We start from the raw sequence: 55,154 nt of genomic DNA, 5'->3' as shown, positions 1-55,154 counted from the left end.
TCGACCAGGGAACGATCTTAAGTCGTCTTGTCTTCGTCGACGCTCGACGTTTTCTGTTGAGACGGTGTGGCGTTTCCGAACGGCCCTTGAGGGCCCTCGTAGATGGAATTCCGATCGTTGCGGTTCCGTGCGCGAGGATGACCGGACGCTTCGCCGGAATCAAGCCTCATGGGCGCCTCGCAAGTGCGAACGCCGGCCTGACGCAAGTCGGGCCTGTGAGCGATCTGCTATTCAGTCGCGCCAAAAACCAGGAGGCTTGCGCATGACAGGCAAGAAGGTCGTAGTGGCCGGAGCGAGCGGTCTCGTCGGCAATGCCGCCTTGCGACACTTCGGCCTAGCGGGCGGGTGCGATGTCATTGCCCTGTCCCGGCGGAAGCCGCGCGATCTCTACGGCGCTCGCCATGTCCCGATCGACCTGACCAGCGCAGCTGATTGCGGGCGCGCCGCTTCGGAACTGAGCGGCGCCACGCACCTGATCTACGCTGCGCTCTACGAGGCGCCGCAGCTCGTCGACGGCTGGCGCGACCCGCAGCAGATCAAGACCAACGACCTGATGCTGCGCAATCTGATGGGTGCCCTCGAGCCTGTGGCGCCCGGCCTCAGGCACGTCGCTCTGCTGCAGGGCACCAAGGCCTACGGCGTCCACGTGCGCCCCTTGACCGTGCCGGCCCGCGAAGGCCGCTCTGAAATGTACGAGCAGCACAACTTCTACTGGGCGCAGGAAAACTTCTTGCGCGACCTCCAGGCCGGCAAGGCTTGGCATTGGAGCATCCTGCGGCCGGTGCTGATCGTGGGTCTCGCCATGGGCGGCGCCATGGACCTGATCCCGCCGCTCGGCGTCTATGCCGCGATGCTGCGCGAGCAGGGCAGGCCGCTCGACTACCCCGGCGGCGCCGCGCGGGTGGGGCAGGCCGTCGATGTCGATCTCCTCGCCCGCGCCATCGCCTGGTCGGGCGGGGCCGAGGCCGCGCGCAACGAGGCCTTCAACGTGACCAATGGCGACGTCTTCACCTGGGAGAACATCTGGCCTGCGGTCGCCGATGCACTGGAGATGAAGCCGGGCAAACCGGTCCCGCTGTCGCTCGCCAGGGCGTTTCCATCCTGGGGCGGCCCCTGGGATGCGCTGCGGCGCAAGCACGACCTTGCATCGCCTGCGCTGGCCGAATTTGTCGGCCTCTCGTTCCAATACGCCGACTACAGCCTGCGCTACGGCCAGACCGAATCCGGTCCGCCCTCGATCGTCTCGACCGTGAAGATCAACCGTGCCGGCTTCACTGAGATGATGGACACCGAGGACATGTTCAGGAAGTGGTTCAGGCAGGCGAAGCAAGAGCGGTTGCTGCCATGAAAGCGACTTATCAGGACGTCCAAGTCCACTGCAAGCGGTTGCAGAGGCGGACCGAACCGCAGAGAAAATGTGTTATAAGAAATGATGGCAAGCACTGCATCGGGCAACGGGGCGCTCCGCGAAGCTTCTTTGTCGCGGGTATGCAAGCGGCCCTTCGGCAAAGGGGCAGCATCGCTCCACGGGTCCGCTTATTCAGGCATGGCGGACAAGATCTGCTCAGCCTGAGTTCTTCGCATTTTGACCCAGAGCGGACATCGCGGATATCCAAATTCTTAATATCGATGGCGCTGCTGTAGGCCAGCAACTGAATGGGATGATGTCCTCGCAGTGATTACCAGCTTCTCCTGGCCTCTCAGAGCGTCCAGAAGTTCGTCGGCCGAGAAGGGCTTGATCAGGGCAGTGAGACCTTGCGCGGAAATCAAGTTCATCGTTTGCGACCTGATGTCGCCCGTCATCACGACGGCCGGTACGTTCAAGCCAAGGGCGACACGCAGGCTCTTAATGGTCTCGATGCCATCCGATGAGCCACGTAGGTTGTAGTCACACAGCAGTACATCCGGGCGCAGACCCTGCTCTTTGACAAGGTTCAAGGCTTCTCTCGCCGTTGCAATAACGGTGGCGTCAATCCCTCTTGCCTTCAACGATCTCTGCAGCGCTGATCGCAGGGACGCCTCGTCCTCTATCGCGAGAACGCTGCCCAGGAAGGCACCATGACAAGGGTGCGCCAGCGACGCCGCTTCCGGCACATTGACGCCGGATCGACCGAGCGGAACCTCGATGAAAAACCCTGTGCCCTTCCCTGGGATAGAACGCACCTCGACCCTGTGATCCAATATTTCTCCAAGCCGCCTTACGATCGCAAGGCCCAGCCCAAAACCGCCTCGTTCCGCGCCATCACTCCCCTGGTAGTACTCATCGAATATGTGCGGAAGTTGATCTTCTGTGATACCGATGCCGCTGTCCCAGACCTCGATGCGAACCTTGTCGCCGGTTCGTCGGCATCCAAGCAAGATTCGCCCCCGGTCAGTGTATCGGACTGCATTCGATAAGAGGTTGCGGATCATCTCCGCAAGCATTCGACTGTCGCTGCGGACGATGAGCCCGGAACGTGCAACGCGCAGTCGGAGTCCTCTTTCCTGCACAGACGCGGCGAAGTCTCTAGCGAGCGGCTCGAAGATTTCGACTAGAGAAAACTCACTCAAGGATGGACGCAGTTTTCCGGATTCCAGCTTGTTTACGTCGAGCAGGCTGGAGAGGATGCTGGTCATGGTATCCAGCGATTTCCCAATGTCAGCGACAAGATTGCGCGCTTCGCCGCTTGAATGGAGCGACTCAAGCGCTACCTGCAGAAGTTTCAGGGTCTGCAATGGCTGGCGCATGTCATGGCTTGCCGCAGCAAGAAAGCTCGATTTGGCGCGATCGGCCAATTCTGCCGATTCTAAAGCGTCCTGCAATCGGGACTCCCTCTCCAGAATGGCGTGATGGTGAAGCCTCCGCTCGCTAAACAGGGCAGCAAGAACAAGCGAACCCAATGTGATCGCCAGGATGGTCGCTTGAGACGTCAGCACACGATCTTCGATCGACAGACGTGGGTCCCCGAAAATGCCGATGGTGAAAATTGTCGTCCAGACGACCGTAGTCGAGCAGAGGAACGTGGCAATCGCGGTGAACGCTGAACGAAGGCGAGCGGCGATCCAGAGCAGAAGTGGGCAGAGTGCGCTGACCGCCAGCACCGCGGTCCATGGCTCATTGGGCAAGAAAACCAGCAACGCGCATACGAGAGACACCACGCCGAGCGCAAGAACGCCCTCCGCAACTTCCCCCCGCGGCGGGGGAGCGCGCGCTAACGACGCCAGCCCGATTGCGAGCGGCGTCACGGTAATCATCCCAGTTGCGGCAGATGAAAACCAGTGAAGCCAGATCACCGCCGGGGACGCAGCCGATCCATGAAACAGCGCAAATACTGCCATACCACCAAGGCCGGAAAGGCTCGCTGCAATACCGGTCGCGGCAAATAGCGCAAGTACGCTGCGCAGTTCATTCAACTCGAATGGAGATCCACAGAAGCGGTGAATCAGGCCCGCTATGATGACGACTTCACCGGAGTTCGTGACAGCAAAGAATAACGAACTCCAGATGTTGCGATCGCCTAGCAGGTTAGCCGCGATCGTTGCAGCACCCACTCCGAGCACGACAGGCAGCTGTGCCGCTGGACCAAGCGCGACCAAAATCCCCGAAGCCACTCCCCCCGCTGGCCAGAATAGGGCAACCCCATCGGCCGGGTCCAGTAATGCAAGGCTCAGCCGCGCGGTGAGAAAATAGGCCAGTGCCACTGCGACTGTTAAAAGAACGTCTGCGCCGCCTGCGAGCGGGCGGCGAGCCACCATCTGTTTTGCGGTAATCCCCAATGTCTTCCACCACTCGTCTGGGCCAATATCCCTGACGTGAAAAGCCTTCCGGGGCCGCCGCGACGTCACCAAACTCGGCGGCTCTAGCGACTATAGGCCAGATTTCCTCTCAAGCCATCATGTTGTCGTGCATTAGTCTTCCAGTGGCCCGTTACTGACCTCCGCTCAGGAGGCCGCGACGGCCGCTTCGGGGAGGTGAGCCGACCTGCGCCTCCAAGCTAGGCGACGGCTGCCTTTGACCCGAAGCGGACGCGTGAGGCTGACGAGATCTCTTTCATTTTGCCAAAATGCCAAAGACGACCTGAGAAATAAATGCTACCTTGGGATGCGACTGGCTGCTGTAATCGAATAAGGCGAAAACAGATGGCTGATGAGTCAGGGATTGGGGCTCTTTGGCGAGGGCCGAAAAACTTTTTCAAGAAATTCTCGGACGAAAGATTTGCTGGTTGGGGATTTCTGCTTTCCGTGTTTGGCGGCTGGGGCGTCGAATTTGCATATGGGATCGTGGCCGAGCCCGACCTGAGATCGGGCTTGCGCACGTTCTGTTTGCTTTGGTTCGCGTCGGCCGCGGCTTTCTTCGCCGGCACGTCAGGTGGCTTTTTATTCGGGGTACCGAAGGCTATATCCAACCCCGCCAATACACCTAGCGCGCCGACTGGTCTGTACAAGGTCAACACAAATCTGGAAGAGATATCAGACTGGCTTACAAAGATTATCCTTGGTCTCGGTCTTGTTAATTTGGACAAGGTCATCGCCTTTATTAATTCTGTAGGCGAAGAGGTGGCCACCGCCATCGGGCAGGCGAAAGGCGCGAAAGCTATTGCGATATCTGCCATGATTTATGGCTTTGTCTGCGGATTTATAGTCGTTTACATTTGGACTCGCACGAACCTCAAACTGTATTTAGAAGCAAGCGAGCGCCCAGACCTGAGCTAACGCCGTTTCTCGACGGACTTCTGCTGTTGGCCCATAGCTGACCTGAGGCAATGTTCAGCTTGAGTCCGCAAAGCGTCGGCCAGCGGACATCGCTCAGGCCGCACCAATGAATCTCGATCTATGAGTGCGCGGCCTGATCTGCGCTGACGAATGCCGCTTCCATGGCCTTGCGCGTCCTTATCGTCTCGTTGCCTGCGTCGAATTCGACGTCGCTCCAGCGCACGATCTCGCCATGGGCGACGTCGTGCTTCAGCTTCAGCCGATGCGCGAGGCCGATCGGAAGCGCGCTGGCCCTGAGGCTTGTGGCCGCCGGCACCAGCTTGCCCCACACCGTGTAGCCGCCTTCGCCGTCCAGCATCTCGCCGGCGCGCAGATTGCGTTTTGCCACTGAGGCGACGTCGCCACGGAAGCCGTGGGGCTGCCCGGTCGGTTCGCCGCGCAGCGCGGCCGACAGCACCGAGATGTTCAGCTCGAGGCCGATCAGATGATAGGGCTTGTACATCGCCGCGTACCGTCCGCTGCCGTCGGTCTTGAGGCCGTATTGCCTGAAGCAGTCGGCGGCGTAGTCGTTCGGCGCCTCCAGCACGACATAGACGCCCCAGCGCAGATCGCGAAACACCGGCCGTCCGTCGCGCTCGAGCGAGGAGACCACCTCCACGACGCCCGACCGCTCCAGCACGCCGCCCCTGCTGCGCGGCCGCATGATATGCGGCAGGTCGTCGACGCCGCAGGGTGGAAACAGCAGGCCCTCTGCAGGCACGTCCAGTCCGCAGGCATTGGCGATCGCGGCCATCTCGATCGCCGACTTGGTGCCGTCGAGGAAAGAGTTGAACATCTGCGGATTCATCCCGGCCGATTGCGCCTCGCCCGCGGTCAACCCGTAATGCAGCCAGACGCTGTCAGGCGTCACGTCGTGATAGGCCGGCAGATACTTTGTCCCTTTGCCGGCGGCAACCACGTGAAAACCGGTGGCGCGGGCCCAATCCACCATCTCCGCGGTCAGCGCCGGCTGGTCGCCATAGGCGAGCGAATAGACCACGCCGGCCTTGCGGGCCTCCTCGGCGAGCAGAGGACCCGCCAGCACGTCGGCCTCGACATTGACCATCACGATATGCTTGCCGGCCGCGATCGCCGCGCGGCCGTGCTTGATGCCGACGGCCGGATTGCCGGTCGCCTCCACCACCACGTCCATCGCGCCGCCGGCAATGGCGCGCGCGCCGTCATCGGTGAAGACGGTGGCGGCGATGCGGTCCTCGTCCCACCCGACGGTGCGGCAGGCCTCGCGCGCGCGGTCGCGGTCGATGTCGACGATAATGGGCACCTCCAGCCCCGGCGTATGCGGCACCTGCGCCAGGAACATCGAGCCGAATTTGCCGGCGCCGATCAGCGCCACACGGACGGGCTTGCCGGCGGCAGCGCGGGCCTGGAGGAGGCGGAAGAGGTTCATGGGGATGTCCGATTATGCTCGTGTCCCGGACGCGATGCAGCGTGAAACGCTGCTTCGCAGAGCCGGGACCCAGTGTAAGGGATTCCGTATGGCATGGGCCCCGGCTCTGCAGCGCATCGCTGAAGAAGCGCTGCGCCGCGTCCGGGGCACGAGAGACCTGTCCTACTCCGCCGCCTGCCGCGGCGCACGGGCGAGCCGCACCAGCGCGTCATCATCCACCGTCTTGATCGGCGCAAAATCGCGATGCGCGATGTACTCCGGCCGCGTCGGGGTTCGGATGTAGTTCGAAACTGCGTTCAGCGTCAGGTACACGATCTTGCGCGGGTAGGGCGTGATGTTGCCGGCCGAGCCATGCACGAGATTGCCGTGGAACATCAGCATGCCGCCGGGCTTGCCGGTCGGCGCCACGATGCCGCCCTGCTTGACCAGCCTCGTCACGGTCTCCTCGTCCAGCGTCCACAGCGGATAGGAGGTCGTCGCGAGGTCGTGCGAGGCCTTGAGGTCGCCGGCGTTCTGGCTCTGCGGTACCAGCATCAGCGGGCCATTGATCGGCATCACCTCGTCCAGGAAGATCGCGATGTTCATCGCGCGCGGCTCGGGCATGCCGTCGTCGCGCTTCCAGGTGCCGTAATCCTGGTGCCATTGCCAGACGTCGCCGGTGAAGGCGGATTTTGCGTTGATCTTGAACTGGTGCATGTAGACCTGCTCGCCGAACAGCTGCTCGACGGGGTCGATCATGCGCGGATGCGCACCCAGAATGCCGAACGCCTCATTGTAGAGATGCGCGGCAAAGGCGGTGCGTGGCGCGCCGCTCTTCTCGCGCCAGACTTCCGGCCGGTTCGCGTCATAGATGGCAACCGCCTCGCGCGCGAGGAGATCGACCTCCTCCTGGCTGAACAATTCGGGCAGGAACAGCCAGCCCTCGCGGTGGAAGAACTCCAATTGCTCCTGGGACAGTTTCATAAGGCGTCCTCCTTTGGTTTGTTTTGTTGTCATTCCGGGGGCACGCGAAGCGTGAGCCCGGAATCCATTTCTCCGCAGCGCAGGCCGTCCGATGGATTCCGGGCTCGATGCTGCGCATCGCCCCGGAACGACAGCGTGTGCGGTTACGCCGCCTCTTCCGTCGCCCTCAATCTCTCCTCGGTCAGCCGTCCCGCCGTCTGCGCATGCGCAAGCGCCGCACGTTCGGCCGCCTTCGCATCGCCTGCGAAAATGTGTCCGGCAATGTCGGCATGCTCGGCCCAGGCGCTGCCGCGATAATCGAGCTCCGACAGCACCGTCGCCATCGAGCGGCGCATATGCGGCCATTGCGGCGTAATCGTCTCCTCGATCGCGGGATTGCCGGCGAGCCGATAGATCGCGCGATGAAACTCGACGTCGAGCGCGATCAGCTCGGCGAGCGTGGTCTTGCCATCGATCCCGCGCCCGGCGGCGAGCGCCGCCTCCAGCCGCGCGCGTCCTGCCGCATCGCTTGCGGCGCGTTCGCCGGCAAGCCGCGCCGCCAGCGCATCGATCGCGCCGCGTACCTCGTAGAGCTGGCGGATGCGCGCGGGATCGAGCTGGGTGACTTCAAAGCCGCGCCGGCCGCTCTCGGCGACCAGCCCCTGCCGGTGCAACAGGTGCAGCGCATGCGATACCGGTTGGCGCGATACGCCGAGCCTGTCGGCAAGCTCGTTCTGCCGGATGCGCTGACCGGGCTGCAGCGTGCGGTCGGAGATCGCCTCCAGGATCCGCGCATAGACCTGGTCGATCAGATTCGGAAGCGGGTCGAGAGGGATCACGCCGGCAGCTCCGAGACCGTGAGAGGGAACACGGAATTCCGTATTCGAAGGTACGGCGAGAGGATAAGGGCGTCAAGCGCGACCGACGGGGTCTCCAACCTTGTTTTTGCGCCCCGCCAAGTCGTTGATATTGCTGGGGTCGGCTACTGTGCATGGGGTTGTTTTCGAGGAAAAAAAGCGTGAGGCGTTTACTCCCCCAAAAACGCGTCCACCGCCTCGCCGAACTCCAGCGGCGCCTGCTCGAACATCCAGTGGCCGGCTTCGGGGATCACGGCCGTCTTCGCCCCTGCGATGTGCTCGGCCAGCACGCGCCACATCACCGATAGGCTCCCCGTCGTCGCGCCGCCGCCGATCAGGAGCGTCGGGGTCCTGATCGCCTGCGCGTCCGCGCGCGTGTAGGGCCTGCGCTGCTCGTTGACCTGGCCGAGGAAGGTGATGGCGTTGTCGCGCAATTGCTGCTTCGCCGCCGCCGGCACGCGCCGCCACGAGCCGTCGCCTTCGATGCCTTCGTAGAAATTCTGCAGCGCGCTCTCGATGTCGCCGGCGCGGATCATCTCGACCGAGCGCGCCGTGCGCGCCGCCAGCGGCGGGTGCGCGGGCGTGCCCGCGGGCACCGGCAGGCTCGCATCGAGATCGCCGCCGGGCTCGGCCAGCACCAGCTTTCGCAACAGATCCGGCCGCGACTGCGCCACGCGAAACGCGATGTGGCCGCCGCGCGAATGGCCCATCAGATCGACCGGCGCGGGTTCGACCTGCTCGATGAAGGCGATCACGTCGGCGACGTGCTGGGCCATCTTGTAGTCGTCGCCGACGGCATCCCAGTGCTCGGGAAAGAAGTGCCGCAGGCTGACCGAGATCACGCGATGCGATTTCGACAGCGGACCGAGCACTGAATACCAGGTGCGGAAATCGCCGAGCGTGCCGTGCACGCAGACCAGCGGCGGGCCTCGGCCCATTTCGAGATAGGCCATGTCGTAACCATTGACGCGAAATGTCTGCATGATCAGCTCGCCAGAAAATCCAGCACCACTTCGGAGTATTTCTGCGGTGCCTGCTCGAACATCGGGTGCGTTGCGTTCGGGATGACGGCCGTCCTGGAATACGGCACATGCGCCGCCAGCGCATGCAGCACTTTCGGCAGCAGGCCCTTGGTCCGCGCGCCCAGGATGAACAGCGTCGGCATCCTGATGGACTCCGCGTCCGCCTTCGAGAACGGCGGTCGGTTGTCGCGGACCTGGCCGATCAGGGTGAAGGCGTTGTCACGCAGGTTCTGCTTCACCAGCGCCGGCAGCCGCGGCCAGGTGCCGGCGCCTTCAAGCGTGTCGACGAAAACCGCAAGGCCGCCGTCGATGTCGCCGGCCGCGATCTTCTCGGCCGAGGCCGTGAACCGTGCCAGCAGCGGCGAGGGGCCGCCGGCATAATCGGGGTCGAGGCTCGCATCGAGCTCGCCACCGGGCTCGGCCAGCACCAGCCGCCGAAGCAGCTCCGGCCGCCGCTGCGCTACACGGAAGCAGATGTGCCCGCCGCGGGAATGGCCCATCAAATCGACCGGGCCGAGGTCGAGCTTGTCGATGAAGGCGATGACGTCGTCGACATGCTGGGCGATCGAATAGGTGTCGCCGACGCCATCCCATCGCGCCGGGAAGAAATGCCGCAGGCTGACGCAGATCAGCCGGTGCCGCTGCGACAGCGGCCCGAGCACGCAGCCCCAGACACGGAAGTCGTTGAGCGAACCATGCACGCAGACCAGCGGCGGCCGGCCTCGGTCTTCGCCCACGTCGAGATAGGGCATGTCGTATCCGTTGACGTGGAGGTTTTGCATTGTGGGCTCGCGAAAAGGGAAGGCGGAACTCCTGTGCAAGATTCCCGGAAACCGGGTGGATCGCAACTATTTCCAAGCCTAGATTTGGGCTCAGTTCACATTGGGGGCACGCGAGGGAACGCGAGCCAGGGACCAAACCATGACCGATCAGCATTTTGCCCTGTTCGATAGCAAGATCGGCCTGTGCGCCATTGCCTGGGGTCCGCGCGGCATCAACGGCACGCAACTGCCGATGGGCGGTGAGCAGAAGATCCGCACCCGCATCAGCCAGCGCCATGCCGACGCCAGCGAAGCCGAGCCGACCGCCGACGTGCAACAGGCGATCGACCGCATTACAAAACTGCTCGCGGGCGAGCCGGATGACCTCACCGACATCCCGCTCGATCTCGATGGCGTGCCCGACTTCAACCGCGGCGTCTACGAGATCGCCCGCACCATTCCGCCGGGCAAGACCGTCACCTATGGCGATATTGCCAAGCAACTCGGCGGTGTCGAGCTGTCGCGCGACGTCGGCCAGGCGCTCGGCCGCAACCCGTGCCCGATCGTCGTGCCCTGCCACCGCGTGCTGGCGGCCGGCAACAAGCCCGGCGGCTTCTCGGCCAATGGCGGCGTGGTGACGAAGCTGAAGATGCTGGAGATCGAAGGCGCGCTGGTGAACCACACGCCGAGCTTGTTTGATTGAAGCGATCAGGCGGCTGGCTAGATTTTCGCCGCCGCCTTCGGCCAATATTTGTCGCGCAAATGCCGCTTCACCAGCTTGCCGGTGGGGGTGCGCGGCAGCTCGGCTTCGAAATCGATCGAGCGTGGGCATTTGATCGTCGAGAGGCGGCTCTTGCAGTAGGCGATCAGGTCGGCCTCGAGCTCCTTGCCGGCGCGCTGGGGATCGTGCGGCTGCACCACCGCCTTGACCTCTTCGCCCATCTCCTCGTTCGGCACACCGAACACGGCAACGTCGGCGACCTCGGGGTGGGTGATGAGCACGTCCTCGGTTTCCTGCGGGTAGATGTTCACGCCGCCCGAGATGATCATGTAGGACTTGCGGTCGGTGAGAAAGAGAAAGCCGTCTCTGTCGAGATAGCCGACGTCGCCGAGCGTCGACCAGCCTTTTGCGTTGTAGGCCTTCTTCGTCTTCTCGGGATCGTTGTGATAGGTGAAAACCGGCGCATCGGCGAAATAGACCGTGCCGATCTCGCCCGTCGGCAGCTCCTCGTCGTTTTCGTCCAGAATCTTGATCTTGCCCACCACGGCGCGGCCGACGCTGCCGCGGTGCTCCAGCCATTCTCTCGAGTTGCAGACAGTGACACCGTTGCCTTCGGAGCCAGCGTAATACTCGATCAGGATCGGCCCCCACCATTCGATCATCTTGGCCTTGACGTCGATCGGGCAGGGCGCGGCGGCGTGGATCGCGCCCTTCAGCGTCGAGACGTCGTAGCGGTTGCGGACCTCGTCCGGCAGCTTCAGCATGCGCACGAACATGGTCGGCACGAGCTGCGCGTGGGTCACCTTGTATTTTTCAACCAGCCTCAGGAAATCTTCGGCGTCAAAGTGCTCCATGATGATGGAGGTGCCGCCGAGCACGACCGCCATCATGTTGAAGCGCAGGGGAGCCGCGTGATAGAGCGGCGCCGGTGAGAGATAAATAGTCTCGGCGTTCATGCCGCACATGCCGGCGCAGAGCACGCGCAGAAACGCGTTGGGCTCTTCGATCGGCTTGCCCTCGAACGACTTCTTGATGCCCTTGGGTCGGCCGGTGGTGCCGGACGAATACAGCATGTCGTAGCCGGCGACCTCGTCGGCGATCGGGGTTGTCGGCTGCGCGGCCGCTTCCTTGTCATAGGAGCGGAAGCCGGCTTGCGGCTCGTCCATCATGTAGAAGACCGGCTCGCCGGGCGCACCCTTGATCAGGGCCTTGATCTGGTCGGCGCATTTCGGTGTCGTGATCACGACCTTGGCGCCGCAATCGGCGATGATGTAGTCGATCTCGTCCTGCTTCAAATAGCGGCTGATCGCGGTGTAATAGAGCCCGCTGCGTTGCGCCGCCCAGCAGATCTCCATGAAGGCGAGCCGGTTCTCCATCAGCAGCGCGATGTGGTCGCCGGCCTTCAGCCCGAGCGAGCGGAACAGGTGCGCGCCCTGGTTCGAGAGCTCCTCGAGCTCGCGATAGGTGATCGCCTTGCCGGTCCCGGCCATCTGATAGGCGATCTTGTCGGGTGTGGCGCGGGCGTGGATGGAGGGGTGGGTCATAAGCGCGGTCCCAAGGCATACGAGATGTCGTCCCGGCGAAGGCCGGGACCCATAACCACTAATCGTGGCAATTGAAGTAAACTGTCGCCCCAGCTCGCCCTCACCACAAATTCCTGTGGCTATGGGTCCCGGCCCCCGTGCGCAATTGCGCACTAGGCCGGGACGACACCTCTAATGCGGCAGCAGCTTACAGCCGCTCCACGATCGTCACGTTCGCCATGCCGCCACCCTCGCACATGGTCTGCAAGCCGTAACGCTTGCCGCGCTGATGCAGGGCATGCACCAGGGTCGTCATCAGCTTGGTGCCGGAGCCGCCGAGCGGATGGCCGAGCGCGATGGCGCCGCCATTGACGTTGAGACGCTCGGGATCGGCGCCGGTGGTCTTGAGCCAGGCGGTCGGCACCGAGGCAAAGGCCTCGTTGACCTCGAACAGGTCGATGTCGTCGATCGCCATGCCCGCCTTTTCCAGCGCGCGCTTGGTGGCGTGCAGCGGTGCGTCGAGCATGATCACGGGATCGCCGCCCATCATGGTCATGTGGTGGACGCGCGCCAGCGGCTTGACGCCAAGCTGCTTCAGGCCACGATCGTTCACCACCATCACGCCGGAGGCGCCATCGCAGATCTGGCTGGCGCTGGCCGCGGAGAGCTTGCCGTTTTCGACGATCAGCTTGACGCCCTTGATGCCGTCGAGCGTGGCGTCGAAGCGGATGCCCTCGTCGATATGGTGGGTGTCCTTGGAGCCGTCGGCGCGGGTGATCTCGAGCGGCACGATCTCCTTTTTGAAGTGGCCGGCCTGCGTTGCCGCGATCGCGCGCTGATGGCTGTTATAGGAGTACTCGTCGAGCTCGTCCTTGGAGAGGCCGTATTTCTCGGCCATCATCTCAGCGCCTGTGAACTGGCTGAACACGATGTTCGGATAACGGTGCTCGATACCCGGGCTCTTGTTATTGCCAAAGCCGTTCTTGGCCGGAAGCTGCGACGACAGGCCCATCGGCACGCGCGTCATCGATTCCACGCCGGCGGCGATCACCACGTCCATCGCGCCGGACATCACGGCTTGGGCTGCGAAGTGCAGCGCCTGCTGCGAGGAGCCGCATTGGCGGTCGACCGAAGTGCCCGGCACGCTTTCCGGCAGCTTCGAGGCCATGATCGCATTGCGCGCGACATTGTTGGACTGCTCGCCGACCTGCATGACGCAGCCCATGATCACATCCTCGACCAAAGCGGGATCGACCTTGGTGCGGTCGACCAGCTCGTCCAGCACCTTCGCGGCGAGATCGGCCGGATGCCATCCGGCGAGGCGGCCCCCCTTGCGCCCACCGGCGGTACGCGCAGCGGCGACGATATAAGCCTCGGCCATGTCGGTTTCTCCCTGGATTATTCTGAATGGTTGGTTGTTGGGGTGGATTTAAGGGGTGACCGGTTGTTTAGTCAATCGATCAATTAACTCTTGTGGGGAGGCGCTGCTTGGGCTTATCTGCGGCCGCTCTCGCGCCAAAATCAGGGATCTCCGTGACGACCAGCGTACCGAACAGGCTCCCCAGCGGAAAGAATTCCACGGCAGAGAAATTGCTCGTGGCCGCGAGCGAGCTGATGATCGAACGCTCCTCGATCGAGATTTCGCTGAGCGACATCGCCCAGAAGTCCGGCGCCAATGCCGCGCTGGTCAAATATCACTTCGGCAACAAGGACGGCCTGCTGTTGGCGCTGCTCGAGCGCGACGCGGGGACGGAATTGTCCAATCTCGAATATCTGCTGGCGCAGCCGATCACGCCGACCGCGAAGCTGAAGCTGCATATCGGCGGCATCATCCGCGCCTATCACCGGTTTCCCTATATGAACCGGCTGATCCACTATCTGCTGCACGAGAGCGTCGCGGGCTCCGCGGACGAAGTCTCGAAATTCTTCGTCGCGCCGCTGCTGGATTTCCACCGCCGCCTGCTCGCCGAAGGCGTCAGTCAGGGCGAATTCCGCGCCACCGATCCGGTGCTGTTCTACACCAGCCTGATCGGCGCCTGCGATCACTTGTTCTTCGGCCGGCACGCGATGTCGCGCGCGACGGGCGTCGGCCCGGTCACCGACGACGTCTGCCGACAATACATCAAGCACATGGAAACGCTGATCTGCGGCGGCATTCTCACGAATATCGAGGAAGCTGCCGCGGCCGGATGACCGGCCAGAACGCAGAAGTCTAGAGAAGAAACGTCCAAGGAAAGGTAGCTTACGATGCAGTTGAAAGACGTTGCCGTTCTCATCACCGGCGGTGGTTCGGGCCTTGGTGCCGCGACCGCCCGCGCCATGGCCGCCAAGGGCGCCAAGATCGGCGTGATCGACCAGAGCAAGGAAAACGCCGAGAAGGTTGCCGCCGAAGTGAAGGGCATCGCGCTTCACGCCGATGTCACCAGCGAGGAGCAGATCAAGGCGGCGATCGCCAAGGCGGAAGCCGCGCACGGCGTCGCGCGCGTGCTGATGAACTGCGCCGGCATCGGCGGCTCGCAGCGCATCGTCGGCCGCGACGGCGTCTACCCGCTGGAAAAGTTCGCGCGCATCATCAACGTCAATTTGATCGGCACCTTCAACTGCCTGCGGCTTTTCGCCGAGCGTCTCGTCACGATCGAGCCGGTCGGTGAAGAACGCGGCGTCATCGTCAACACGGCGTCGGTCGCGGCTTACGAAGGCCAGATCGGCCAGATCGCTTATGCAGCGTCGAAGGGCGGCGTCGTCGGTCTCACGCTGCCGGCCGCGCGCGACCTCGCGAGCCAGAAGATCCGCGTCAACACGATCGCGCCCGGCCTGTTCCTGACGCCGCTGCTGATGGGTCTGAACGAAGAGGCCCGCAAGAGCTTAGGGGCCCAGGTGCCGCATCCCGCGCGCCTTGGCGATGCCAATGAATACGGCTCGCTGGCCGTGCATATCGTCGAGAACCCGATGCTCAACGGCGAAACCATCCGCCTCGACGGCGCGATCCGCATGGCGCCGCGGTAGCTCTTCCTCCCTTCTCCCCTTGTGGGAGAAGGTGGCGCGCGTAGCGCAACGGATGAGGGGTTCTCTCCACGATCTCACCCGGAGACAGACCCCTCACCCAAGCGACTTCCGGGCTCACAGCGTACATGCCCTCTCCCACAAGGGGAGAGGGCGCAGCAATCGGCACCGCCAATGGCGGCAAGCACGAGGCGCCTCATGTCCCAACCGCTGCTGATCGAGCACAACGACGGCGTCGACACCGTGACGCTCAATCGTCCCGAACACCTCAACGCGCTTGATCCCGCGCTGATCGACGCGCTCAACGTCTACTTCCAGGGCCTCCAGCGCAACCGCGATACGCGCGTCGTGGTGCTGAAGGGCGCCGGCAAGAATTTTTGCGCGGGTCTCGATCTCAAGGCGGCGATGCAACGTCGTGCCGGGCAGCAGGAGCCGCCTGGTGTCACCGAGTCGCTGGATTCGCAGCGGCGCATCGCCGACATCGTGATGCTGATGCGCCGATGTCCGCAGCCGATCCTCGCACTGGTACAGGGCGCGGCGGCCGGCGGCGGCTTTGCGCTGGCGCTCGCCTCCGATATCCGCGTCGCGACGCGATCGGCGCGGATGAACTGCGCCTTCATCAAGCTCGGCCTTGGCGGCTGCGACATCGGCACCAGCTATTTCCTGCCACGCCTGGTCGGTGTCTCCATCGCCTCGGAGCTGATCCTCACAGGACGCTTCATCGGCGCCGAGCGGGCGCTCGCGGTCGGGCTGGTCTCCGAGGTCGTTGACGAGGACAAGCTCGATGACGCCGCCGAACCCTATGTCGACGCGATGATCACGGCCTCGCCCGTGGGTCTGCGCCTGTCCAAGGAATGTCTCAACATGAGCGTCGATGCCGGATCGCTGGAAGCCGTGATCGCGATGGAGGATCGCAACCAGGTCCTGTGCAGCCGCTCCGAGGAATTTTCGGAAGGCATCAGGGCCTTCCTTGAGAAGCGAAAGCCTGTCTATATCAGGCGCTGACAATGAAGATCCGCAAAGGACAAGAAATTCCGGGAGACGCACAATGAGTGGAAGCGCGGCGGCGGTGATGACGAAGCCCGCCTTTCGCAAGGTCGAGTGGCTGGCGCGCGACATCGATGTCGAGCGCCGCGACGACGGCACGGTGGTGCTGAAGTCGCGCATCCCGCTGCAGACCTACGAGAAGCATATCCCGGCTTCACTGGCGAAATGGGCGAAGGAAGCGCCCGAGCGGATCTGGCTTGCCCAGCGCGGCGGCCCTAACCGCGAATGGCGTAAGGTGTCCTATGGGGTGGCCAAGCGCACCGTGGATGCGCTGACGCAAGGCCTGCTCAATCTTGCGCTCGATGGCCGCCCGGTCGCGATCCTCTCCGGCAATTCGATCGAGCACGCGCTGATGACCCAGGCCGCGATGCAGGCGCGCGTCCCTGCCGCGCCGGTCTCGCCGGCCTACTCCTTGATGAGCCATGATCACGTCAAGCTGAAATATTTGTTCGACCTGATCAAACCCGGCGTGGTGATGGTGCAGGACGGCCCGACCTTCGAGAAGGCACTCAAAGCGCTCGATCTCACCGGCGTCACCGTCGTTCATGTCCTGCGGCCCTGCGAGGGCATTGAGAGCGTCAGCTTCGCCGAGCTCGCGGCGACAGCCGTGACTGCCGATGTCGAAGCGTCGATCGCGAAGATCACGCCTGAGACCGTCGGCAAACTGCTGTTCACGTCAGGCTCGACCGGCTTGCCCAAGGCCGTCATCAACACGCAAGCGATGATGTGCGCTAATGCGGCGATGATGATGCAGGTGCGGCCGCGCGATCCCAGCGGTCCGATCTCGACCATGCTGGACTGGATGCCCTGGAACCACACCATGGGCGGCAACGCGGCGTTCCACCCGATTCTGGTCGACGGCGGCACGCTCTATATCGATGACGGCCGGCCGATGCCGGGCCAATTCGAGGAAACTCTCCGGAATCTGCGCGAGATCTCGCCGACCTATTACGCCAACGTCCCCGCCGGCTATGCCGCGCTCGCCGCCGCCATGGAGAAGGACGACGCGCTGTGCCGATCCTTCTTCAAGAACCTCTCGATCATGGCCTATGGCGGCGCGCGGCTGCCGGATGATCTCTACGACCGCATGCAGGCCCTCGCCGTGAAGACCACCGGCGAGCGCATCGTGTTCTACACCGGCTGGGGCTCGACCGAGACAGCGCCGACCTCGACCGGCACCTATTGGGACACCGAGCGCGTCGGCCTGATCGGCCTGCCGTTCCCCGGGGTCGAACTGAAGATGGTGCCGTGCGGCTCGAAATACGAGCTGCGTCTGCGCGGCGTCAACGTCACCCCGGGCTATTTCGGCCAGCCCGACCTGACAAAGAAGATGTTCGACGTGGAAGGTTTTTATTGCATCGGTGACGCCGGCATCTTCGTCGACGACACCGATCCGGTGAAGGGCATCATCTTTGCCGGGCGCGTGGTCGAGGATTTCAAGCTGACCACCGGCACCTTCGTCCATGTCGGCTCGCTACGCACCGATGCGATCGCCGCCGCGACGCCCGTCGTGCATGATGCGCTGGTCGCGGGGCAGGATCGCGCCCTCATCGGCCTGCTGGCCTGGCCGAACCTGCATGCCTGCCGCCAGCTCGTCGGCAAGCCCGACCTCAGCTTTGAGGACGCCGTGAAGCATCCCGAGGTGATCGCTTGCTTCAGGCGCGGGCTGGAGGCTCACAACAAGGAGTGCGAAGGCGCCAGCAGCCGCATCATCGCGCGTGCCATGCTGATGGCCGAACCGCCCTCGATCGACGGCAACGAGCTCACCGACAAGGGTTACATCAACCAGCGCGCCGGCCTGGAGCGCCGTGCCGCGTTGGTGGAGCGGCTTTATGCGGACAAGCCCGACCAGGACGTCATCATTCTGAAGTAATCGACATCATCAACACGGATACGCGCCATGAACTTCGATTTCTCCGACGACCAGAAGCAGCTCCGCGACCAGGCGCGCAAATTCCTCACCGAGAAGTGCCCACCCAAGGCGGTGCGCGCAGTTCTCGATGGCAAGGCGCCGTACGACAAGGAGCTGTGGAAAGGCCTCGCCGAGATGGGTTTTCTCGGCGTCGCCATTCCCGAGGATTTTGGCGGAGCCGGCGCCGGTCATCTCGAACTTTGCGTGATCGCCGAAGAAATGGGCCGGGCGAACGCGCCGGTGCCGTTTTCCTCCACCGTCTATGTCGCTGCCGAGGCGCTGCTGATCGCCGGCAGTGAGGCGCAGAAGAAGAAATGGCTGCCGGCGATTGCCTCGGGCGAGGCGATCGGTACGCTGGCGCTGTTCGAGGGCAAGGGCAATCCGTCACCGAAGAACGTCAAGCTGACGGCTGCGAATGGCGTGCTCAACGGGGTCAAGAAGCCGGTCGCCGATGGCGCGATCGCCGACTTCGCGGTGGTCGCGGCACGCACGGGATCGAGCGGACGCGACGGCGACATCTCCTTGTTCATTGTCGATCTCAAGGACGGCGGCGTCGAGGTGAAGAGCCTGACCAATCTCGATCCGACCCGCGGGCAGGCCGAGATCACTTTCAGGGATTGCAAGGCCGAGCCGCTGGGCGCGGCCGGCGAAGGCTGGAGCATCTTGACTCAACTGCTGGACCGCGCCGCGGTACTCTGCGCGTTCGAGCAGGTCGGCGGCTCCGACCGCGCCCTGGAGATGGGCCGCGACTACGCGCTCGACCGCATTGCCTTCGGCCGACAGATCGGCTCGTTCCAGGCCGTCAAGCACATGCTGGCGGACATGTACGTGTCGGCGACGCTGGCACGTTCCAACAGCTATTACGGCGCCTGGGCGCTCTCGACCAACGCCGCGGAGCTGCCGGAAGCCGCCGCCGCGGCCCGCATCAGCGCGACGCAGGCGTTCCAGCACTGCGCCAAGAACAACATCCAGGTTCACGGCGGCATGGGTTTCACCTGGGAGTTCGACTGCCACATGTACTACCGCCGCGCCAACGCCATGGCGCTCGGGCTCGGCAGCCTCTCCTATTGGGAAGACCAGTTGATCGACCGTATGCGCAAGAAGAACGCGGCGTGACGTTATCGTCATTCCGGGGCGCCGCAACGCGGCGAACCCGGAATCTCGAAATGAGTCGATAACCTCTGGATTCCGGGTTCGATGCTTCGCATCGCCCCGGAATGACGGAAGAAGAGAGACACCATGAACTTCGACGACACCCCGCAGGAAGCCGAATTCCGCGCCATCGCCCGCGCCTGGATCGGTGCGAATGCACCGAAGCAGTACGAGGAAGAGCTTCGAAAGTCCTCGCTCGGCCGCACGCAATTGAAGAACGCCAACATTCTGGAAGTGGCAAAGGCCTGGCAAAAGAAGAAAGCCGATGCCGGCTGGGCCTGCCTGCATTGGCCGAAGGAGTATGGTGGCCGCGGCTCGTCGCCGATCGAACGTGTGATCTGGCAGCAGGAAGAGGGGCCATTCGGCCAGCTATCCCGCATGTTCATCATCGGCCACGGCATGTGCGGGCCGACCATGATGGCGTTCGCGCGCGAGGAGCATAAGCGTGCCTATCTGCCACCACTCGCCTCCGGCGAAAAGGTCTGGTGCCAGCTGTTCTCCGAACCGGCCGGCGGCTCCGACGTTGCGGGCCTGCGCACGCGCGCCGAGAAGGACGGCGACGAATGGGTGATCAACGGCCAGAAAATCTGGACGTCGGGCGCGCACTATTCCGACCACGGCATTTTGCTCACCCGCACCGATCCGACCGTGCCCAAGCACAAGGGCCTTACCATGTTCTTCCTGGACATGAAGAGCCCCGGCGTCGAGGTGCGGCCGATCAAGCAGGCGAGCGGCGCTTCCGACTTTAACGAGGTCTATTTCACCAACGTTCGCATTCCCGATCATCAACGCCTCGGCGAGGTCGGTGATGGCTGGAACGTCTCGCTGACCACGCTGATGAACGAGCGCAGCGCGATCGGCGCGGCCGTCTCGACCGGCTTCCCCGAGCTGTTCGAATATTGCTCGAGCCTGATGCTGGACGACGGCCCGGCAATCGAGGATCGCGCGGTGCGCGCGAAGCTGGCGAACTGGGCCGCGAAGGCGAGCGGGCTGAAATACACCAGCATGCGCGCGATCTCCGCGCTGTCGAAGGGCGAGCGGCCGGGACCGGAAAACTCCATCGGCAAGCTGGTGGCGGGATCGATGATCCAGGATGTCGCGACGTACGCCCTGGACTTGCAGGGTGCGAGCGGAGTGGTCAGCGGCGAGGATGCCGAACTCGCCGGCCGTTTCCAGGCGATGCTGCTGCGCGCGCCGGGTACCCGCGTCGAAGGCGGCACCGACGAGATCATGCGCAACATCATTGCCGAGCGAGTGTTGGGCCTGCCCGGCGACATCCGGGTCGACAAGGACGTGCCGTTCAACAAGATCCCGACGAAGGGAAGAGGCTGATGATCCTCATCCTGAGGAGCCGCGGAACGCGGCGTCTCGAAGGATGCAGGCCCGATTGGGGCCTCGTGGTTCGAGACGGCGCTGCGCGCCTCCTCACCATGAGGGACTAAGACAGAGCAAGAACGAAGAGGTTCGCCATGAATTTCGACGACACCCCGCAGGAAGCCGCATTCCGCGAGACCGCGCGCAAATGGGTCGAGGCCAACGCGCCGAAGGAATTTTTAGCTGAGCTGTCAAAATCCTCGCTCGGTCGCATCCGCTTGGCCAACCACGACATCGTCGATGTCGGCAAGGCCTGGCAGAAGAAGAAGGCCGAAGGCAATTGGGCCTGCCTGCATTGGCCCAAGGAATATGGCGGCCGAGGTGCGACGCCGATCGAGCGTGTGATCTGGCAGCAGGAGGAAGGCGTCTATGGCAAGCTGACGCAGCCGTTCCAGATCGGCGAGGGCATGTGCGGCCCAACCGTGATGGCTTTCGGCAGCGAGGACGCCAAGCGGCGCCATTTGCCGAAGCTGGCCGCCGGCGAGGAGATCTGGTGCCAGCTGTTCTCTGAGCCGTCGGCGGGCTCCGACGTCGCGGGCTTGCGCACACGCGCGGAGAAGAAGGGCGACAATTGGGTCGTCAACGGTCAGAAGATCTGGACCTCCGGTGCGCACTATTCCGACTACGGACTTTTGATCGCGCGCACCGATCCCAATGTGCCCAAGCACAAGGGCCTCACCATGTTCTTCCTGGACATGAAGAGCCCCGGCGTCGAGGTGCGCCCGATCAAGCAGGCCAACGGCATGCAGGAGTTCAACGAGGTCTATTTCACCGACGTCGTCATTCCGGACAGCCAGCGCCTCGGCGCCATCGGCGAGGGCTGGAGCGTGTCGCTGACCACGTTGATGAACGAGCGGATGTCGATCGGCTCGCGGCTTGCGACCGGCGTCCCCGAGATGTTCGAGTTCTGCTCCAATCTGATGCTGGAGGATGGCCTCGCGATCGACGATCCCGCCGTGCGCTCAAAACTCGCGAGCTGGGCGGTGAAGTCGAGCGGGCTGAAATACACCAGCTACCGCGCGATCTCGGCCCTGTCCAAGGGCGAGCGGCCGGGGCCGGAGAATTCGATTGGCAAGCTCGTCTCCGGCATGATGCTGCAGGACATCGCAACCTACGCCATGGACCTCCAGGGCGCGGCCGGCGTTCTCACCGGCACGGACGAGCAGACCGTGCAGGGCCAGTTCCAGCAGATGCTGCTGTCCTCGCCTTCGATGCGCATCGCAGGCGGCACCGACGAGATCTTGCGCAACATCATCGCCGAGCGCGTGCTGGGATTGCCGGGCGACATCCGCGTGGACAAGGACGTGCCGTATAACAAGATCCCGACCAAGGGACGATGATATCTCGTGTCCCGGACGCGCGAAGCGCGAGCCGGGACCCAGGAGCCATAATAGACAGGCCACAATGGGCCCCGCCTCAGCGCCGCATCACTTCGTGCTGCGTCGCGTCCGGGGCACGAAAGCGAGCTTAAGCAATGGACGCTGCAGTCAATCAGAACCACCGCATCGGCGTGCTCGAAGAGCTGCTCAACGAGCGCTACTCGGTCCGTGCCTTCTTGGCCAAGGAGGTCGATCGCGCGACGATCGAACATTTGCTGACCACCGCGCAACGCACGGCGTCCTGGTGCAACAGCCAGCCCTGGCAAGTCGTCATCGCCAGCGGCGAGGCCAAGGAGCGCTTCCGCAAGCTGATCTATAAGGAGGCTTCGGGCGGTCTCGGGGACGACTATGATTTCCCGCCGCCGCGCGAATATCTCGGCGCGTACCTCGAACGCCGCCGCGAGAGCGGTTTTCAGCTCTACAACACGCTCGGCATCGTGCGCGGAGACAAGTCGGCCTATGCCAAGCAGGCGCTGGAGAACTACAATTTCTTCGGTGCGCCGCATGTGGCCATCATCCACACCGACGAGCCGCTCGGCATCTACGGTGCGATCGATTGCGGCGCCTATGTCTCGAATTTCATGCTGGCCGCGCAGGCGCTCGGGCTCGGCACGATTCCGCAGGCGGCGCTCGCGCGCCACTCCGGCCTGATCCGCCGCCATTTCAACCTGCCTGCTGACCGCCGCATCGTGTGCGGCATCTCGTTCGGCTATGCCGACAACGCCCACAAGGTCAACAGCTACCGCACTTCGCGTGCGAGCGTGGCCGAGACCGTGACCTTCGTGGACGAGTAATCGATGCAGCACAGGCTCCGCCGCATCACGTTTCGGACGTGATTACGTCAGACGTGCGAAGACGGCCGCGGAAGCGGCCGCCTTCATCGCGGTCTCAGTCCGATTGACGCCGGCTTCAGCCGCCGCTGCCGCCGATCACGGCGCGAATGGTCTCGTCGGGCCCGAAATCCTCCGCGCCGTCGACATAGAGCAGCGCCGCGAGCTTGGAGCGCGCGCGGTTGACGCGGCTCTTGATCGTGCCGACTGCGCAGCCGCAGATCGAAGCCGCATCCTCATAGGAGAAGCCGGAGGCGCCGACGAGGATCAGCGCTTCACGCTGGTCCTGCGGAAGCTTGTCGAGCGCCGTGCGGAATTCCTCGAACTCGAGATGGGCGTTCTGCGAGGGCTGCGTCTTCAGCGTCTTGGCATAGTTGCCTTCGGCATCCTCGACTTCCCGCCGCCGCTTGCGATAATCAGATCGGAACAGGTTGCGCAGGATCGTGAACAGCCACGCCGGCAGATTGGAGCCGGGCTGGAACGAGTCGATGTTGGCGAGCGCGCGCAACAGCGTCTCCTGGACCAGATCGTCGGCGCGATCGGCATTGCCGCTGAGCGAGATGGCGAACGCGCGCAGACTGGGCACGGCCGCCAGGATGTCGTTACGCAGGGAGTCCGTGAGAGGCATTAATCCCTCCCATTGTTGTCGTTAGAGCCGCCACCATTTTCCACTTGGGGTACCGCTCCCGGCGCATCAAGTTTCTTGATCAGTTCCGCGAACCGGTCCGGAACCCCCTGCCGCACCACGTCGTCGTACATGGCGCGCAGCTGGTGCCCGATCCGGGACTGGATCTCCGGAGTGAGCCCTCCCTTGCCGGGGGTCGTGCTTTTGCTGGCTTGAGACTTGAGATCTTTCATGACCTGTTCCACGTTTCCCCGAGTTAAGTAACTGTAAAATCGAGAAGTTCTCTCAACCGGGAGCCGTTCCCTGGATAGGCTCAATGCGAGCTGCGAGAAAAAGTTCCGCCCCGATGCGGAACTTTTCTCAGGCTGAGGCGTAATCAGCCCAGCAGGGGAACCCGGGCCCCCCGCCTAACGCCTGCACGTCAAGGTCGGCCCGAAAATGATATGGAGTGGGGATGTCCCGTTCACAGCTTGTTGCTGAACACTTGCCGTTATTGCGCCGGTACGCACGCGCCCTGACGGGCAGCCAGTCCTCCGGTGACGCCTATGTCGCAGCCATGTTGGAGGCCATGCTGGGAGATCCGTCGGTGCTCGACGAGAGCCACGGGCCGCGCGCCGGCCTGTTCCGGCTGTTCACCCAGATCTGGAATTCCGTTTCCGTCAACGACGATTCGGAGGTGACGAACCTGCCGATGCCGCCGGAGCGACGGCTGTCCAACATCACGCCGTTGCCGCGGCAAGCCTTCCTGCTGCTCTCGCTCGAGGGCTTTTCGGAGGAAGAGGTCGGCTACATTCTCGGCACCGACGTCGGCGAGACGCGCCGGCTCGCGGATGCCGCAGGGCGTGAGATGGCCGCCGAGATCGCCACCGACGTGCTGATCATCGAAGATGAGACCTTCATCGCCATGGATCTCGAGAGCCTGGTGAAGAACCTCGGCCACAATGTCGTCGGCGTCGCCCGCACCCACGCCGATGCGGTCGCCTTGGCCAAGAACAAGCGGCCCGGCCTGATCCTCGCCGACATCCAGCTCGCCGATGGCTCGTCGGGCCTCGACGCCGTCAACGAGTTGCTCCGCACCTTTGAGGTGCCGGTGGTGTTCATCACCGCGTACCCGGAACGCTTCCTCACCGGCGAGCGCCCCGAGCCGGCCTTCCTGATCTCGAAGCCGTTCCAGCCGGCGATGGTGTCGGCGGTGGCGAGCCAGGCGCTGTTCTTCCAACGCAACTCCCGCAACCGCGCACCGAAGGTGCCGGCGGCGTAAGGGAAGCGCCTGCGCCCGGCATTTGACGAAATCCGATCCGGCGTGCCGCAAGGTGCGCCGGATTTTCGTTGATCCGGTTGCCGCGCTTGACGGCCATCGAATTCGCCGCTCATACCTCGTGCAGCGGCTGCGTTGCAGCCGCGGTGCCATCGGAGACGCATTCATGGACCAGCAACTCCTCGACCGCCTCGCTATCCGCGACCTCGTCGAGAACTGGGCGGTGTGGCGGGATGCCGGCGACTGGGAGCGCTTTGCCACCGTCTGGCACGAAGAGGGCTGGATGTCTGCCACCTGGTTTCAGGGGCCGGCGCGGGATTTCATGCGGGTCAGCCAGGAGGGGTTCGCCAAGAGCGTGCGCATCCTGCATTTCCTCGGCGGCACCAGTATCGACCTCGAGGGGACCCGCGCCATCGCGCAGACCAAGATGACCATCTCGCAGCGCGCGCCTGTGCACGACGTGCCCTGCGACGTCGTCTGCACCGGGCGCTTCTACGATTTCCTGGAGAAGCGGCAGGGAAAATGGGGCCTCGTCCGCCGCCAGCCGATCTACGAGAAGGACCGGATCGACCCGGTCGATCCCGCCGCGACACTTCTGCTCGACCAGAAAGCCCTTGCCGCGCTGCCCGAAGGCTACCGCCACCTCGCCTACATGCAGGAGCTGATCGGCTACAAGGTCAAGCGCGACATGCCGGGCCTCACCGGGCCCGAGGTCGAGAAGCTCTACGGGGAGGGGCGGGAGTGGCTCGCGGGGAAAGCGAACTGAACTCGAGACAAAAGTAAGGCGCGACTGGCATCACCACAGTCGCGCCCTACGTCGCCGGCTTATGGGGCAGGGGGGAATAGCCGGCTGTTGAGACGACTCCCGTCCGCAAAAGTCGTTCCAGGCGGTTGCGAATTTTTTTCGCGGGGACCGTGCCCTTTTCGCACACGGTTAAGTGATCTTAGCGACTGAGAACTCTGGGTCCTCTGCTCGCGTTGTTCCCGCGATCGCCATGGGGCGAGGGACCGACAGCCATGTCACAGTTTCAAAAGGTATTTTTAGGCGCCGTCGCGATCGCCGCGACGCTTGGCGCCGTCCAGGTCGGCGCCGTGCAGCTGGCCTCCGGCCATGATCTGGCCGACCGCTGGCAGGCGGTCGCGGACAAGCCGGGCCATAACGTCAATCGCTCCAGCAAAACCGACCGGCTGGCCGACATCAAGCAGGCTGAGGTTCCGACCCGTACCGTGTCGGTGCGGCTGAACGATCTGGCCGACACGTCGGTGCTGCTGCGGGTCCCCGCGGTGATTGAGACCGGTAACGCCAAGCCGCCGGTGCTGCTCCCGGACCGGAAGCAGAGCCGCAAAAAGCCGACGATCGCCTGCGAGCCGATGGTCAGCTCCCTGACCGAGGTCGCAAAACTGCTCCAGCCCGGCCGCTGCGTGACCTGATCGGCATTTGCCACGGACAAACTCGCCCTCCGCCGGGAGGGCGATTGCTTGCGTCCACTTGATCCCCTGCCTCCTCGCGTTATATCCCGGGTTTCTTCCCCTTTCGATTGACCGGGTAAACGCATGACGACGTCAGACGCGGCTGTGCATACGCAGCCCTTCCAGGCCGAGGTTTCCGAGCTTCTGCACCTGATGGTGCACTCCGTCTATTCCGAGACCGATATCTTCCTGCGCGAGCTCGTCTCCAACGCATCGGACGCCTGCGACAAGCTGCGCTATGAGGCCATCGCTACTCCCGCGCTGCTGGGCGACGGCGACGCGCTCAAGATCCGGATCATTCCGAACAAGACGGCCGGAACGGTTGCGATCTCCGACAATGGCATCGGCATGGAGCGGCAGGAGCTGATCGACCACCTCGGCACCATCGCTCGCTCCGGCACCAAGGCCTTCGTGTCGAAGCTCAAGGAAGCCAAGGATGGTCTCGGCCTGATCGGCCAATTCGGCGTCGGCTTCTATTCCGCCTTCATGGTCGCCGACAAGATCGTCGTGGTCAGCCGCCGCGCCGGCGAGAGCGACGTCTGGACCTGGACGTCCTCGGGTGGCTCGGGCTTCGAGATCGCGCGTGCCAGCGAGGAGGATGCGGGCCGCGTGCAGCGCGGCACCGAAATCGTCCTGCACCTCAAGGATGATGCGAAGAAATATCTCGAAGCTTACGAGATCGAGCGCATCGTCGGCGCTTATTCCGACAACATCCTCTTCCCCATCGAGCTCGTGCCGGAAGAGGGTGAACCGCGTCAGATCAATTCTGCGAGCGCGCTGTGGCAGCGCTCGAAATCCGAGCTCACGCCGGAAGACTACAAGAAGGCCTATCACCAGATCGCCTCCGCCTTCGACGATCCCGCGATGACGCTGCATTACCGCGCGGAGGGGCGTTACTCCTACGCCGTGCTGCTGTTCGCGCCCTCGACCAAGCCGTTCGACCTGTTCGAGCCGAACCGCAAGGGGCGAGTCAAGCTCTATGTCCGCCGCGTGTTCATCACCGACGATGCCGATCTGCTGCCGGGCTACCTCCGCTTCATCCGCGGCGTCGTCGACAGCGAGGATCTTCCGCTCAACATCTCCCGCGAGATGCTTCAGAACAATCCGCAGCTCGCGCAGATCCGCAAGGCCGGGGCGACCCGCGTGCTGTCCGAGCTCGAAAGCCTTGCGGAGAAGGATCCGGAGAACTTCGCGAAGATCTGGGAGGCCTTCGGCGCGGTGCTGAAGGAAGGCATCTACGAGGATTTCGAGCGCCGGGAAAAGCTGCTCGCGCTGTCGCGTTTCACCACGACCTCGGGCGAGAAGCGCTCGCTCAAGGACGTCATCGCCGATTTCAAGCCGAACCAGACCGAGATCTATTATCTCGTCGGCGACAGCATCGACCGGCTGAAGTCGAACCCCCGACTCGAGGCGGCGACTGCGCGCGGCATCGAAGTTCTGCTGCTGTCCGATCCCGTCGACGCCTTCTGGACCTCGATGCCCTCGGAGTTCGACGGCAAGCCGCTGAAGTCGCTGAGCCAGGGCGATCTCAATCTCGACCTGATCCCGCGCGTCGACGAGACCGACGAGGCGAAAAAGGACGAGCCGGCCGCCGACGAGGCCGCCACCATCGCGGTGATCAAGGCCGCGCTGGGCGAGCGCGTCAGCGACGTCAAGGCCTCGACGCGTCTTACCAGCTCCGCGTCCTGCCTCGTCGCCGACAGCCAGGGCCCAAGCCGCGAGCTCGAGCGCATCCTGTCTCAGCAGAACCGTGGCATGCGCACCAAGCCGATCCTCGAGATCAACCTGCGCCATGCGCTGGTGACCGCGATCACGAAGGCTCAGGCCGGCTCCAAGACCGTTGACGATCTCAGCCTGCTGCTGCTCGAACAGGCGCAGATCCTGGACGGCGAGCTGCCGGAAGACCCCGCCGCTTTTGCTGCGCGCCTGAACCGGCTGGTGTTGCAGGGGCTCGGTGGATAGCAGCCCGTAAACGGCGAATCATCTCACATCGCGCTCCTTCCCCCTTGTGGGGGAGGAGGTTGTCAGAAACGAAATCTGTCGCGATCTCGCGAACAGCGCCGAGCGGTTATGTGCGTCACACGAGCCGCACCTCAACTTGCCGTCATCTGTCCTTAGGAACAGTCGCGTGCACCGAGATGTTGTGTCATATCAAGCCGTCGGCATCGACTTCGCCGCAGTTACCGATTTGAGGATTTCTCCATGCGCCTGCCGTTCCTGACCCTCACTGCGATCTTCACGCTGCTGGGCGCAGCGGATGCCGGCGCGCAGCGGTACGATCCGGCCTATCCCGTATGCATGCACCGCTACACCGGCGGCGGTTTGGGGGGTGGGGGCGGTGACTACTTTGACTGCACCTTCACTTCGTTGCCGCAATGCCGTGCCACGGCATCGGGGCTTGCCGCGACCTGCGATCTCAATCCCTATTACGCCTTCAACGAACCGGTGCCGCCCCGCCGGCGTCACAAGAGGGTGCAACAGTAGCGGTAGGTGACTGCCGGTGCGGTTCTCATGGCCGTGCCTTGGTCCACCTTGCGGGCAGATGCCGCGCGCTATTCCTTCTTGATCCCAGACAGCTCTACCACCTTCCGCCAGCGCTCGGTTTCTGCGGTCAGCATGCAGCCGAACGCGTTGGCGTTGCCGTGCAATGGGATCGCGCCGAGCCCGGCGATGCGGGACTTGATCTCCGCATCGGACAGCGCGGCGGCGATTTCGCGATTGAGCAGGTCGACGATCTCGCGCGGCGTGTCGTGCGGAGCGCCGACACCGTAGAACGAACTCGTCTCGTAGCCGGTGAGCGTGTCCGCGATCGATGGCACGTCCGGCAGAATCTCCGAGCGCTCGCGCGTGGTGACGCCGAGCGCGCGCAGCTTGCCGGCGCGCACGAGCTCGAAGGATGAAGTGACGTTGTCGAACATGCCATGGATCTGGCCGCTCATCACGTCGGTCAATCCGAGTGCCGAGCCGCGATAGGGCACGTGGGTGAACTGCACGCCGGCCAGCGACTTGAACAGCTCACCGGAGAGATGCAGCGAGGTGCCGATGCCGGAAGAGGCGATCGACATCTTGCCGGGATTGGCCTCGGCGTAGGCGATGAAGTCGGCGACGTTGGTCACCGGCAGGTCGTTGTTGACGACCAGCACCAGCGGAATTCGCGCGAGGCCGGCGACCGGCGCGATGCCCTTGGCGAAATCATACGGCAGCGCCGGGTCGAACGAGGCGTTGATGGCGTTCGCGGTCGAGGTCACCGCGCACGCCGATCCCACCGGTTTGGTAAAGGATGACTAGAGTTAATCACCCACTAACCCGGTTTACCTTGTCTCTTAACTCCTGGGCAGGGCGTGCGAGTTAAGCTGCCGGGAACCAGCAGACACGTTCCGAAAGAATGAACGGCATGACAACCGGCGTCATCGAGCAACCGAAAGCTGCGCGCGCACCTTCGGCTTCGAAAATCTGGCTGAAGGCGATCGAGCTCACCGCACGGATCGAGACGTTGCCGGGCCGGCTGTTCGCCGACGTCGTCGATGATTGGGCGCAGCGCCAGCCCGATCGCATTGCGCTGGCCACCGATGACGCGAGCCTCGACTATGAGGGACTTTCGAAACGAATCAATCGTTATGCGCGGTGGGCGCGCTCGGCCGGTGTGGCCAAGGGCGGCACTGTTGCGCTGATCATGCCGAACGGCATCGACTATGTCGCAGCCTGGCTCGGCATCAGCCGGGTCGGCGGCGTGGTCGCGCTGATCAACACCAAGCTCGTCGGCCAGTCGCTCGCGCATTGCATCGGAGTAGCAAAGCCCGCTCACATCATTGTCGCGCACGAGCTCAAGGATGCGCTGGATGGCGCGTCGCCGCACCTGAAAGCGGTAGCAAAGGTCTGGACCCATGGCGATGCCCGCAGCGAACGCGCGATCGATGTCGCGCTCGCCGCCCTCTATGACGGGCCGCTTTCGCCGGACGAGCGTGGTGACGTCACCATCGACGACAGAGCCCTGCTGATCTACACGTCCGGGACGACCGGCCTTCCGAAAGCCGCCAGCATCAGCCACCGCCGCATCCTCAATTGGGGCTTTTGGTTCGCCGGCCTCACCAGCGCGACGCCGCAGGATCGGCTCTACGATTGCTTGCCGCTGTTCCACTCGGTCGGCGGCATCGTCGCGCCATGCAGCATGCTCGCTGCCGGCGGCTCGGTGGTGATCGCGGAAAAATTCTCAGCCTCGAATTTCTGGCCCGACATCGTGCGCCACGACTGCACGTTGTTTCAGTATATCGGCGAGCTCTGCCGCTACCTTCTCAAGGCGCCGCCCTCGGAATACGAGAACCGGCATCGCCTGCGGCTCGTCTGTGGCAACGGACTGCGCGGCGACATCTGGGACGATTTTCAGGGGCGTTTCGCCATTCCGCGCATCCTCGAATTCTACGCGGCGACGGAAGGCAATTTCTCGCTGTTCAACGTCGAGGGCCAGCCCGGCGCGATCGGCCGCATTCCGCCGCTGCTCGCGCATCGTTTCCCTGCCGGTCTCGTCAAGCTCGACCCCGATAACGGCGCGCCGCTGCGCAATGCAGAGGGATTTTGTATCGCCTGCGCGCGTGGCGAGGCCGGCGAAGCCATAGGCCGCATCGGCACGGCGGACGAGGGCGGCGGTCGCTTCGAAGGCTACACCGAGGCGAGCGAGACCGAGAAGAAGATCCTGCGCGATGTCTTTGCCAGGGGCGATTCCTGGTTTCGCACCGGCGATCTGATGCGGCTCGACGAGAAGGGCTTCTTCCACTTCGTCGACCGCATCGGCGACACCTTTCGCTGGAAGGGCGAGAACGTCGCGACCTCGGAGGTCAACGACGCCGTGCGCGATTTCACCGGCGTGATCGATGCCACCACCTACGGCGTCAGCATCCCCGGCACCGATGGGCGCGCCGGCATGAGCGCGATCGTGGTGAACGAGGGCTTTGCCGTCGAGGCGCTGCCCGCCCACTTCGCACAGCGCCTGCCGGCCTATGCTCACCCCGTCTTCATACGCATCTCGCGCGAGCTCGATGCGACCGAGACCTTCAAGCAGAAAAAGGGCGAGCTCGTGCGCGAGGGATTTGATCCGGGCGCGGTCTCCGATCCGCTGTTCATGCTGGACCCGAACACCGGCGCCTATGTCGCGCTGGACGCGGAGACGTATGCGCAAATCAACGATGGTACGATCCGGCTCTAGCCGCGCGAAAATTCGCCAGATAGGTCCAATTTTATCCGAATTGTCCAAGAAGCCATTTACTTCTGTCGGGTAAACAAACGGCCAAGGGAGGCGGTCATCAAGAACCGCCGCAACACGAACGACAACAGAAGCGAGCCAGCCATGTCGGTACGGTCTAAGGTCATTGAAGCGATCCAGCAGATCGCCAAGGAGCAGCACGTCGTGCTTCCCGCGCTTTCGGACGATCTGTCCCTGCACGAGACGGGCTTCGACTCGCTCGCCTTCGCCATCCTGGTGGCGCGCCTCGAGGACGAGACCGGCGTCGACCCCTTCACCATCTCCGAGGACGCAGCGTTCCCCGCCACCGTGGGCGATTTCGTGCGGGCCTACGAAAATGTCCCCGCGTGAGATCTTTGCGCTTCGCGACCATCTCGGCGCGGAGCTGACGGGCCGCGCTCTGTCGGATGCGCACCATGTCGTGTCGCTGACCGATATCCTGTCGCAGACGGTCCTGGGTGGCCGCCTGGGCGAGCTGTCCGGGCGCGCGGTGCTGCTGAAAGTGTCCGACCAGCTCCGATCGGGCCTTGCCATGATCGAGCTCGACGGTGTTGCCCGCCGCATGCTGCTGTGTCCGCCCGATCTCAACCCCGCGCATCTCGACACGCTGATGGCGGATGCCGGGGTCGATGCCGTCATCACCGACGAGCCCGATTGCTGGGCAGAGACTGGCGTGCCGCTGGTCGTCACCGCACAACTGCCGCTTCAGGCCACCGCACCGGCCAGGACCGAACGCGCCACGGAATGGCTGATGCTGACTTCGGGCACGTCGGGCGTGCCGAAAATCGTCGGTCATACACTGGAAGCACTCACCGGCGCCATCGTCGCCGAAGGCCCGGCGCGCGGACCCGCGCCGGTATGGGCGACGTTCTACGACATCCGCCGCTATGGCGGCCTGCAGATATTCCTCCGCGCCGTCCTCTCCGGCGGTTCGATGGTGCTATCCGATCCGCATGAGGCGCTCGGCGATCACGTTACGCGGCTGAACGCGCGCGGCGTATCCCACATCTCCGGCACGCCCTCGCACTGGCGCAAGCTGTTGATGAGCGGCTCGGTCGCGCAATTCGCGCCGCGTTACGTCCGCCTCTCCGGCGAGATCGCCGACCAGGCGGTGCTGGACGGCCTGAAAGCGGCGTTCCCGAATTCCTCCGTCGGCCATGCCTATGCATCGACCGAGGCCGGCGTCGGCTTTGCCGTCAATGACGGGCTGGAAGGCTTTCCGGCGGACTATCTCGGCAACCGCAACGGCGTCGAAATGAAGGTCGTCGACGGCTCGCTACGTATCCGCTCGACGCGCACGGCGCACGCCTATATCGGCCGCGACGCGGCTGCGCTCACCGATGCAGACGGGTATGTCGATAGCGGCGATATCGTCGAATTGCGTGGCGACCGCTACTATTTCGTCGGCCGCCGCGGCGGCATCATCAATATCGGTGGGCTGAAGGTTCACCCCGAAGAGATCGAGGCGGTGATCAACCGTCATCCCGACGTGCGGATGTCGCGGGCGAAGTCACGCAGGAGCCCGATCACCGGCGGCATCGTCGTCGCCGACGTGATCCTCGCCGACGGCACCGATCCGGCGCGCGCGAAAGAGATCCGCGACCAGATCCTGGATCAGTGCCGCGCGCAGCTCGCGTCCCACAAGGTGCCGGCGGTGATCCGCTTCGTCGAGGCGCTCGACGTCACCCCGGCCGGCAAACTGGCGCGCACCGATGCATAATGTTCTCGTCACGGGTGGTAGCCGCGGCATCGGCCTTGCGATCGGCCAGCGGCTTGTTGATGGCGGCTACAACGTGATCGCGGCGGCGCGGCGCGAGAGCGACGAGCTCAAGGCGGCGATTGCCGGGTCGGAGGGGCGCCTGCATTTCCGCGCCTGCGACCTCGCCGTGATCGATGCGATTCCCGCTTTCGCAAAACTCGTGCGCGATGAATTCGGCCCGATCTACGGCCTCGTCAACAATGCCGGCCTCGGCACCGAAGGCCTGCTGGCGACCATGCACAATTCCGAGATCGAGGCGCTGGTACAGCTCAACGTGCTGTCGCCGATCATTCTCACCAAATATGTGGCGCGCCAGATGATGGCCGACGGCGCCGGCCGCATCATCAACATCTCCTCGATCATTGCGACCACCGGCTATAACGGCCTCTCCGTTTACGGTGCGACCAAGGCCGCCGCTACCGGCTTCACCCGTTCGCTCGCGCGCGAGGTCGGCAAGCTGGGCATCACCGTGAACGCGATCGCGCCCGGTTTCATCGACACCGAGCTGACGCACAACCTGTCCGACGACAGCCGCAAGCGCATCGCCGGCCGCAGCGCGCTGCGCCGCCTGCCGGAGACCGACGACGTCGCGCGGATGGTGGAATATTTGCTGGGAGAGGGCGGCCGCAATGTGACGGGTACCGTGTTTACGGTCGACGCGGGCAACACGGCGTAGCCGGAACTCCGTCGCCACAATTGCATTGATCCGGCGCAATGACATCATCCGGATTTGGTCGTAAGATGCCGCGCAATCGATTGGGTTTACGTCAATCGATCTGCCCTAATCGATAGGGAGCAGTCCATGACCGCTTCGAGCCTGGACAAGGCGTCGGCAAAGCCATCTTGCGCACAGCAAAGCGACGTTCACTGCCAGCCCGTTCACTGCGAGCCGATGTCTCACCAAAATTCCGGTGACCACGGTCACGAAATGTATCCGCAGAAATTCGTGCGTCTGGTCGGTTGCCACGACGTACCCTCATCCGCGCTGCGCAAGCGTCAGGACGAGAAGCTGCACTAGACATTCAGGTCCGGTGCTTCGGCAGGTCAATCCGTTCGTGTGAGAACTCCGGCGGGCCGTCGGTCAGGCGGCGGATCCGGCGCTCGCGTTCGTCTTCAGACAGGGCAGGATCGAGCAGTCCCTCGAGTTCATGCACCGCAAGCTTTTCGATCCTGGTGGCATCCGAAGCGAGCGGGTGCCCTGGCGGGAGTGCCGGGGGCGCGACCTTCAGGCCCAGCTCGACCAGCTGACGGATGGCATCCGAGCGCGACAGGTGATGGGTTTCGGCCCAACTATCGACGGCGGCGGTCAGGCTTTCCGGCATCTTCACCGCGCTGATCGGATCACGCCCAGTGCGCCGGCTTACCGGAGCGATGGGGTCCTTCCTGTCGGAGTCGGACACGTCGATGTTCCCTCGCTACCATGTCAGATCATCGAGACTAGACGCCATTTGCGCGCAGCTGTTTGATGCCGATCAATGACCTTCTGTGGCATTGCAGCGCGCCTTCATCTTGTTGTCCCGGTCCATTTCGGCCAATGGTTGCAAGGGCGCGCGCCTGGCGTACCCGAACCGATTCTTCTACGTATGTCTCTTTGGACGTGCGTCCCAACCATCCGGCATCATCCGATGACATCAGCGTTCTATAGCGGCATTCCGGTCTTTCGCGGCTTCACCAGCCTGATGGACCCCGCTTTGTATTCGCCGCTGCCCGACGACTGGAGCGTCGGCGTTGCCGACATCGTGGATTCGACCAAGGCTATCGCGGCGCAGCTCTACAAGGCTGTGAACATGGCCGGTGCCGCCGTGATCGCGGCCGTGACCAACGCATTGGAGGGACGCGAATTTCCCTTTGTGTTCGGCGGCGACGGCGCGAGTTTTGCGATCGCGCCCAATGATCTCGAACTGGCCCGCGAGGCTTTGGCTGCGACCGCGACCTGGGTCCGGGAAGATCTCGACTTGCGGATGCGCGTCGCGCTGGTGCCGGTGAGCGCCATTCGCGCGCAGGGCTTCGACGTGCGCGTCGCGCGCTTCGGTCCGTCGGCCAATTTGTCCTACGCGATGTTTTCGGGCGGCGGGCTCGCCTGGGCGGACGCTGCGATGAAGCGCGGCGAGTTTGCGATACCCGAAGCGCCCGCGGGCACGCAGCCCGATCTCTCCGGCCTGTCCTGCCGCTTCGAGGTGATTCCGGCGGCGCGTGGCCTGATCCTGTCCGTGCTGGTGATGCCGGCCCAGGGCGCCGATCCCTCGGTATTCCGCAACGTGATCGAGGACATCATCCATCTCGTCGAGCGCAGTCCGGATGCCGGTCGGCCCGTGCCGCCACAAGGGCCGCCGCTGACATGGCCGCCACAGGGGCTGGAATATGAGGCGCGCACCAAGCGCGGAGGTCCGTTGTTCGCACGCCGCGCCAGCGTGCTGGCCTACACGCTTTTCGTCTATCTGATCATGCGCTTCGATCTCAAGGTCGGCGGCTTCGTGCCGAAGCTCTATACACGGCAGGTCGTGGAGAACTCCGATTTCCGAAAATATGACGACGGCCTGCGCATGATCCTCGACTGTACGCCCGAGCTCGAACGCGCCCTCAGCGATCGCCTCGCGACTGCCGCGCGCGACGGCATCGTACGTTACGGCCTCTACCAGCAGGACGCTGCGATGATGACCTGCTTCACCCCGTCGGCGCTCCGCAGCGACCACGTCCATTTCATCGACGGTGCGCGGGGCGGCTACGCCTCGGCTGCGACGGCGCTGAAGGCGATGACGGCGTGAAGCGCTAGCGCCCCGCCCGCGTCCAGGTCTCGCCGCCGCAGAGCGCGCCGACGCAGCCTTCGACCCGCAGTGAATCCGCTGACGTCACCGTAACGCTGCTCGCATAGGTGCTGCCGTCGTCGGCATTGTAGATCTGGCCCGACCATTTGTTCGGCCCTGAAGGCTGCATGCCGCTGAACAATGGCAAGCCGATCATCGGGCGCCTGGCGAGGGCGGGATTGGGATTCTTGCTGTCGGAGGCGGGCTGGCCGGTCGCGGTGTCGTGGGGTTCACGCAGCCAGACGACATTGCCGCAGATGCCGCTGCCGCATTTGCTGATCTTGACGCGGGCATCGCCGGCCTGGGTTAGCCAGGTCCCGTCGGCGCTCTGCGCATGGGCGGCAGTCGCGCCGAGGAGCGCAGCCAGAAGGACGATGAGAGCAGCGAATCTGGAAGTCATGGAGAGAGCCCCGAAGTGGAGCGCCTCCATAGCAGCCTAGCAGGACAGTGCAACGCTGGATGGAATCACATTCCTGCGTTTATTTGCCTGCGTGCAATGACCTGCGCTCATTTGCCCCAGCGCACCAAGGCGACCGAACCTGCGGTCGACAGCCCGAACACCATCATGGCGCCGCCGACCAGGGCGAATAGGGTCCAGGCTGGAGCCTGCGCCATCATGAGGGTGCCGCCGCCGATCGCGACGATCAGAAGCCGCGCGGTGGAGGCGAGCACGGGACCGCCGACCCGCGCCGCGCCCTGCGAGGAGAAATACAGCGATACGCCCATGCCGAAGAACACGAAGGTCGGGCCTGCCCAGTGGAAATAGCTGTGCGCGGCGGCGGCGACGCCGGGATCCCTGGTGAAGAGCGAAACCCACAGTGACGGATCGAGCGCGATGACGAGGCCGATCAGGCCGACCGTGATTCCCGAGGCCGCGGCCGCGGTCCAGGCCACGCGCCGCGCGCGCTTCACCTGGCCGGCGCCCATCGCCATGCCGACCATCGGCACCGATGCGATGCCGAAGGCGAAGGTGATCGGGATCAGCAAGAATTCCAGTCGCGAGCCGATGCCATAACCTGCCAGCATCTCGGTGCCGAAGGTCGCCAGGATCTTGGTGAAGATCAAAATGGTGAGCACGGTCTGGAGCGGCGACAGGCAGGCGACCGCGCCGACCTTGAGGATGTCGAAGAACAACGCGCGATCGAAATGGAAGGCGCGGAAATCCAGCGGCAGCCGGCTGCGGCCGGACCCGAGATACCAGAGGAAAAAGATCGCAGCGCAGGTGAACGCGATCAACTGACCGGCGGCGACACCGGGCATGCCGAATTGCGGCACGCCGAACAGGCCAAGCCCCAGCGTGCCGCCGAGCGCGATCTGGAGCACGCTCGTCCCGATCAGCGCCATCGAGGGCAGACGCATGTCGCCGGTGCCGCGGATCACCGAGGCCAGCGTGTTGACGAGCCAGATCGCGACCGCGCCGGAGAACAGCATTTGCGAATAGCCGCTGGCTTCCTCGAGTACACGCTCGCGCCCGCCCAGCAGCATGAAGAACGAGCGGCCGAAGACGAGCATGGTCACCGTGAAGAAAAGCCCGCCGCAGAGGCCGATGATGGCGGCGTGCAGCGCCAGCGTCGCCGCACGGGTCCGATCACCTGCGCCGAGCGCGCGGCTGATCGCAGACGAGACGCCGCCGCCCATCGCGCCCGCGCTCATCATCTGCGTCAGCATGGCGAACGGAAACACCAGCGCGATCGCTGCGAGCGGGATGGTGCCGAGCCGGCCGATATAGGAGGTCTCGGCAATCGCGACCAGCGTGCTGCCGACCATCGCGATCATGTTGGGGATCGCAAGCCGCAGCAGTGTCGGCAGGATCGGTGCCGTCAGCAAGCTGGCGATGGGGGAGGCGACCGGGGCAGGCGGCGGCACGGCGTCCAGGGAGGCGTCGATCGTCATGTGTCACCGCGCGGAATATTGGATGATGATCGACATATTACAGGGCGTGCGGCGCCGGCGCCAGCCTCGCTTCACGCAGGGCTCACCAAGGCAGGCCGCAGAGGTCGATAGTGCCCAGCGTCGGCGCGCTGACGATGTTGCAGACATAGGGCGCCATGTGGGTGAAGCGGATCCGCCCCTCCGGCTGCTCGCAATAGACCTCGCCCTTGAAGGGGAGCCAGCTGCGGGCCTCGTAGAACGCGACATTGTGCGGCTCACAGAACAGCAGTGCGAAGCGGACCGCCTCGTTGGCGCGCATGGTATGCACCGCGGCGTCGATCGCCATGGTCGCATAGCCGCGGCCGCGCCGGTCCTCCCGCGTGCAGACGCCGCCGATGCCGCCGATGTGAACCTTCTGCCCGTTCCAGGTGACGGTACGGAAATAGATGCCGACATGGCAGACGAGACCATCCTCGGGCGTCTCGATCAGCACGCGCAGGTCGGCATTGGCCCATTTGACGTGAGCCCAAGGCTGCTTCGCGACGATATCAGGTCCGAAGACCGCCTGATGCAGCGGCTGCGCCATTCGCCAAGAGGCGTCGCCGTTCAAAATGTCGATCTCGATGCTCATCGCTCTCTCTTTCGCATCTCCGCGCCGCCGGTGCGTTTCGTTCTGCCATAAGCATCTCAAAGGCAATGATATTTTACGGCCCGGTTGAAACGCCCGACATCCTTGCGGCGATTTTATGCAATCCGGCCAAGCCGCCGTACCATGCCTTTTGGAAAATTCGCGGTATTTAACGGCCACGGAACCTTCTATAAGGGGTGACCGTTAAGTCTCGTTCCCCCATCAGTCGCGGACAACACCCATGACCTTTACGCTGCCCCCACTCCCCTACGCCTATGACGCCCTCGGGCAATTCATGTCGAAGGAAACGCTCGAATTCCACCACGACAAGCATCATCAGGCCTATGTCACCAACGGCAACAACGCGCTCAAGGGCACCGAATGGGAAGGCAAGTCCCTTGAGGAGATCGTCAAGGGCTCGTTCGGCAAGAACCCCGCGGTGTTCAACAATGCCGGCCAGCACTACAACCACATCCATTTCTGGAGCTGGATGAAGCCCAATGGCGGCGGCACCAAGCTGCCGGGCAAGATCGAGAAGAAGATCAACGAGGACCTCGGCGGGTTCGAGAAGTTCAAGACGGACTTCCAGGCGGCCGGCGTCGGCCAGTTCGGCTCCGGTTGGTGCTGGCTCCAGGTCAAGAACGGCAAGCTCGAGATTGCCAAGACCCCGAACGGCGAGAATCCGCTGGTGCACGGCGCCACCCCGATCCTCGGCTGCGACGTCTGGGAGCACTCCTACTACATCGACTATCGCAACCGCCGTCCCGACTATCTGAAGGCGTTTGTCGAGAACCTCGTGAACTGGGAATACGTCGAGTCCCTGTTCGACAAGGCCTGAGTTAAGCCTCATCGGAATAGCGAAAGGCGGTCGCTCGTGCGGCCGCCTTTTTGCTGTGCGGAATTCGCACTTCGCCCGCATGGCCCTGCGCGACGTGCGCATCGCTCCCGTCATCGTACTGTTTGCATCGCATCTGCGGCGCCCTTAATCAGGACGGGCATCACCCTCGAGCCGAACGCGCCCGTTGTCAGAACCCTCCCCGAAAGACCCGGCGCCCGCCGAGGACGCGGACTCCGAGCCGCGGCCGGGTCGCGTGCGCAAGCCGATCGGCTGGTCGACCATCATCATCGCAGCGCTGGTGGCGGTGAGCGCGGGTCTGGTCTGGCGGCGTGACGGCACCGACGGTGTTCTCGAAATCCTGACCCACGATCTCTCGCTGTTCGGCGGCATCCTGCCGCGCGTGCTGGCCGGCTGCCTGCTCGGTGCGTTCATCTCCGAGATCCTGCCGCACGAGAAAGTCTCGCGCGCGCTCGGGCCGAAATCCGGCCTGAAAGGCCTTCTGATCGGCACCGCCTTCGGCGCGATCCTGCCCGGCGGTCCCTTCACCGCCTATCCCGTGGCGAGTGCGCTGCTCGCGGTCGGCGCCGATTTCGGTGCCACCATCGCCATGGTCGTGAGCTGGACCCTGATCGGCTATGGCCGAGCAGTGGCCTGGGAAATCCCGATCATGGGGACCGACTTCACGTTGTGGCGCATCGTCATCTCGCTGCCGTTGCCGGTGCTCGCAGGCGCGCTCGGCCGCTTCGTCTATGTCCGGCTTTATCCGAAGCCGGCCATCAAGGTCGACGAGACGTGAGCGCCGCGCTTCTGATCGACATCCTGTTGTGGGGCTCTGTGTTCGGCGTCGGCCTGATCGCCTTTCGCCGCGGCCCACCGGTTTTCAAGGCCTCGCTTCGCGAAGGCTCGATGGACTTCATCAACATCGTGCCGCGGATCGCGCTGGGGGTGATCGGCTCCGGCTACATCGCCGCCATCATCCCGCAGGAGGTGATCAGCGGCTGGCTCGGCCCGGACAGCGGCTGGCTCGGGGTCGCGACTGCCGTGATCGCCGGGGCCGCGACGCCCGGCGGCCCGGTGATCGGCTTCTCCATCGGTACGGTGGCGCTGAAATCAGGCGGTGGGGTGCCGCAGGTGGTTGCCTATGTCGTCGCCTGGGCGCTGTTTGCCTTCCAACGGGTAATTTTGTGGGAAATTCCGTTCATGCCGGCCCGTTTCGTCTGGTTCCGCTGCGCAGTCTCGGTGCCGTTCCCGTTCGTCGCCGCCGCCATCGCCATGGTGATCGGCAAGCCCTGAGCCCGGCGTGGACAGGGGTAACGTTATAATATAACGTTCCGACATGGTTCCCGCCGCGTCCCCAGCCCATCATCACGACCATCATGGCCATTCCAATGACCACGGGCATTCGCATGGACACGATCACACCCACGCGCATAACACCCACGCCCATGTCCACGATGCGGCCTCTCCGCATCCGGCTCAGGCGGCGCATTGGTCGATCCTGCGCATGACGATGGCCGCCCGCCTCGCGGCCGCGCTCGCGGTCTGCGCCGTGCTCTGGGGCGTGGTCTTCCTGGCGATGAGGTGACCATGGCGGCGCTGCATTTCCACAACGTTACGCTCGGCTATGACCGCCATCCGGCCGTGCACCACCTCAACGGGGAGGTCGCGCCGGGCGCGCTGCTGGCCGTGATCGGCCCGAACGGCGCCGGCAAGTCGACGCTGCTGCGGGGCATCGTCGGCATCCTCAAGCCGCTCGACGGCAGCATCCATATCGGCGGGCTCGACAGCCGCGATATCGCCTATCTGCCGCAGAGTGCGGAGATCGACCGCAGCTTCCCTATCTCGGTGTTGGACTTCGTTGCCACCGGGCTGTGGCGTGGGACCGGCCTGTTCGGCGGCATCGGCAAGGCGGCGCGCGAAAAGATCCTCCGCGCGATCGCTTCCGTTGGGCTCAACGGTTTCGAAAACCGCCCGATCGGCACACTCTCGGGCGGCCAGATGCAGCGCGTGCTGTTCGCGCGCGTGCTGCTCCAGGACGCCCGGCTGATCGTACTCGACGAGCCCTTCAACGCCATCGACAGCAAGACCACGGCCGATCTGCTGGCGCTGGTGAAGCACTGGCATGGCGAGGGCCGCACCGTGCTCGCCGCACTGCACGACATGGAGATGGTGCGCACCCATTTCAGCGAGACGCTGGTGCTGGCGCGCGGGCCCGTGGCGTGGGGGCCGACGGCGGAAGTGCTGACGCCGGAAAATCTGATGGTCGCAATGAGGATGTGCGAAGCCTTCGACGACAGCGCCGCCGCCTGCTCGGCCGATGATGCCCGCTCACGTGCGGCTTGATATCCGATGCTCTATGACGCGCTGATCGGCCCGTTCACCGAATTCGAGTTCATGCGACGTGCGCTCGCGGCCGTCATCGCGCTGTCGCTCGCGGGTGCGCCGATCGGCGTGTTCCTGATGTTGCGGCGGATGAGCCTGGTCGGCGATGCCATGGCGCATGCGATTCTTCCCGGCGCCGCTGTCGGTTTCCTGCTCTCGGGTCTCAATCTGTTCGCGATGACGGCCGGTGGCCTGATCGCAGGCTTTGCCGTCGCGATCCTCGCAGGCCTCGTCGCGCGCTCGACCGGGTTGAAGGAGGATGCCTCGCTGGCGACCTTCTATCTGGCCTCGCTGGCGCTGGGCGTGACTATCGTCTCGATCAAGGGCACCAACATCGACCTGCTGCACGTGCTGTTCGGCAATATTCTCGCGATGGACGACCAGACGCTGCTGGTCGTCGCCTTCAACGCCACGGTGACGCTGCTGGTGCTCGCCGTGATCTACCGGCCGCTAGTGATCGAGAGCGTCGATCCCTTGTTCTTGCGCACCGTGAGCCGGGCTGGCGGGCCTGCGCATCTGGCTTTCCTCGCGCTGGTCGTGATCAACCTCGTCAACGGCTTTCAGGCGCTCGGCACGCTGCTCGCGGTCGGTCTGATGATCCTCCCGGCCGGCATCGCGCGGTTCTGGTCGCGCGATCTCACCGTCATGATCTGCATTGCGGTCGTCGCTGCCGCCGTCTCCGGCTATGCAGGTCTCGTGCTGTCGTTCCAGACCCGTGTGCCGTCGGGCCCTGCGATCATTCTGGTGGCGAGCGCGCTCTACACCGTCTCCGTCCTATTCGGTCGGGTCGGCGGTGTCGTCAGGCAACTATTTCCCGGCCGGCATCTGGAAGCGTGACAGCGATGCGGCGCATCCTGCTTTGTGTGCTTTTGCTGATTGCCTCGCCGCTGCATGGCGCGGAGCAGCTCAAGGTCGTCGCGAGCTTCTCGATTCTCGCCGATTTCGTCCGCAATGTCGGCGGCGACCGGATCAATCTGACGACGCTGGTCGGGGCCGACAGCGACGTCCACGTCTACACGCCCGCGCCAAGCGATGCGAAGCGGATCGCGGACGCAAGGCTGGTCGTCGTCAACGGACTTGGTCTCGAGGGTTGGCTGCCGCGCCTCGTGCAGTCCTCGGGCAGCAAGGCGCAGGTGATCACCGCGAGCGCCGGCATCGCGCCGCTCAAGCTCGGCTCTGCCGCAGACCCGCATGGCTGGCAGTCCGTCCCCAACGCGAAGGTCTACGTCACCGACATCGCCAATGCGCTGGCTGCGGCCGACCCTGATGATGCGGAGTTCTTCCGCGCCAAGGCCAAGGCCTATCTGGAAAGGCTCGAAACGCTCGACCGCGAGGTCCGCGAGGCCGTGGCCAAGATCCCGCAAGAGCGGCGCAAGGTGATCTCGACCCATGACGCCTTCGGTTATTTTGCCGCCGAATACGGCGTCCAGTTCATCGCGCCCTTGGGCGTCTCCACGGAAACCGAGCCCAGCGCGCGGGACATCGCCACCATCATCGGCCAGATCAAGGCTCAAAAAATACCAGCCGTGTTCCTGGAAAATATCAGCGACGACCGGCTGATCCGGCGGATCGCGGCGGAGACCGGCTCAAAAGTCGGCGGGACCCTGATTTCGGACGGTTTGACCGGCGAAAAGGGGCCTGCACCCACTTACATTGATATGGTCAGGCACAATATAAAGGCCCTGACCAGCGCGCTTGACCACTAGGGCAGGGGCCACCCCGCCCCGCCTCGCGTCGCGCGAAAAGCCCGAAGTCCGGAGTTGTTATGTCTGAAGCGACCGCCCCAAAAATTCCCGTGACCGTCCTGACCGGCTATCTCGGTGCCGGCAAGACCACGCTGCTGAACCGCATCCTGTCGGAAAACCATGGCAAGAAGTACGCCGTCATCGTCAATGAATTCGGCGAGATCGGCATCGACAACGACCTCATCATCGGCGCCGATGAGGAAGTGTTCGAGATGAACAACGGCTGCATCTGCTGCACCGTGCGCGGCGATCTCGTGCGCATCATGGAAGGCCTGATGAAGCGCAAGGGCAAGTTCGACGCCATCATCGTCGAGACCACCGGTCTTGCCGATCCGGCACCGGTGGCGCAGACCTTCTTCGTCGACGAGGACGTGCAGAAGAACGCGCGGCTCGACGCGGTCGTGACGGTTGCGGACGCCAAATGGCTGTCCGACCGTCTCAAGGACGCGCCCGAGGCCAAGAACCAGATCGCCTTTGCCGACGTCATCGTGCTGAACAAGACCGATCTCGTCACCAAGGGCGAGCTTGCCGAGGTCGAGGCCCGCATCCGCGCCATCAACCCCTATGCGAAGCTGCACCGCACCGAGCGCTGCTCGGTGGCTTTGGCCGACGTGCTCGACCGCGGCGCCTTCGACCTCGATCGCATCCTCGACATCGAGCCGGACTTCCTGAATGCCGATGACCACGACCATGATCACCATCATCACGGCCACGACCATCATCACGATCATGATCACGGCCACGGCCTGAAGCACTATCATGACGAGGACATGCAATCGCTGTCGCTCAAGACCGACAAGCCGCTCGATCCGAACGTGTTCATGCCCTGGCTCCAGAATCTGGTGCAGGTGGAGGGCGGCAAGATCCTGCGCTCCAAGGGCATCCTCGCCTTCCACGACGACGACGACCGCTACGTCTTCCAGGGCGTCCACATGATGCTTGAGGGCAACCACCAGCGGAAGTGGAAGGACGGCGAGCCGCGCGAGAGCCGTCTCGTCTTCATCGGCCGCGAATTGCCGCAAGACCTCATTCGCCAGGGTTTTGAGAGCTGCATCGTCTCGTGATGAAAGAGTTTACGCCACCCGCCGATTCCGCCTCGATCGTCTCCGTCACCGAGCGCGTCAAGCCGCTCGCGCTCGGGATGGTCGTGACCTCCGTGCATTTCCTTGGCAACCGCGCCGCCTTCGTCGGCGGCGAGGAGAATGTCGCGTTCGTGGATGGCCAGGGCGAGATCAGCAAGGTCGCCGTGCACAGCGGCGGCATTCTCTCGGCCGCCTCCGATGGCAAGCGCCTCGTGATGGGCGGCGACGATGGAAAAGTCGTGTCGCTCGACACCAAGGGCGAAGTGACGCTGCTTGCGACTGACCCGAAGCGGCGTTGGATCGATGCAGTGGCGCTGCATCCGGATGGTGCCTACGCCTGGTCGGCCGGCAAGACCGCCTTCTTCAAGAGCGGCAAGAGCGAGGAGAAGTCGCTCGAGGTGCCCTCGACCGTGGGCGGCCTCGCCTTTGCGCCGAAGGGCCAGCGTCTCGCGATTGCCCATTACAACGGCGCGACGCTGTGGTTTCCCAACATGGCGGGATCGGCCGAATTCCTGCCCTGGGCCGGCTCGCATCTCGGCGTCACTTTCAGCCCGGATAACAAATTCCTGGTCACCACGATGCACGAATCGGCTCTGCACGGCTGGCGGCTTGCCGACAACAGGCACATGCGCATGACCGGCTATCCCGGCCGCGTCCGCTCGATGTCATGGAGCGCGGGCGGCAAGGCGCTGGCGACCTCGGGCGCCGACACCGTCATCCTGTGGCCTTTCGCAAGCAAGGACGGCCCGATGGGCAAGGAGCCCGCGATGCTCGCGCCGCTGCAGGCGCGCGTGTCGGTCGTCGCCTGCCATCCAAGGAACGACATCTTCGCGGCCGGCTACAGCGACGGCACCGTGCTGATGGTGCGGTTGGAGGACGGTGCCGAGATCCTGGTCCGCCGCAAGGGCACCCCGCCGGTGGCCGCGCTCGCCTGGAACGCCAAGGGGACTCTGCTGGCGTTCGCCGACGAAAATGGCGACGGCGGTCTGCTGGAGCTTTAAGCTGTCATCGTTCTGACCGTAGATGGGGCCATGCGGTTTCTGACGACCTTCCAGATCGCTGACTTTGCGGACACGCTGGTCAGCCTGTTCACGGCCTTCGTGCTGGGCACACTGATCGGCGCCGAGCGGCAGTATCGCCAGCGCACCGCGGGCCTGCGTACCAATGTGCTGGTCGCGGTCGGCGCCGCCGCCTTCGTCGATCTCGCCATGCACCTGACCGGCGCTGACGGCGCGGTGCGGGTGATCTCCTACGTCGTCTCGGGCATCGGCTTCCTCGGCGCCGGCGTCATCATGAAGCAGGGCATGGACGTGCGCGGGCTCAATACCGCGGCGACGCTTTGGGCTTCGGCTGCGGTCGGCTCCTGCGCCGGCGCCGACATGGTCGCGCAGGCCGCGGCGCTGACGGTGTTCGTGATTGCCGGGAACACCATGCTGCGGCCGCTGGTCAACGCCATCAACCGCATCCCACTGAACGAGAAGACCTCCGAGGCGACCTATTACTTCAAGCTCGCGGTCGCACCGGACGCTTTGCCCGACATGCGTGACCGGCTGGTCGAGAAGCTTGAGGGCGCAAAATATCTGGTGGCCGATATCGACATGGTCGAAACCGGGGACGATCTGATCGAGATCGTGGCAAAGCTGGTCGCGACCGCCGTCGATCCGAACGAACTGAATGCGGTGGCGACCGATCTCCAGCACCTCCCCGGCGTCCGCCACGCCACCTGGGAAGTCAGCACCACGGATTGAGCGCGGCGATGGGGCGCGCAGGCGTCGGGTTCCGGCGGCCATTGGCAGGGAACCGCAGACCGGCGATTTCGTTGATCCCGAGGACAAAGGCGGTGATCGACATGCCCGGCCAATATGACAAGCGCAGACTGAAGCTCGACATGATGGTCGCCTGCTCGCTGTTCGCAGCCGGCGTTGTGGTGTCAGGCATGTCGCTGGCGCAAATCCGCGCCGAGACCCGGATGCAGACCGCCCAGGCGACGCCCCCCCTTCAAGGCACGCCGTCTTCCGATCAGAACAAGCCCGCGGAAGCCAAGCCCGGCGGCGACCGGCCGACCACGCCCGCCCCAGAGCCCGCGCGGCCCGACCCGCAGACGCAAGGCGCTGCCGGCGCGGCGAAACCAGCATTGCCGCCGGCGCCGGCCGAGAAGATCGCGCCGCCGATCGAGAGGAAGTAGCTCCCCGCCAGTTGTGGCGTCAGGGCCGGGCTTGTCCCGGCCATCCGCGTTCTTGGCTTCGCGAGAAAAAAGTGCGTGGATGCCCGGGACAAGCCCGGGCATGACCGCACAATCACCGCACCAGAACGTTCCGGAACTGCCAGGGATCGCTCGTGTCGATATCTTCCGGGAACAGTCCCGGACGATCCGTCAGCGGCGTCCAGTCGGTGTAGAAGCCCTTCACCGGGCCGAGATACGGCAGCTGGATTTCCAACAGACGATCGAAATCCATCTCGTCGGCTTCGACGATGCCCTCGTTCGGGTTTTCGAGCGCCCACACCATGCCGCCGAGCACGGCGGAGGTCACTTGCAGGCCGGTGGCGTTCTGATAGGGCGCGAGCTTGCGGGTCTCTTCGATGGAGAGCTGCGAGCCGTACCAGTAGGCATTGTTGTCATGGCCGAACAGCAGCACGCCGAGCTCGTCGATGCCGTCGACGATTTCGTTCTCGTCGAGGATGTGGTGCTTTTCCTGCATCTTCGCGGCGCGGCCGAACATTTCGTGCAGCGACAGCACGGCATCGTCAGCCGGATGATAGGCGTAGTGGCAGGTCGGCCGATAGACCGCCGTGCCCGATGCATCGCGCACGGTGAAATAGTCGGCGATCGAGATCGACTCGTTGTGGGTGACGAGGAAGCCATACTGCGCGCCGCGGGTCGGGCACCAGGTGCGCACGCGTGTGTTGGCGCCGGGCTGCATCAGATAGATGGCAGCACCACAGCCGGCTTCGTGAGTCCGCGCATTTTCGGGCATCCATTTTTCATGAGTGCCCCAGCCGAGTTCTGATGGCTGCACGCCTTCCGACAGGAAACCTTCCACCGACCAAGTGTTGACGAAGACATCCGGCTCTTTCGGCTTCTTGGAGCGCTGGGTGTCGCGTTCAGCGATGTGGATGCCCTTGATGCCGGCTTGTCGCATCAAGTCCGCCCATTCGGCTTTGGTTTTCGGCTTGGGGGCATTGAGCTTCAGATCGGCGGCGACGTTGAGCAGCGCCTGCTTCACGAAAAACGAGACCATGCCGGGATTGGCGCCACAACAGGAGACGGCCGTCGTCGAGCCCGCGGGGCGCGCCTTCTTGGCGGCCAGCGTCGCCTCGCGAAGGGCGTAGTTGGAGCGCGCCTCCGGGCCCTTCGACGAATCGAAATAGAAGCCGAGCCAGGGCTCGTTGACGGTGTCGATATAGAGAGCGCCGAGCTCGTTGCAGAGCTCCATGATGTCGGTTGAGCCGGTGTCGACCGAGAGATTGACGCAAAAGCCCTGGCCACCGCCTTCAGTGAGCAGCGGGGTCAGCAACTCCCGATAATTGTCCTTGGTCACGCCCTTCTGGATGAAGCGCACATTGTGCTTCTCGCAATGCGCTTTGCGACCCTCGTCCTTGGGATCGATCACGGTGACGCGCGACTTGTCGTAGTCGAGATGCCGCTCGATCAGCGGCAGTGTGCCTTTCCCGATGGAGCCGAAGCCGACCATGACGATGGGACCGGTGATCTTCGCGTAGATCTGCGAGGCGGGGCTCATGGGATGGTTTCTCCGGAACGTGCTGGCGAACAAAGGATGGGGGATCAAGCGTTACGGCGCTTGGCGGTGACTTCGATCTCGACCTTCATCTCGGGCTTGGCTAGGCCGCTGACGACCAGCAAGGTCGCGGCCGGCCTGATGTCACCGAGAACGTCGCCGCAGACAGCGAAATGGGCATCGATATAGCTGGCGTCGGTGACGTAATAGGTCGCACGGACGATATCGGCCATCTCGAATCCGCCCTCCTGCAGGGCGGCTTCGATGGTCTTGAAGCAGTTGCGTGACTGGCTCGTGACATCGGCCGGCATCGTCATCGTTGTGTAGTCATAGCCCGTGGTTCCCGCAACGAAGGCGAACTCGCCGTCGATCACGGCGCGGCTGTAGCCGACGGTCTTCTCAAGCGGAGAGCCGGTGGAGATCAGGCGACGGGACATGGTCGTGGGCCTCGACTGAAGGGGGCGTTTGGCGGGTTAAAGGGCGTTTCTCAGCCCCGCGCAACCCTAAAGCAAAGGGCACGCGCGAGCATCTCCGCTCGGCGCGGCTTTGGTATTGCGATCATGGCAATCCCTTACGCCGCGCGCGCCTCGAGGCCGCGAACTACCCTCCGTTTGGGCAGGGTCGCGCCAGTCGGGACGATCATCCCCGCGGCGCCATCCAGCGCACCGGCCTGGAATTCGATCGCCAGCAGGCGGTCGCGCTCGAACGGGCCGGGCAGCGACAGCTCGCCGGTCCTCTCATGCGAGAATCCGAAGCGGGCGTAGTAAGGTGCGTCGCCGAGCAGGATCACGGCGGCATGTCCGCGCGCCCGGGCGGCAGCCAGCGCTTGTTGCATCAGCGCGGCGCCGATCCCGAGCTCGCGGCAGGCAGGGTCCACCGCCAGCGGTCCGAGGACCAGAGCGGGCCTGCCTCCGGCGCTGACGTGCCACAGCCGCACGGTTCCCACGAGTTTCCCCTCGCGCATCGCGGCCAGCGCAAGGCCGGCAGCGGGTGCGCGTCCGTCACGCAGGCGCTGGCAGGTGCGGCCATGGCGGTTCTCGCCAAAGGACGCATCGAGCAGCACTTCACGCATCGCAACGTCGGCAGCACGCTCGCTGCGGATCGCGAACGGAGCGGCTTTCGAGGTGGGGTCAACCTGTGTCTTCCGAAGAGCAGTCATGGCGCGTCAGTCCCCGCTTGAAACCGACGTGCGCAAAGCACGCCGGTCCAAGGCGTCGTCAGATCGAAATGTCAGGGAGGGAGCCGGCAAGCCGGCTCCCGGGTTCGTCAGGCCTCAGACGAGAGGCGGATCAGATATGATAGGTCTTCAGCGGCGGGATGCCGTTGAACGCCACCGCCGAGTAGGTTGACGTATAGGCCCCGGTGCCTTCGATCAGCAGCTTGTCGCCGATCTCGAGCGTCACCGGAAGCGGATACGGGTTCTTCTCGTACAGCACGTCGGCGCTGTCGCAGGTTGGGCCCGCGAGCACGCACGGCGTCATGTCCGCGCCGTCATGCGGGGTGCGGATGGCGTAACGGATCGACTCGTCCATGGTCTCGGCGAGACCGCCGAACTTGCCGATGTCCAGATAGACCCAGCGCACCTCGTCCTCGTCGCTCTTCTTCGAGATGAGCACGACCTCGGATTCAATGATGCCGGCGTTGCCCACCATGCCGCGGCCCGGCTCGATGATGGTCTCCGGAATCTGGTTGCCGAAGTGCTTACGCAGCGCGCGGAAGATCGAGCGCCCGTAGGTCACCACCGGCGGCACGTCCTTCAGGTACTTGGTCGGGAAACCGCCGCCCATGTTGACCATGGTCAGGTTGATGCCGCGCTCGGCGCAGTCGCGGAACACCTGCGAGGCCATCGCCAGCGCACGGTCCCACGCCTTCACCTTGCGCTGCTGCGAGCCGACATGGAAGGAGATGCCGCACGGCTCCAGGCCCAGACGCTTGGCAACGTCGAGCACGTCAACGGCCATCTCCGGGTCGCAGCCGAACTTGCGCGACAGCGGCCATTCGGCGCCGGCGCAGTCATAGAGGATGCGGCAGAACACCTTTGCGCCGGGCGCGGCACGGGCGACCTTCTCGACTTCGGCGGTGCAATCGACCGCGAACAGCCGAATGCCGAGCGCGAAGGCGCGCGCGATGTCGCGCTCCTTCTTGATCGTGTTGCCGAAGGAGATGCGGTCGGGCGTCGCACCGGCGGCCAACGCCATCTCGATCTCGGCGACCGTCGCGGTGTCGAAGCAGGAGCCCATTGAGGCGAGCAAAGCCAGCACTTCCGGCGCCGGGTTCGCCTTGACGGCATAGAACACGCGGCTGTCGGGCAGCGCCTTGGCAAAGGTCTGGTAATTGTCGCGCACGACTTCGAGGTCGACGACGAGGCACGGTTCGGTGTCGAGGCCCTCGCTGCGGCGGTTGCGCAGGAATTCCTGGATACGGTCGGTCATAGCACTCTCCCAAACGGCCCAGCGACGGGGATCCGTTCAAAAAATGACGTCGGATAAGAGCGCTCCGGCCAGATCGCGCGATGGAGGCGCGACGAGCCAAAGACTCACATCAGACTGTGCTGCCGTGGATTGGTTGGGAATGTTCCCGCCCGCACACCTGGCAATGAAGGACAAGCCTTTTCAGTAGCCCGCGCCGGCGTTGGACTGCCGGTAGAGACCAAAAAAGCCCGATCCGTCGTTGCTTTAAGTCGCGTCCCCCGTTGAGAGCGGGGTGCGCCGGTTCGCCTCCGGCTGCCAGTCACGGTTGCAAAGAGCAAAGTCACCTTCGACAAGGCATCTCTTTGAGAGAGATGCTGGACGCTCCGGGTTTGCTTTCGTCTTCCGGCTATGAGCCTTCCAACTTCCACACTTCCGAAGAGCCCCTCGGCTTCTTCACCCCTTGGCGGCTGTCCGGCCTCTTGTCCGGATACCTACCGACTGACACACGACCACAGGCACGTGCGAAATTGGGCAATCCGCACATAAGTGTTTTGACTCTGGTTCGCAAGAGATTTTTTAGGCTGCGAGCAGAATTGCCTAACATCTGCTTGCGAAGTGTTGCGCGAGCGACGCGGAAGATGAACGCGCGTTAAGTTTCTGCGCGCGTGTCTCGGGCGCGAGGAAGTGTCAGCCGCGCTTCGTGAACGGCTCGACGCGCTGAGCGGCGCGGATGAAGGCAGTCATCACGAGCACGCCGAGCGCAAACAGCGTGGCCTGAAGGATATGCGTGCCCTGCTCGCCCAGCCCGAACAGGATCGCGAGCGCCCAGCCGCCGGCAAACGCCGCGCCGAACACCTCGGCGCCGATCAGGATGGCGGCGCTGATGACGGTGATGACGCTCGGCCAGACGATCCGACGGGAAGACGAGGAGGTCGCGTTCATGAGCTCAGGGGTCCTAGGCTTGGAGGGCCGCAATCTCCCCGAAAAGGCAGCCGGGAGCAAGGGCAAATGGCCCAAAAAAGCCCCATCGCGTGCTATAGCTGGCCGCAACAATCGAGCCACAAATCGGGACTTGTAATGTCAGAACCCCGCCAAACTACGGACTCCGAGACCAACCCGCTGCTGAAGGCCTGGGTGACGCCGTTTGCGACCCCGCCCTTCGACGAGATCAAGCCGGAGCACTTCCTCCCGGCCTTCGAGCAGGCCTTCGCCGACCACTCCGCCGAGATCGCAGCGATCACCAACGACCCGACCGCGGCCGACTTCGCCAACACCATCACGGCGCTGGAGCGCTCGGGCAAGCTGCTCAGCAAGGTCGCGTCGGTCTTCTACGACCTCGTCTCGGCGCATTCCAACCCGGCCATTCTGGAGATCGACAAGGAGGTTTCCTTGCGGATGGCGCGGCACTGGAATCCGATCATGATGAACGCCGTGCTGTTTGGCCGCATCGCCCAGCTGCACGAGAACCGCGCCAATCTCGGTCTGACACCGGAACAGCTCCGCTTGCTCGAGCGCACCTACACCCGCTTCCACCGCTCCGGTGCCGGCCTCTCCGAAGAGGCCAAGACGCGGATGGCGGAGATCAACGAGAGATTAGCCCAGCTCGGCACCAGCTTCAGTCATCATCTGCTCGGCGACGAGCAGGATTGGTTCATGGAGCTCGGCGAAGCCGACCGCCAGGGCCTGCCGGAGAGTTTTGTCGCCAGCGCCAAGGCTGCGGCAGAAGAACGCCGCATGGCCGGCAAGGCCATCGTCACCCTGTCGCGCTCCTCGGTCGAACAATTCCTGAAGAGCTCGGCCCGGCGTGACCTGCGCGAGAAGGTCTACAAGGCCTTCACCGCGCGGGGCGACAACGGTAATGCCAACGACAACAACGCGACCATCGTCGAGGTCCTGAAGCTACGCGAGGAAAGCGCCAATCTCCTGGGCTACCCGACCTTCGCGGCCTACCGGCTCGAGGATTCCATGGCCAAGACGCCGGAAGCGGTGCGCGGCCTTCTGGAGCGGGTCTGGAAACCGGCGCGGGCGCGGGCCCTCGCCGACCGGGACGACATGCAGGCGCTGATCACGGAGGAGGGCGGCAATTTCAAGCTCGCCCCCTGGGACTGGCGCTTCTACGCCGAAAAGCTGCGCCTTCAGCGCGCCAATTTCGACGACGCCGCGATCAAGCCCTATCTCGCGCTTGATCACATGATCGCGGCCGCCTTCGACTGCGCCACGCGCCTGTTCGGCGTCACCTTCGAGGAGCGCAAGGATGTGCCGGTCTGGCATCCGGACGTCCGGGTCTGGGAGATGAAGGGGCGGGACGGCAAGCACAAGGCGCTGTTCTATGGCGACTACTTCGCCCGGCCGTCGAAGCGCTCCGGCGCCTGGATGACCTCGCTGCGCGACCAGCAGAAGCTCGACGGCGAGGTCGCGCCGCTGATCCTCAACATCTGCAACTTCTCCAAGGGCGCGGATGGGGAACCCTCGTTGCTGTCGCCCGACGACGCCCGCACCCTGTTCCACGAGTTCGGCCACGGCCTGCACGGGATGCTCTCAAACGTGACCTATCCGTCGTTGTCGGGCACCTCCGTGTTCACCGACTTCGTCGAATTGCCTTCGCAGCTCTACGAGCACTGGCAGGAGCGACCGGAGGTGCTGCAGCAGTTCGCCCGCCACTACCAGACCGGCGAGCCGCTGCCGGACGATCTGCTGCAACGGTTCCTGGCCGCGCGAAAATTCAACCAGGGTTTCGCCACCGTCGAGTTCGTCTCCTCGGCACTGATCGATCTTGAATTCCACACCCAGCCGGCCTCCGCCGCGCAGGATGTCCGCGCCTTCGAGAGACGCGAGCTGGAAAAGATCGGCATGCCCGAGGAGATCTCGCTGCGTCACCGTCCGACGCAATTCGGTCACATCTTCACCGGCGATCATTATGCGGCCGGATATTACAGCTACATGTGGTCGGAGGTGATGGACGCCGACGCCTTCGGTGCATTCGAGGAAGCCGGCGACATCTTCGATCCCGCCGTCGCAAAGCGCCTGCACGACGACATCTACTCGAGCGGCGGATCGGTCGATCCGGAAGCCGCCTATGAGGCCTTCCGCGGCCGGCCGCCGGAGCCGGACGCGCTCTTGCGCCGTCGCGGCCTGCTCGACGCCCCGAAGGCTGCCTGATGGGCATGCGGGCCCTGCTGGGGCTGCTGCTCGCCGTCGCCCTGTCGCTCGCGGCAGGCGCGGCGCGGGCGCATCCGCATGTCTGGATCACCGCGACCAGCGAGCTGCTCTACGCCCCCGACGGCACCATCACCGGCGTGCGCCACGCCTGGACTTTCGACGACATGTTCTCGGCCTATGCAGTGCAGGGGCTCGAGAGCAAGACCAAGGGCGCCTATACTCGCGAGGAGCTGGGGCCGCTGGCACAGACCAACGTCGAGTCGCTGAAGGAATACGCCTACTTCACCTTCGCGCGAGCCGACGGCAAGAAGGAGCGATTCCAGGAGCCGGTCGACTACTTCCTCGACTACAAGGATACCGTACTGACCCTGCACTTCACGCTGCCGCTGAAGAACCCGGTCAAGCCCAGGCAATTGGTGCTCGAAGTGTTCGACCGCTCCTTCTTCATCGACTTCCAGATGGCCAAGGACAATCCGGTCAAGCTGGTTGGCGCGCCCGCCGGCTGCCAGATGAAACTTGACCGGCCGAGCGACGGCACCGCGAGTGCCCAGAAGCTCAACGAGCAGACTTTCATGAACGGCGAGAATACCAATTTCGGCATGATGTTCGCCAACAAGATCACGGTGGATTGCCCTTGAAGCCGCAACTCACGCCTCTCGGGCGCGGGCTCGCCGTCTGCGCCGGCGTTCTTCTCGTCGTGGCCGTGGCCGACGCGGCGCTCCACGATCTCCTCGCGCAAAATCCGTTCGGCGCGCCGCGTTCGCCACAAGCCGCTCAGCCTGAGGCCGGCGGCCTGATCGGCTGGCTCTTGGCAAAACAGTCGGAATTCTATCGCCAGATGTCGGCGACGATCCGCGCCGCCAAGTCCGACGGCTCGGCGGTGTGGACGCTGCTCTTCATCTCGTTCGCCTATGGCATCTTCCACGCGGCCGGCCCCGGTCACGGCAAGGCGGTGATCGCCTCCTATCTCGTCGCCAATCGCGAGACCGCGCGGCGCGGCATCGTGCTGTCGTTTGCCTCCGCGCTGATGCAGTCGCTGGTGGCGATCCTGATCGTCGGTATCTCGGCCTGGGTGCTGAATGCGACCGCCAAGACCATGTGCAAGGCGGAAGGCGCGATCGAGATCGCAAGCTACGCGCTCATCGCACTGTTCGGCCTGCGGCTGGTCTGGGTCAAGGGCGGCACCTTCATCCGTGCGCTGCAGGCGGTTCAGCCGGTGCCGGCGATCGCGGGCGTGCCGCATGACCATCATGATCACGGTGACCACCACCACGATGCGCACGATCATCATGGTCACGATCATGCCCATCATCACCACCAGCATGATCACGTCCATGACGAGCATTGCGGCCATTCCCACGGGCCCACGCCCAGCGAACTCGCCGGCCCCGGTGGCTGGGGACGCGGCTTTGCCGCGATCCTGACCGTCGGCATTCGCCCCTGTTCAGGCGCGATCCTGGTGCTGGTGTTCGCGCTGGCCCAAGGC

The 55,154-nt window shown here is 64.1% G+C and carries 56 protein-coding genes (1 of these 56 running past the window's edge); 36 read left to right on the top strand and 20 right to left on the bottom strand.

Going from position 1 to position 55,154, the window contains the following annotated elements:
- The first annotated feature begins 262 nt into the window (after positions 1-262).
- Positions 263-1,348, top strand: a complete 1,086-nt coding sequence (locus AC0L2F_RS02170) for an NAD-dependent epimerase/dehydratase family protein (protein WP_473247335.1) — start codon at positions 263-265, stop codon at positions 1,346-1,348.
- Between the two features lie 272 nt (positions 1,349-1,620).
- Here AC0L2F_RS02170 and AC0L2F_RS02165 read toward each other — a convergent pair whose 3' ends face one another.
- On the bottom strand, positions 1,621-3,756 hold the full coding sequence (locus tag AC0L2F_RS02165; protein WP_473247334.1) for an ATP-binding protein: 2,136 nt from the start codon (positions 3,754-3,756) through the stop codon (positions 1,621-1,623).
- Between the two features lie 363 nt (positions 3,757-4,119).
- Between AC0L2F_RS02165 and AC0L2F_RS02160 the strand changes: the two genes are divergently transcribed.
- Positions 4,120-4,692 carry a hypothetical protein gene (locus AC0L2F_RS02160; RefSeq protein ID WP_473247331.1) on the top strand — a complete coding sequence of 191 codons (573 nt, stop codon included), beginning with the start codon at positions 4,120-4,122 and terminating at the stop codon, positions 4,690-4,692.
- Between the two features lie 118 nt (positions 4,693-4,810).
- On the opposite strand, the gene AC0L2F_RS02155 is transcribed toward AC0L2F_RS02160, so the two are convergent.
- The 5 genes from AC0L2F_RS02155 to AC0L2F_RS02135 all read right to left on the bottom strand — a co-directional run bounded on the left by AC0L2F_RS02155 (position 4,811) and on the right by AC0L2F_RS02135 (position 9,742).
- On the bottom strand, positions 4,811-6,139 hold the full coding sequence (locus AC0L2F_RS02155; RefSeq protein ID WP_473247330.1) for an NAD(P)H-dependent oxidoreductase: 1,329 nt from the start codon (positions 6,137-6,139) through the stop codon (positions 4,811-4,813).
- Between the two features lie 162 nt (positions 6,140-6,301).
- Positions 6,302-7,102 (bottom strand): phytanoyl-CoA dioxygenase family protein, encoded by an 801-nt coding sequence (locus AC0L2F_RS02150; RefSeq protein WP_473247329.1) that lies wholly within the window; start codon positions 7,100-7,102, stop codon positions 6,302-6,304.
- A gap of 143 nt (positions 7,103-7,245) precedes the next feature.
- Complete coding sequence (locus tag AC0L2F_RS02145; protein WP_473247328.1) at positions 7,246-7,920, bottom strand: GntR family transcriptional regulator; 675 nt, start codon at positions 7,918-7,920, stop codon at positions 7,246-7,248.
- A gap of 188 nt (positions 7,921-8,108) precedes the next feature.
- Positions 8,109-8,921 (bottom strand): alpha/beta fold hydrolase, encoded by an 813-nt coding sequence (locus AC0L2F_RS02140; protein WP_473247327.1) that lies wholly within the window; start codon positions 8,919-8,921, stop codon positions 8,109-8,111.
- 2 nt (positions 8,922-8,923) lie between these two features.
- The gene (locus tag AC0L2F_RS02135) at positions 8,924-9,742 is read right to left on the bottom strand and encodes an alpha/beta fold hydrolase (protein WP_473247326.1); all 819 of its coding nucleotides are present in this window, start codon (positions 9,740-9,742) and stop codon (positions 8,924-8,926) included.
- A gap of 139 nt (positions 9,743-9,881) precedes the next feature.
- Between AC0L2F_RS02135 and AC0L2F_RS02130 the strand changes: the two genes are divergently transcribed.
- The gene (locus AC0L2F_RS02130; RefSeq protein ID WP_063994072.1) at positions 9,882-10,424 is read left to right on the top strand and encodes a methylated-DNA--[protein]-cysteine S-methyltransferase; all 543 of its coding nucleotides are present in this window, start codon (positions 9,882-9,884) and stop codon (positions 10,422-10,424) included.
- A gap of 17 nt (positions 10,425-10,441) precedes the next feature.
- Here AC0L2F_RS02130 and AC0L2F_RS02125 read toward each other — a convergent pair whose 3' ends face one another.
- Positions 10,442-11,986 carry an acyl-CoA synthetase gene (locus tag AC0L2F_RS02125; protein ID WP_473247325.1) on the bottom strand — a complete coding sequence of 515 codons (1,545 nt, stop codon included), beginning with the start codon at positions 11,984-11,986 and terminating at the stop codon, positions 10,442-10,444.
- Positions 11,987-12,173: 187 nt separating this feature from the next.
- Entirely contained in the window at positions 12,174-13,346 is a 1,173-nt protein-coding gene (locus AC0L2F_RS02120) for an acetyl-CoA C-acetyltransferase (RefSeq protein WP_473247324.1), read from the bottom strand.
- Positions 13,347-13,555: 209 nt separating this feature from the next.
- Here AC0L2F_RS02120 and AC0L2F_RS02115 point away from each other — a divergent pair, with 209 nt between their 5' ends.
- The 8 genes from AC0L2F_RS02115 (at position 13,556) to AC0L2F_RS02080 (ending at position 22,626) form a co-directional block, all read left to right on the top strand.
- Positions 13,556-14,158: a TetR family transcriptional regulator gene (locus AC0L2F_RS02115; RefSeq protein ID WP_018453285.1), complete on the top strand. Its 603-nt coding sequence runs from the start codon at positions 13,556-13,558 to the stop codon at positions 14,156-14,158.
- Between the two features lie 54 nt (positions 14,159-14,212).
- On the top strand, positions 14,213-14,971 hold the full coding sequence (locus tag AC0L2F_RS02110) for an SDR family NAD(P)-dependent oxidoreductase (RefSeq protein ID WP_007615252.1): 759 nt from the start codon (positions 14,213-14,215) through the stop codon (positions 14,969-14,971).
- A gap of 195 nt (positions 14,972-15,166) precedes the next feature.
- Positions 15,167-15,973 carry an enoyl-CoA hydratase/isomerase family protein gene (locus AC0L2F_RS02105; protein WP_007615251.1) on the top strand — a complete coding sequence of 269 codons (807 nt, stop codon included), beginning with the start codon at positions 15,167-15,169 and terminating at the stop codon, positions 15,971-15,973.
- Between the two features lie 43 nt (positions 15,974-16,016).
- On the top strand, positions 16,017-17,888 hold the full coding sequence (locus AC0L2F_RS02100; protein ID WP_473247323.1) for an AMP-binding protein: 1,872 nt from the start codon (positions 16,017-16,019) through the stop codon (positions 17,886-17,888).
- Between the two features lie 27 nt (positions 17,889-17,915).
- Entirely contained in the window at positions 17,916-19,043 is a 1,128-nt protein-coding gene (locus tag AC0L2F_RS02095; protein WP_473247322.1) for an acyl-CoA dehydrogenase family protein, read from the top strand.
- 123 nt (positions 19,044-19,166) lie between these two features.
- Positions 19,167-20,411 carry an acyl-CoA dehydrogenase gene (locus AC0L2F_RS02090; protein WP_473247321.1) on the top strand — a complete coding sequence of 415 codons (1,245 nt, stop codon included), beginning with the start codon at positions 19,167-19,169 and terminating at the stop codon, positions 20,409-20,411.
- 137 nt (positions 20,412-20,548) lie between these two features.
- Positions 20,549-21,793 carry an acyl-CoA dehydrogenase gene (locus AC0L2F_RS02085; RefSeq protein WP_473247320.1) on the top strand — a complete coding sequence of 415 codons (1,245 nt, stop codon included), beginning with the start codon at positions 20,549-20,551 and terminating at the stop codon, positions 21,791-21,793.
- A 134-nt stretch (positions 21,794-21,927) separates the two neighbouring features.
- Positions 21,928-22,626, top strand: a complete 699-nt coding sequence (locus AC0L2F_RS02080) for a nitroreductase (RefSeq protein ID WP_473247319.1) — start codon at positions 21,928-21,930, stop codon at positions 22,624-22,626.
- A gap of 115 nt (positions 22,627-22,741) precedes the next feature.
- On the opposite strand, the gene AC0L2F_RS02075 is transcribed toward AC0L2F_RS02080, so the two are convergent.
- Positions 22,742-23,290: a sigma-70 family RNA polymerase sigma factor gene (locus AC0L2F_RS02075; protein WP_007597240.1), complete on the bottom strand. Its 549-nt coding sequence runs from the start codon at positions 23,288-23,290 to the stop codon at positions 22,742-22,744.
- Positions 23,290-23,520 carry a NepR family anti-sigma factor gene (locus AC0L2F_RS02070; protein ID WP_007615241.1) on the bottom strand — a complete coding sequence of 77 codons (231 nt, stop codon included), beginning with the start codon at positions 23,518-23,520 and terminating at the stop codon, positions 23,290-23,292. Before AC0L2F_RS02070 ends, AC0L2F_RS02075 begins: the two co-directional genes overlap by 1 nt.
- A gap of 221 nt (positions 23,521-23,741) precedes the next feature.
- Between AC0L2F_RS02070 and AC0L2F_RS02065 the strand changes: the two genes are divergently transcribed.
- The 5 genes from AC0L2F_RS02065 to AC0L2F_RS02045 all read left to right on the top strand — a co-directional run bounded on the left by AC0L2F_RS02065 (position 23,742) and on the right by AC0L2F_RS02045 (position 28,499).
- Positions 23,742-24,548 (top strand): response regulator, encoded by an 807-nt coding sequence (locus AC0L2F_RS02065; RefSeq protein WP_007597237.1) that lies wholly within the window; start codon positions 23,742-23,744, stop codon positions 24,546-24,548.
- 163 nt (positions 24,549-24,711) lie between these two features.
- Positions 24,712-25,311 (top strand): nuclear transport factor 2 family protein, encoded by a 600-nt coding sequence (locus tag AC0L2F_RS02060; protein WP_473247318.1) that lies wholly within the window; start codon positions 24,712-24,714, stop codon positions 25,309-25,311.
- Between the two features lie 251 nt (positions 25,312-25,562).
- A complete protein-coding gene (locus AC0L2F_RS02055) occupies positions 25,563-25,976 on the top strand; it encodes a hypothetical protein (RefSeq protein ID WP_473247317.1) in 414 nt (137 codons plus the stop codon).
- 123 nt (positions 25,977-26,099) lie between these two features.
- Positions 26,100-27,977 carry a molecular chaperone HtpG gene (gene htpG, locus AC0L2F_RS02050; RefSeq protein ID WP_473247316.1) on the top strand — a complete coding sequence of 626 codons (1,878 nt, stop codon included), beginning with the start codon at positions 26,100-26,102 and terminating at the stop codon, positions 27,975-27,977.
- Between the two features lie 240 nt (positions 27,978-28,217).
- Positions 28,218-28,499 (top strand): DUF3551 domain-containing protein, encoded by a 282-nt coding sequence (locus AC0L2F_RS02045; RefSeq protein ID WP_473247315.1) that lies wholly within the window; start codon positions 28,218-28,220, stop codon positions 28,497-28,499.
- A 68-nt stretch (positions 28,500-28,567) separates the two neighbouring features.
- On the opposite strand, the gene AC0L2F_RS02040 is transcribed toward AC0L2F_RS02045, so the two are convergent.
- Positions 28,568-29,281, bottom strand: coding sequence for a Bug family tripartite tricarboxylate transporter substrate binding protein (locus AC0L2F_RS02040; RefSeq protein ID WP_473247314.1), 714 nt, complete (start codon positions 29,279-29,281; stop codon positions 28,568-28,570).
- 119 nt (positions 29,282-29,400) lie between these two features.
- On the opposite strand from AC0L2F_RS02040, the gene AC0L2F_RS02035 reads away from it, so the two are divergent.
- The 5 genes from AC0L2F_RS02035 to AC0L2F_RS02015 all read left to right on the top strand — a co-directional run bounded on the left by AC0L2F_RS02035 (position 29,401) and on the right by AC0L2F_RS02015 (position 34,028).
- A complete protein-coding gene (locus AC0L2F_RS02035) occupies positions 29,401-31,215 on the top strand; it encodes a long-chain-acyl-CoA synthetase (RefSeq protein WP_473247313.1) in 1,815 nt (604 codons plus the stop codon).
- A 141-nt stretch (positions 31,216-31,356) separates the two neighbouring features.
- Positions 31,357-31,602: an acyl carrier protein gene (locus tag AC0L2F_RS02030; protein ID WP_473247312.1), complete on the top strand. Its 246-nt coding sequence runs from the start codon at positions 31,357-31,359 to the stop codon at positions 31,600-31,602.
- Positions 31,589-32,971 carry a class I adenylate-forming enzyme family protein gene (locus AC0L2F_RS02025; protein WP_473247311.1) on the top strand — a complete coding sequence of 461 codons (1,383 nt, stop codon included), beginning with the start codon at positions 31,589-31,591 and terminating at the stop codon, positions 32,969-32,971. Before AC0L2F_RS02030 ends, AC0L2F_RS02025 begins: the two co-directional genes overlap by 14 nt.
- Positions 32,964-33,686, top strand: a complete 723-nt coding sequence (locus tag AC0L2F_RS02020) for an SDR family NAD(P)-dependent oxidoreductase (protein WP_007615213.1) — start codon at positions 32,964-32,966, stop codon at positions 33,684-33,686. Before AC0L2F_RS02025 ends, AC0L2F_RS02020 begins: the two co-directional genes overlap by 8 nt.
- Before the next feature lie 126 nt (positions 33,687-33,812).
- Entirely contained in the window at positions 33,813-34,028 is a 216-nt protein-coding gene (locus AC0L2F_RS02015; protein WP_007615211.1) for a hypothetical protein, read from the top strand.
- 4 nt (positions 34,029-34,032) lie between these two features.
- Here AC0L2F_RS02015 and AC0L2F_RS02010 read toward each other — a convergent pair whose 3' ends face one another.
- On the bottom strand, positions 34,033-34,410 hold the full coding sequence (locus AC0L2F_RS02010; RefSeq protein WP_473247310.1) for a ribbon-helix-helix domain-containing protein: 378 nt from the start codon (positions 34,408-34,410) through the stop codon (positions 34,033-34,035).
- 225 nt (positions 34,411-34,635) lie between these two features.
- On the opposite strand from AC0L2F_RS02010, the gene AC0L2F_RS02005 reads away from it, so the two are divergent.
- Positions 34,636-35,775, top strand: coding sequence for a DUF3095 domain-containing protein (locus AC0L2F_RS02005; RefSeq protein ID WP_473247309.1), 1,140 nt, complete (start codon positions 34,636-34,638; stop codon positions 35,773-35,775).
- A 4-nt stretch (positions 35,776-35,779) separates the two neighbouring features.
- Here the strand turns inward: AC0L2F_RS02005 and AC0L2F_RS02000 are convergent, their stop codons facing one another.
- The 3 genes from AC0L2F_RS02000 to AC0L2F_RS01990 all read right to left on the bottom strand — a co-directional run bounded on the left by AC0L2F_RS02000 (position 35,780) and on the right by AC0L2F_RS01990 (position 38,317).
- The gene (locus AC0L2F_RS02000) at positions 35,780-36,214 is read right to left on the bottom strand and encodes a DUF2147 domain-containing protein (RefSeq protein WP_088931444.1); all 435 of its coding nucleotides are present in this window, start codon (positions 36,212-36,214) and stop codon (positions 35,780-35,782) included.
- A gap of 107 nt (positions 36,215-36,321) precedes the next feature.
- On the bottom strand, positions 36,322-37,707 hold the full coding sequence (locus AC0L2F_RS01995; RefSeq protein WP_473247308.1) for an MATE family efflux transporter: 1,386 nt from the start codon (positions 37,705-37,707) through the stop codon (positions 36,322-36,324).
- An 82-nt stretch (positions 37,708-37,789) separates the two neighbouring features.
- Positions 37,790-38,317, bottom strand: a complete 528-nt coding sequence (locus AC0L2F_RS01990) for a GNAT family N-acetyltransferase (protein ID WP_007615202.1) — start codon at positions 38,315-38,317, stop codon at positions 37,790-37,792.
- Positions 38,318-38,555: 238 nt separating this feature from the next.
- On the opposite strand from AC0L2F_RS01990, the gene AC0L2F_RS01985 reads away from it, so the two are divergent.
- The 11 genes from AC0L2F_RS01985 (at position 38,556) to AC0L2F_RS01935 (ending at position 46,546) form a co-directional block, all read left to right on the top strand.
- Positions 38,556-39,152, top strand: coding sequence for a superoxide dismutase (locus tag AC0L2F_RS01985; protein ID WP_007615200.1), 597 nt, complete (start codon positions 38,556-38,558; stop codon positions 39,150-39,152).
- Between the two features lie 184 nt (positions 39,153-39,336).
- Positions 39,337-39,948, top strand: a complete 612-nt coding sequence (locus AC0L2F_RS01980; protein ID WP_473247307.1) for a permease — start codon at positions 39,337-39,339, stop codon at positions 39,946-39,948.
- Complete coding sequence (locus AC0L2F_RS01975) at positions 39,945-40,445, top strand: hypothetical protein (protein WP_007615196.1); 501 nt, start codon at positions 39,945-39,947, stop codon at positions 40,443-40,445. Before AC0L2F_RS01980 ends, AC0L2F_RS01975 begins: the two co-directional genes overlap by 4 nt.
- Positions 40,446-40,488: 43 nt before the next feature.
- Positions 40,489-40,737, top strand: coding sequence for a hypothetical protein (locus AC0L2F_RS01970; protein WP_007615194.1), 249 nt, complete (start codon positions 40,489-40,491; stop codon positions 40,735-40,737).
- Positions 40,738-40,739: 2 nt separating this feature from the next.
- Positions 40,740-41,495 (top strand): metal ABC transporter ATP-binding protein, encoded by a 756-nt coding sequence (locus AC0L2F_RS01965; protein WP_007615192.1) that lies wholly within the window; start codon positions 40,740-40,742, stop codon positions 41,493-41,495.
- Between the two features lie 6 nt (positions 41,496-41,501).
- Complete coding sequence (locus tag AC0L2F_RS01960; RefSeq protein WP_007597190.1) at positions 41,502-42,371, top strand: metal ABC transporter permease; 870 nt, start codon at positions 41,502-41,504, stop codon at positions 42,369-42,371.
- 5 nt (positions 42,372-42,376) lie between these two features.
- Positions 42,377-43,240 (top strand): metal ABC transporter solute-binding protein, Zn/Mn family, encoded by an 864-nt coding sequence (locus AC0L2F_RS01955; protein WP_473247306.1) that lies wholly within the window; start codon positions 42,377-42,379, stop codon positions 43,238-43,240.
- Positions 43,241-43,299: 59 nt separating this feature from the next.
- Complete coding sequence (locus AC0L2F_RS01950) at positions 43,300-44,343, top strand: CobW family GTP-binding protein (RefSeq protein ID WP_473247305.1); 1,044 nt, start codon at positions 43,300-43,302, stop codon at positions 44,341-44,343.
- Positions 44,343-45,362: a WD40 repeat domain-containing protein gene (locus tag AC0L2F_RS01945; RefSeq protein ID WP_473247459.1), complete on the top strand. Its 1,020-nt coding sequence runs from the start codon at positions 44,343-44,345 to the stop codon at positions 45,360-45,362. The genes AC0L2F_RS01950 and AC0L2F_RS01945 overlap by 1 nt, the downstream gene beginning before the upstream one ends.
- Positions 45,363-45,392: 30 nt before the next feature.
- Positions 45,393-46,109 carry an MgtC/SapB family protein gene (locus tag AC0L2F_RS01940; protein ID WP_007615187.1) on the top strand — a complete coding sequence of 239 codons (717 nt, stop codon included), beginning with the start codon at positions 45,393-45,395 and terminating at the stop codon, positions 46,107-46,109.
- A gap of 101 nt (positions 46,110-46,210) precedes the next feature.
- On the top strand, positions 46,211-46,546 hold the full coding sequence (locus tag AC0L2F_RS01935) for a hypothetical protein (RefSeq protein WP_473247458.1): 336 nt from the start codon (positions 46,211-46,213) through the stop codon (positions 46,544-46,546).
- A gap of 112 nt (positions 46,547-46,658) precedes the next feature.
- Here AC0L2F_RS01935 and AC0L2F_RS01930 read toward each other — a convergent pair whose 3' ends face one another.
- From AC0L2F_RS01930 to AC0L2F_RS01910, 5 genes are all read right to left on the bottom strand, one after another.
- Positions 46,659-48,101, bottom strand: coding sequence for a homospermidine synthase (locus AC0L2F_RS01930; protein ID WP_007615186.1), 1,443 nt, complete (start codon positions 48,099-48,101; stop codon positions 46,659-46,661).
- 44 nt (positions 48,102-48,145) lie between these two features.
- Positions 48,146-48,535, bottom strand: coding sequence for a RidA family protein (locus tag AC0L2F_RS01925; RefSeq protein ID WP_007615185.1), 390 nt, complete (start codon positions 48,533-48,535; stop codon positions 48,146-48,148).
- 134 nt (positions 48,536-48,669) lie between these two features.
- Positions 48,670-49,257 carry a GNAT family N-acetyltransferase gene (locus AC0L2F_RS01920; protein WP_007615175.1) on the bottom strand — a complete coding sequence of 196 codons (588 nt, stop codon included), beginning with the start codon at positions 49,255-49,257 and terminating at the stop codon, positions 48,670-48,672.
- A 130-nt stretch (positions 49,258-49,387) separates the two neighbouring features.
- Positions 49,388-50,530, bottom strand: a complete 1,143-nt coding sequence (locus AC0L2F_RS01915) for a type III PLP-dependent enzyme (RefSeq protein WP_007615165.1) — start codon at positions 50,528-50,530, stop codon at positions 49,388-49,390.
- 666 nt (positions 50,531-51,196) lie between these two features.
- The gene (locus tag AC0L2F_RS01910) at positions 51,197-51,451 is read right to left on the bottom strand and encodes a hypothetical protein (RefSeq protein WP_473247304.1); all 255 of its coding nucleotides are present in this window, start codon (positions 51,449-51,451) and stop codon (positions 51,197-51,199) included.
- A 135-nt stretch (positions 51,452-51,586) separates the two neighbouring features.
- On the opposite strand from AC0L2F_RS01910, the gene AC0L2F_RS01905 reads away from it, so the two are divergent.
- The 3 genes in view from AC0L2F_RS01905 to AC0L2F_RS01895 are tightly spaced (each overlapping or abutting the next) and all read left to right on the top strand, a layout consistent with a single transcriptional unit that may run on beyond the window.
- A complete protein-coding gene (locus AC0L2F_RS01905; RefSeq protein ID WP_473247303.1) occupies positions 51,587-53,668 on the top strand; it encodes a M3 family metallopeptidase in 2,082 nt (693 codons plus the stop codon).
- Positions 53,668-54,306: a DUF1007 family protein gene (locus AC0L2F_RS01900; RefSeq protein WP_473247302.1), complete on the top strand. Its 639-nt coding sequence runs from the start codon at positions 53,668-53,670 to the stop codon at positions 54,304-54,306. The genes AC0L2F_RS01905 and AC0L2F_RS01900 overlap by 1 nt, the downstream gene beginning before the upstream one ends.
- Positions 54,303-55,154: the 5' portion of a nickel/cobalt transporter gene (locus tag AC0L2F_RS01895; RefSeq protein WP_473247301.1), read on the top strand. It continues 243 nt past the right edge of the window; only the first 852 of its 1,095 coding nucleotides appear in the window; the start codon lies at positions 54,303-54,305; its stop codon lies off the right edge, out of view. Before AC0L2F_RS01900 ends, AC0L2F_RS01895 begins: the two co-directional genes overlap by 4 nt.

The sequence above is a fragment of the Bradyrhizobium sp. Ken64 genome (assembly GCF_055807555.1).
The sequence above is the reverse complement of the archived record's forward strand: the minus strand, read 5'-3'. Positions and strand labels throughout refer to the sequence as shown.

Excerpts from the sequence above, each read along its gene's own strand:
- AC0L2F_RS02170 (WP_473247335.1), top strand. The coding sequence starts at position 263 with ATGACAGGCAAGAAGGTCGTAGTGGCCGGAGCGAGCGGTCTCGTCGGC.
- AC0L2F_RS02160 (WP_473247331.1), top strand. The coding sequence starts at position 4,120 with ATGGCTGATGAGTCAGGGATTGGGGCTCTTTGGCGAGGGCCGAAAAAC.
- AC0L2F_RS02155 (WP_473247330.1), bottom strand. The coding sequence starts at position 6,139 with ATGAACCTCTTCCGCCTCCTCCAGGCCCGCGCTGCCGCCGGCAAGCCC.
- AC0L2F_RS02150 (WP_473247329.1), bottom strand. The coding sequence starts at position 7,102 with ATGAAACTGTCCCAGGAGCAATTGGAGTTCTTCCACCGCGAGGGCTGG.
- AC0L2F_RS02140 (WP_473247327.1), bottom strand. The coding sequence starts at position 8,921 with ATGCAGACATTTCGCGTCAATGGTTACGACATGGCCTATCTCGAAATG.
- AC0L2F_RS02135 (WP_473247326.1), bottom strand. The coding sequence starts at position 9,742 with ATGCAAAACCTCCACGTCAACGGATACGACATGCCCTATCTCGACGTG.
- AC0L2F_RS02130 (WP_063994072.1), top strand. The coding sequence starts at position 9,882 with ATGACCGATCAGCATTTTGCCCTGTTCGATAGCAAGATCGGCCTGTGC.
- AC0L2F_RS02125 (WP_473247325.1), bottom strand. The coding sequence starts at position 11,986 with ATGACCCACCCCTCCATCCACGCCCGCGCCACACCCGACAAGATCGCC.
- AC0L2F_RS02120 (WP_473247324.1), bottom strand. The coding sequence starts at position 13,346 with ATGGCCGAGGCTTATATCGTCGCCGCTGCGCGTACCGCCGGTGGGCGC.
- AC0L2F_RS02110 (WP_007615252.1), top strand. The coding sequence starts at position 14,213 with ATGCAGTTGAAAGACGTTGCCGTTCTCATCACCGGCGGTGGTTCGGGC.
- AC0L2F_RS02105 (WP_007615251.1), top strand. The coding sequence starts at position 15,167 with ATGTCCCAACCGCTGCTGATCGAGCACAACGACGGCGTCGACACCGTG.
- AC0L2F_RS02100 (WP_473247323.1), top strand. The coding sequence starts at position 16,017 with ATGAGTGGAAGCGCGGCGGCGGTGATGACGAAGCCCGCCTTTCGCAAG.
- AC0L2F_RS02095 (WP_473247322.1), top strand. The coding sequence starts at position 17,916 with ATGAACTTCGATTTCTCCGACGACCAGAAGCAGCTCCGCGACCAGGCG.
- AC0L2F_RS02090 (WP_473247321.1), top strand. The coding sequence starts at position 19,167 with ATGAACTTCGACGACACCCCGCAGGAAGCCGAATTCCGCGCCATCGCC.
- AC0L2F_RS02085 (WP_473247320.1), top strand. The coding sequence starts at position 20,549 with ATGAATTTCGACGACACCCCGCAGGAAGCCGCATTCCGCGAGACCGCG.
- AC0L2F_RS02080 (WP_473247319.1), top strand. The coding sequence starts at position 21,928 with ATGGACGCTGCAGTCAATCAGAACCACCGCATCGGCGTGCTCGAAGAG.
- AC0L2F_RS02075 (WP_007597240.1), bottom strand. The coding sequence starts at position 23,290 with ATGCCTCTCACGGACTCCCTGCGTAACGACATCCTGGCGGCCGTGCCC.
- AC0L2F_RS02070 (WP_007615241.1), bottom strand. The coding sequence starts at position 23,520 with ATGAAAGATCTCAAGTCTCAAGCCAGCAAAAGCACGACCCCCGGCAAG.
- AC0L2F_RS02065 (WP_007597237.1), top strand. The coding sequence starts at position 23,742 with ATGTCCCGTTCACAGCTTGTTGCTGAACACTTGCCGTTATTGCGCCGG.
- AC0L2F_RS02060 (WP_473247318.1), top strand. The coding sequence starts at position 24,712 with ATGGACCAGCAACTCCTCGACCGCCTCGCTATCCGCGACCTCGTCGAG.
- AC0L2F_RS02055 (WP_473247317.1), top strand. The coding sequence starts at position 25,563 with ATGTCACAGTTTCAAAAGGTATTTTTAGGCGCCGTCGCGATCGCCGCG.
- htpG (WP_473247316.1), top strand. The coding sequence starts at position 26,100 with ATGACGACGTCAGACGCGGCTGTGCATACGCAGCCCTTCCAGGCCGAG.
- AC0L2F_RS02045 (WP_473247315.1), top strand. The coding sequence starts at position 28,218 with ATGCGCCTGCCGTTCCTGACCCTCACTGCGATCTTCACGCTGCTGGGC.
- AC0L2F_RS02035 (WP_473247313.1), top strand. The coding sequence starts at position 29,401 with ATGAACGGCATGACAACCGGCGTCATCGAGCAACCGAAAGCTGCGCGC.
- AC0L2F_RS02030 (WP_473247312.1), top strand. The coding sequence starts at position 31,357 with ATGTCGGTACGGTCTAAGGTCATTGAAGCGATCCAGCAGATCGCCAAG.
- AC0L2F_RS02025 (WP_473247311.1), top strand. The coding sequence starts at position 31,589 with ATGTCCCCGCGTGAGATCTTTGCGCTTCGCGACCATCTCGGCGCGGAG.
- AC0L2F_RS02020 (WP_007615213.1), top strand. The coding sequence starts at position 32,964 with ATGCATAATGTTCTCGTCACGGGTGGTAGCCGCGGCATCGGCCTTGCG.
- AC0L2F_RS02015 (WP_007615211.1), top strand. The coding sequence starts at position 33,813 with ATGACCGCTTCGAGCCTGGACAAGGCGTCGGCAAAGCCATCTTGCGCA.
- AC0L2F_RS02005 (WP_473247309.1), top strand. The coding sequence starts at position 34,636 with ATGACATCAGCGTTCTATAGCGGCATTCCGGTCTTTCGCGGCTTCACC.
- AC0L2F_RS02000 (WP_088931444.1), bottom strand. The coding sequence starts at position 36,214 with ATGACTTCCAGATTCGCTGCTCTCATCGTCCTTCTGGCTGCGCTCCTC.
- AC0L2F_RS01995 (WP_473247308.1), bottom strand. The coding sequence starts at position 37,707 with ATGACGATCGACGCCTCCCTGGACGCCGTGCCGCCGCCTGCCCCGGTC.
- AC0L2F_RS01990 (WP_007615202.1), bottom strand. The coding sequence starts at position 38,317 with ATGAGCATCGAGATCGACATTTTGAACGGCGACGCCTCTTGGCGAATG.
- AC0L2F_RS01985 (WP_007615200.1), top strand. The coding sequence starts at position 38,556 with ATGACCTTTACGCTGCCCCCACTCCCCTACGCCTATGACGCCCTCGGG.
- AC0L2F_RS01970 (WP_007615194.1), top strand. The coding sequence starts at position 40,489 with ATGGTTCCCGCCGCGTCCCCAGCCCATCATCACGACCATCATGGCCAT.
- AC0L2F_RS01965 (WP_007615192.1), top strand. The coding sequence starts at position 40,740 with ATGGCGGCGCTGCATTTCCACAACGTTACGCTCGGCTATGACCGCCAT.
- AC0L2F_RS01960 (WP_007597190.1), top strand. The coding sequence starts at position 41,502 with ATGCTCTATGACGCGCTGATCGGCCCGTTCACCGAATTCGAGTTCATG.
- AC0L2F_RS01955 (WP_473247306.1), top strand. The coding sequence starts at position 42,377 with ATGCGGCGCATCCTGCTTTGTGTGCTTTTGCTGATTGCCTCGCCGCTG.
- AC0L2F_RS01950 (WP_473247305.1), top strand. The coding sequence starts at position 43,300 with ATGTCTGAAGCGACCGCCCCAAAAATTCCCGTGACCGTCCTGACCGGC.
- AC0L2F_RS01945 (WP_473247459.1), top strand. The coding sequence starts at position 44,343 with ATGAAAGAGTTTACGCCACCCGCCGATTCCGCCTCGATCGTCTCCGTC.
- AC0L2F_RS01940 (WP_007615187.1), top strand. The coding sequence starts at position 45,393 with ATGCGGTTTCTGACGACCTTCCAGATCGCTGACTTTGCGGACACGCTG.
- AC0L2F_RS01935 (WP_473247458.1), top strand. The coding sequence starts at position 46,211 with ATGCCCGGCCAATATGACAAGCGCAGACTGAAGCTCGACATGATGGTC.
- AC0L2F_RS01930 (WP_007615186.1), bottom strand. The coding sequence starts at position 48,101 with ATGAGCCCCGCCTCGCAGATCTACGCGAAGATCACCGGTCCCATCGTC.
- AC0L2F_RS01925 (WP_007615185.1), bottom strand. The coding sequence starts at position 48,535 with ATGTCCCGTCGCCTGATCTCCACCGGCTCTCCGCTTGAGAAGACCGTC.
- AC0L2F_RS01920 (WP_007615175.1), bottom strand. The coding sequence starts at position 49,257 with ATGACTGCTCTTCGGAAGACACAGGTTGACCCCACCTCGAAAGCCGCT.
- AC0L2F_RS01915 (WP_007615165.1), bottom strand. The coding sequence starts at position 50,530 with ATGACCGACCGTATCCAGGAATTCCTGCGCAACCGCCGCAGCGAGGGC.
- AC0L2F_RS01910 (WP_473247304.1), bottom strand. The coding sequence starts at position 51,451 with ATGAACGCGACCTCCTCGTCTTCCCGTCGGATCGTCTGGCCGAGCGTC.
- AC0L2F_RS01905 (WP_473247303.1), top strand. The coding sequence starts at position 51,587 with ATGTCAGAACCCCGCCAAACTACGGACTCCGAGACCAACCCGCTGCTG.
- AC0L2F_RS01900 (WP_473247302.1), top strand. The coding sequence starts at position 53,668 with ATGGGCATGCGGGCCCTGCTGGGGCTGCTGCTCGCCGTCGCCCTGTCG.